Source organism: Halobellus inordinatus (assembly GCF_024464655.1).
GTDB lineage: Archaea > Halobacteriota > Halobacteria > Halobacteriales > Haloferacaceae > Haloquadratum > Haloquadratum inordinatus.
Genome location: NZ_JANHAV010000003.1, coordinates 113574 through 171244 on the forward strand (window position 1 = coordinate 113574; position 57671 = coordinate 171244).

General features: G+C 60.3%; 47 protein-coding genes, 1 tRNA gene and 3 pseudogenes (1 of these 51 only partly in view). 27 read left to right on the top strand and 24 right to left on the bottom strand.

Features of this window, described 5'->3' with window-relative positions:
• Positions 1-898, top strand: the 3' portion of a protein-coding gene (locus NO347_RS07540) for a glycosyltransferase family 4 protein (RefSeq protein ID WP_256289013.1). 242 nt of this gene lie to the left of the window's left edge; only the last 898 of its 1140 coding nucleotides appear in the window; its start codon lies beyond the left edge, outside the window; the stop codon is at positions 896-898.
• Positions 899-906: 8 nt separating this feature from the next.
• On the opposite strand, the gene NO347_RS07545 is transcribed toward NO347_RS07540, so the two are convergent.
• The 3 genes from NO347_RS07545 to NO347_RS07555 are packed head-to-tail and all read right to left on the bottom strand — an operon-like array spanning position 907 to position 3835.
• The gene (locus NO347_RS07545) at positions 907-1890 is read right to left on the bottom strand and encodes a GDP-mannose 4,6-dehydratase (protein WP_256289014.1); all 984 of its coding nucleotides are present in this window, start codon (positions 1888-1890) and stop codon (positions 907-909) included.
• 14 nt (positions 1891-1904) lie between these two features.
• Complete coding sequence (gene aglF, locus NO347_RS07550) at positions 1905-2666, bottom strand: UTP--glucose-1-phosphate uridylyltransferase AglF (RefSeq protein ID WP_256289015.1); 762 nt, start codon at positions 2664-2666, stop codon at positions 1905-1907.
• 44 nt (positions 2667-2710) lie between these two features.
• On the bottom strand, positions 2711-3835 hold the full coding sequence (locus NO347_RS07555; RefSeq protein WP_256289016.1) for a DegT/DnrJ/EryC1/StrS family aminotransferase: 1125 nt from the start codon (positions 3833-3835) through the stop codon (positions 2711-2713).
• An 87-nt stretch (positions 3836-3922) separates the two neighbouring features.
• On the opposite strand from NO347_RS07555, the gene NO347_RS07560 reads away from it, so the two are divergent.
• Entirely contained in the window at positions 3923-5278 is a 1356-nt protein-coding gene (locus tag NO347_RS07560) for a nucleotide sugar dehydrogenase (protein WP_256289017.1), read from the top strand.
• 39 nt (positions 5279-5317) lie between these two features.
• Here NO347_RS07560 and asnB read toward each other — a convergent pair whose 3' ends face one another.
• Positions 5318-7261 carry an asparagine synthase (glutamine-hydrolyzing) gene (gene asnB, locus NO347_RS07565; protein ID WP_256289018.1) on the bottom strand — a complete coding sequence of 648 codons (1944 nt, stop codon included), beginning with the start codon at positions 7259-7261 and terminating at the stop codon, positions 5318-5320.
• A complete protein-coding gene (locus NO347_RS07570) occupies positions 7261-8169 on the bottom strand; it encodes an NAD-dependent epimerase/dehydratase family protein (protein ID WP_256289019.1) in 909 nt (302 codons plus the stop codon). The genes asnB and NO347_RS07570 overlap by 1 nt, the downstream gene beginning before the upstream one ends.
• 122 nt (positions 8170-8291) lie before the next feature.
• Here NO347_RS07570 and NO347_RS07575 point away from each other — a divergent pair, with 122 nt between their 5' ends.
• The 3 genes from NO347_RS07575 to NO347_RS07585 are packed head-to-tail and all read left to right on the top strand — an operon-like array spanning position 8292 to position 10929.
• Positions 8292-8870 (top strand): acyltransferase, encoded by a 579-nt coding sequence (locus tag NO347_RS07575; protein ID WP_256289020.1) that lies wholly within the window; start codon positions 8292-8294, stop codon positions 8868-8870.
• On the top strand, positions 8867-9952 hold the full coding sequence (locus NO347_RS07580) for a DegT/DnrJ/EryC1/StrS family aminotransferase (protein WP_256289021.1): 1086 nt from the start codon (positions 8867-8869) through the stop codon (positions 9950-9952). Before NO347_RS07575 ends, NO347_RS07580 begins: the two co-directional genes overlap by 4 nt.
• Positions 9949-10929 (top strand): Gfo/Idh/MocA family protein, encoded by a 981-nt coding sequence (locus NO347_RS07585; RefSeq protein ID WP_256289022.1) that lies wholly within the window; start codon positions 9949-9951, stop codon positions 10927-10929. Before NO347_RS07580 ends, NO347_RS07585 begins: the two co-directional genes overlap by 4 nt.
• A gap of 16 nt (positions 10930-10945) precedes the next feature.
• Here the strand turns inward: NO347_RS07585 and NO347_RS07590 are convergent, their stop codons facing one another.
• On the bottom strand, positions 10946-11632 hold the full coding sequence (locus tag NO347_RS07590; RefSeq protein WP_256289023.1) for a WbqC family protein: 687 nt from the start codon (positions 11630-11632) through the stop codon (positions 10946-10948).
• Positions 11632-13257 carry an alkaline phosphatase family protein gene (locus NO347_RS07595; RefSeq protein WP_256289024.1) on the bottom strand — a complete coding sequence of 542 codons (1626 nt, stop codon included), beginning with the start codon at positions 13255-13257 and terminating at the stop codon, positions 11632-11634. Before NO347_RS07595 ends, NO347_RS07590 begins: the two co-directional genes overlap by 1 nt.
• Before the next feature lie 237 nt (positions 13258-13494).
• On the opposite strand from NO347_RS07595, the gene NO347_RS07600 reads away from it, so the two are divergent.
• The gene (locus NO347_RS07600; protein ID WP_256289025.1) at positions 13495-14103 is read left to right on the top strand and encodes a polysaccharide deacetylase family protein; all 609 of its coding nucleotides are present in this window, start codon (positions 13495-13497) and stop codon (positions 14101-14103) included.
• Positions 14104-14149: 46 nt separating this feature from the next.
• On the opposite strand, the gene NO347_RS07605 is transcribed toward NO347_RS07600, so the two are convergent.
• Complete coding sequence (locus tag NO347_RS07605; RefSeq protein ID WP_256289026.1) at positions 14150-15415, bottom strand: methionyl-tRNA formyltransferase; 1266 nt, start codon at positions 15413-15415, stop codon at positions 14150-14152.
• Positions 15416-15492: 77 nt separating this feature from the next.
• Entirely contained in the window at positions 15493-16449 is a 957-nt protein-coding gene (locus tag NO347_RS07610; RefSeq protein WP_256289027.1) for a sulfotransferase family protein, read from the bottom strand.
• A gap of 127 nt (positions 16450-16576) precedes the next feature.
• Here NO347_RS07610 and NO347_RS07615 point away from each other — a divergent pair, with 127 nt between their 5' ends.
• From NO347_RS07615 to NO347_RS07625, 3 genes are read left to right on the top strand one after another with little or no spacing between them, the layout of a single operon-like run.
• Positions 16577-18163, top strand: coding sequence for a hypothetical protein (locus NO347_RS07615; protein WP_256289028.1), 1587 nt, complete (start codon positions 16577-16579; stop codon positions 18161-18163).
• Between the two features lie 55 nt (positions 18164-18218).
• Entirely contained in the window at positions 18219-19604 is a 1386-nt protein-coding gene (locus NO347_RS07620) for a sulfatase (protein WP_256289029.1), read from the top strand.
• A 2-nt stretch (positions 19605-19606) separates the two neighbouring features.
• Complete coding sequence (locus tag NO347_RS07625; protein ID WP_256289030.1) at positions 19607-21016, top strand: oligosaccharide flippase family protein; 1410 nt, start codon at positions 19607-19609, stop codon at positions 21014-21016.
• Between the two features lie 4 nt (positions 21017-21020).
• On the opposite strand, the gene NO347_RS07630 is transcribed toward NO347_RS07625, so the two are convergent.
• Positions 21021-21998 (bottom strand): alkaline phosphatase family protein, encoded by a 978-nt coding sequence (locus NO347_RS07630; protein ID WP_256289031.1) that lies wholly within the window; start codon positions 21996-21998, stop codon positions 21021-21023.
• 32 nt (positions 21999-22030) lie between these two features.
• Complete coding sequence (locus tag NO347_RS07635) at positions 22031-22891, bottom strand: PHP domain-containing protein (RefSeq protein WP_256289032.1); 861 nt, start codon at positions 22889-22891, stop codon at positions 22031-22033.
• 55 nt (positions 22892-22946) lie between these two features.
• Here NO347_RS07635 and sat point away from each other — a divergent pair, with 55 nt between their 5' ends.
• The 4 genes and pseudogenes from sat (at position 22947) to NO347_RS07655 (ending at position 27455) form a co-directional block, all read left to right on the top strand.
• Positions 22947-24116: a sulfate adenylyltransferase gene (gene sat, locus NO347_RS07640; protein WP_256289033.1), complete on the top strand. Its 1170-nt coding sequence runs from the start codon at positions 22947-22949 to the stop codon at positions 24114-24116.
• On the top strand, positions 24113-24745 hold the full coding sequence (gene cysC, locus NO347_RS07645) for an adenylyl-sulfate kinase (protein ID WP_256289034.1): 633 nt from the start codon (positions 24113-24115) through the stop codon (positions 24743-24745). The genes sat and cysC overlap by 4 nt, the downstream gene beginning before the upstream one ends.
• A 497-nt stretch (positions 24746-25242) precedes the next feature.
• Positions 25243-26292: pseudogene (locus NO347_RS07650) on the top strand (transposase).
• 17 nt (positions 26293-26309) lie between these two features.
• On the top strand, positions 26310-27455 hold the full coding sequence (locus NO347_RS07655; protein WP_256289035.1) for a glycoside hydrolase family protein: 1146 nt from the start codon (positions 26310-26312) through the stop codon (positions 27453-27455).
• Positions 27456-27876: 421 nt separating this feature from the next.
• Here the strand turns inward: NO347_RS07655 and NO347_RS07660 are convergent.
• Positions 27877-28417 (bottom strand): annotated as a pseudogene (locus NO347_RS07660) (transposase).
• A 292-nt stretch (positions 28418-28709) separates the two neighbouring features.
• On the opposite strand from NO347_RS07660, the pseudogene NO347_RS07665 reads away from it, so the two are divergent.
• The 3 genes and pseudogenes from NO347_RS07665 to NO347_RS07675 all read left to right on the top strand — a co-directional run.
• Positions 28710-29135 (top strand): annotated as a pseudogene (locus tag NO347_RS07665) (transposase domain-containing protein); the annotation flags it as partial.
• A gap of 130 nt (positions 29136-29265) precedes the next feature.
• Positions 29266-32472: an oligosaccharyl transferase, archaeosortase A system-associated gene (locus NO347_RS07670; protein WP_256289036.1), complete on the top strand. Its 3207-nt coding sequence runs from the start codon at positions 29266-29268 to the stop codon at positions 32470-32472.
• A gap of 409 nt (positions 32473-32881) precedes the next feature.
• Complete coding sequence (locus NO347_RS07675) at positions 32882-33589, top strand: ZIP family metal transporter (protein ID WP_256289252.1); 708 nt, start codon at positions 32882-32884, stop codon at positions 33587-33589.
• Positions 33590-33677: 88 nt separating this feature from the next.
• Here the strand turns inward: NO347_RS07675 and NO347_RS07680 are convergent, their stop codons facing one another.
• From NO347_RS07680 to sucC, 4 genes are all read right to left on the bottom strand, one after another.
• On the bottom strand, positions 33678-34763 hold the full coding sequence (locus NO347_RS07680) for an iron transporter (RefSeq protein ID WP_256289037.1): 1086 nt from the start codon (positions 34761-34763) through the stop codon (positions 33678-33680).
• Positions 34764-34883: 120 nt separating this feature from the next.
• Positions 34884-35321 (bottom strand): CBS domain-containing protein, encoded by a 438-nt coding sequence (locus NO347_RS07685; protein WP_256289039.1) that lies wholly within the window; start codon positions 35319-35321, stop codon positions 34884-34886.
• Positions 35322-35426: 105 nt separating this feature from the next.
• Positions 35427-36296: a succinate--CoA ligase subunit alpha gene (gene sucD / locus NO347_RS07690; RefSeq protein WP_121569798.1), complete on the bottom strand. Its 870-nt coding sequence runs from the start codon at positions 36294-36296 to the stop codon at positions 35427-35429.
• Positions 36293-37438 (bottom strand): ADP-forming succinate--CoA ligase subunit beta, encoded by a 1146-nt coding sequence (gene sucC, locus NO347_RS07695; RefSeq protein WP_256289040.1) that lies wholly within the window; start codon positions 37436-37438, stop codon positions 36293-36295. The genes sucD and sucC overlap by 4 nt, the downstream gene beginning before the upstream one ends.
• Positions 37439-37667: 229 nt before the next feature.
• Here sucC and NO347_RS07700 point away from each other — a divergent pair, with 229 nt between their 5' ends.
• Complete coding sequence (locus tag NO347_RS07700) at positions 37668-38624, top strand: NADPH:quinone reductase (protein WP_256289041.1); 957 nt, start codon at positions 37668-37670, stop codon at positions 38622-38624.
• A 4-nt stretch (positions 38625-38628) separates the two neighbouring features.
• Here NO347_RS07700 and NO347_RS07705 read toward each other — a convergent pair whose 3' ends face one another.
• Positions 38629-40035, bottom strand: a complete 1407-nt coding sequence (locus NO347_RS07705; RefSeq protein WP_256289042.1) for a DUF6498-containing protein — start codon at positions 40033-40035, stop codon at positions 38629-38631.
• A gap of 230 nt (positions 40036-40265) precedes the next feature.
• On the opposite strand from NO347_RS07705, the gene NO347_RS07710 reads away from it, so the two are divergent.
• Positions 40266-41633: a sodium-dependent transporter gene (locus tag NO347_RS07710; protein ID WP_256289043.1), complete on the top strand. Its 1368-nt coding sequence runs from the start codon at positions 40266-40268 to the stop codon at positions 41631-41633.
• Between the two features lie 89 nt (positions 41634-41722).
• Here NO347_RS07710 and NO347_RS07715 read toward each other — a convergent pair whose 3' ends face one another.
• Positions 41723-42376 (bottom strand): potassium channel family protein, encoded by a 654-nt coding sequence (locus NO347_RS07715; RefSeq protein ID WP_256289044.1) that lies wholly within the window; start codon positions 42374-42376, stop codon positions 41723-41725.
• A 194-nt stretch (positions 42377-42570) separates the two neighbouring features.
• Between NO347_RS07715 and NO347_RS07720 the strand changes: the two genes are divergently transcribed.
• On the top strand, positions 42571-44004 hold the full coding sequence (locus NO347_RS07720; RefSeq protein WP_256289045.1) for a sodium-dependent transporter: 1434 nt from the start codon (positions 42571-42573) through the stop codon (positions 44002-44004).
• Positions 44005-44072: 68 nt separating this feature from the next.
• Here NO347_RS07720 and NO347_RS07725 read toward each other — a convergent pair whose 3' ends face one another.
• A complete protein-coding gene (locus NO347_RS07725) occupies positions 44073-44270 on the bottom strand; it encodes an HVO_0649 family zinc finger protein (RefSeq protein ID WP_121569804.1) in 198 nt (65 codons plus the stop codon).
• A gap of 165 nt (positions 44271-44435) precedes the next feature.
• On the opposite strand from NO347_RS07725, the gene NO347_RS07730 reads away from it, so the two are divergent.
• Positions 44436-45980 carry an acyl-CoA carboxylase subunit beta gene (locus tag NO347_RS07730; RefSeq protein ID WP_256289049.1) on the top strand — a complete coding sequence of 515 codons (1545 nt, stop codon included), beginning with the start codon at positions 44436-44438 and terminating at the stop codon, positions 45978-45980.
• Between the two features lies 1 nt (position 45981).
• Positions 45982-46350 (top strand): DUF8022 family protein, encoded by a 369-nt coding sequence (locus NO347_RS07735; protein WP_256289050.1) that lies wholly within the window; start codon positions 45982-45984, stop codon positions 46348-46350.
• A gap of 119 nt (positions 46351-46469) precedes the next feature.
• Here NO347_RS07735 and NO347_RS07740 read toward each other — a convergent pair whose 3' ends face one another.
• Both NO347_RS07740 and NO347_RS07745 read right to left on the bottom strand, forming a co-directional pair.
• Positions 46470-46670, bottom strand: coding sequence for a 30S ribosomal protein S17e (locus tag NO347_RS07740; protein WP_121569806.1), 201 nt, complete (start codon positions 46668-46670; stop codon positions 46470-46472).
• Positions 46671-46743: 73 nt separating this feature from the next.
• Positions 46744-47166 (bottom strand): Lrp/AsnC family transcriptional regulator, encoded by a 423-nt coding sequence (locus tag NO347_RS07745; protein ID WP_121569807.1) that lies wholly within the window; start codon positions 47164-47166, stop codon positions 46744-46746.
• Between the two features lie 97 nt (positions 47167-47263).
• Between NO347_RS07745 and carA the strand changes: the two genes are divergently transcribed.
• Both carA and NO347_RS07755 read left to right on the top strand, forming a co-directional pair.
• Positions 47264-48328: a glutamine-hydrolyzing carbamoyl-phosphate synthase small subunit gene (gene carA, locus NO347_RS07750; RefSeq protein WP_256289053.1), complete on the top strand. Its 1065-nt coding sequence runs from the start codon at positions 47264-47266 to the stop codon at positions 48326-48328.
• A 150-nt stretch (positions 48329-48478) separates the two neighbouring features.
• Positions 48479-49765: a DUF7115 domain-containing protein gene (locus NO347_RS07755; protein WP_256289055.1), complete on the top strand. Its 1287-nt coding sequence runs from the start codon at positions 48479-48481 to the stop codon at positions 49763-49765.
• A 1-nt stretch (position 49766) separates the two neighbouring features.
• Here NO347_RS07755 and NO347_RS07760 read toward each other — a convergent pair whose 3' ends face one another.
• The gene (locus NO347_RS07760) at positions 49767-50147 is read right to left on the bottom strand and encodes a DUF5830 family protein (protein WP_256289253.1); all 381 of its coding nucleotides are present in this window, start codon (positions 50145-50147) and stop codon (positions 49767-49769) included.
• A gap of 321 nt (positions 50148-50468) precedes the next feature.
• Between NO347_RS07760 and NO347_RS07765 the strand changes: the two genes are divergently transcribed.
• Positions 50469-51143 carry a TVP38/TMEM64 family protein gene (locus tag NO347_RS07765; RefSeq protein ID WP_256289056.1) on the top strand — a complete coding sequence of 225 codons (675 nt, stop codon included), beginning with the start codon at positions 50469-50471 and terminating at the stop codon, positions 51141-51143.
• A gap of 94 nt (positions 51144-51237) precedes the next feature.
• Positions 51238-51392: transfer RNA gene (locus tag NO347_RS07770), tRNA-Met, on the top strand.
• Between the two features lie 645 nt (positions 51393-52037).
• Here the strand turns inward: NO347_RS07770 and NO347_RS07775 are convergent.
• Entirely contained in the window at positions 52038-54416 is a 2379-nt protein-coding gene (locus NO347_RS07775; protein ID WP_256289057.1) for a DUF7827 domain-containing protein, read from the bottom strand.
• Positions 54417-54707: 291 nt separating this feature from the next.
• On the opposite strand from NO347_RS07775, the gene mch reads away from it, so the two are divergent.
• Together mch and NO347_RS07785 are read left to right on the top strand one after the other, a co-directional pair.
• Positions 54708-55652, top strand: coding sequence for a methenyltetrahydromethanopterin cyclohydrolase (mch, locus tag NO347_RS07780; protein WP_256289058.1), 945 nt, complete (start codon positions 54708-54710; stop codon positions 55650-55652).
• A 21-nt stretch (positions 55653-55673) separates the two neighbouring features.
• Positions 55674-56165 (top strand): double winged helix-containing putative transcriptional regulator, encoded by a 492-nt coding sequence (locus NO347_RS07785; protein WP_256289059.1) that lies wholly within the window; start codon positions 55674-55676, stop codon positions 56163-56165.
• Between the two features lie 30 nt (positions 56166-56195).
• Here the strand turns inward: NO347_RS07785 and NO347_RS07790 are convergent, their stop codons facing one another.
• Positions 56196-57512: a M48 family metallopeptidase gene (locus NO347_RS07790; RefSeq protein ID WP_256289060.1), complete on the bottom strand. Its 1317-nt coding sequence runs from the start codon at positions 57510-57512 to the stop codon at positions 56196-56198.
• Positions 57513-57671: the final 159 nt, after the last annotated feature.

A 57671-nucleotide genomic window follows, 5' to 3' on the forward strand; every position in this document is an offset into this window, starting at 1 on the left:
GGTGCTTCGGCGGCGACGCGAGCCCGTCGTGCTGTTTTTTGGAGCTACCTCCTATCTCCTGCCGATTCTGTTCGCGCGTGCGGTTGGGAAGACAGTGCTCGTTGAACCTCGTGGCGACGTTCCCCTAACGCTCCGCCTCAACTGGGAGCAACGACTACCGTCGGCCGTCGCGCGGGGACTGGCAGGATCTGTGGGGCTCCTCGAATCCGCGGGATTTGCCGCGGCTCACCGTGTCGTGACGTACACCCCAAATATGGCCCGGGAGCTCGGAGTGGATCCGGACTCTGACCGTGTGTATCCACACGGTGCACGGTACGTCGACACAGAACGCTTCTCGGTAACGACTCCATTCGGCGATCGCGATGACGTCGTTGGCTTTGTGGGCCGTCTCGACGAAGAGAAAGGGATCCGCGAACTGGCTGAGGTTGCAAAGCGACTTCCAGAAGGCGTCACGTTCCGCTTCGTCGGAGACGGACCACTGTACGAGTGGCTCGCGTCCGAACTATCAGAGGAGATCGAGGTCGGAGCTGTCGAACTCGCCGGGTGGGTCGATCACGAAGACGTTCCTGTCGAGTTGAATCGGATGAAGCTGCTCGTGATGCCTTCGCATCCAACAGAAGGCTTGCCGACGACGATACTGGAATCGCTCGCGTGTGGAACACCAGTCTATGCAACGCCAGTCTCGGGAGTCCCCGACGTCGTGAAAGAGGACGAAACTGGATTTCTGATGCGCGACCGAGAGGCAGAGGCAATTCTCCACGATATCGAGGACATCATCTCGACGGATACTGCACTTGCGAGCGTAAGCGATCGTGGCCGGGCGTTGATCGAAGACGAGTACAGCTTCAGCGCAGCACAGGCTCGGTATCGAGAGTTACTATCAGAGGTGGAACACTGACTGGCTGTCTATGAACTTCGCACGAGCGGCTCGTACCACTCGCGGTTCGCTTTGTACCAGTCGATGAAATTGGCGACGCCCTCCCGAATATCCGTGCTCGGTTCGTAATCGATGAGTTCGCCGGCCTTCGAAACATCCGCATGCGTGTGACGAGCATCGGCGTCTTTCGCGTCTTCGTGGACGATATCAACGTCGGCGCCGGTCTCTTCGACGACGTACTCGGCGAGTTCGCGGATCGAAATGTTGTCGCTTGAACCGATGTTCATCGCCTCACCGTCTGCAGCATCGGTTTCTAACAACTCCAGGTTCGCCTCGACAATATCGTCGATGTAGGTGAAGTCCCGGGTTTGCTGGCCATCGCCGTAGATGATCGGTGGCTCATCGTTCAAACAGCGTGAGACGAAGTTCGAGATTGCCATATTCGGACGCATTCGGGGTCCATAAACCGTGAAGTAGCGGAGATTAACCGTTGCAACATCCCGCAGGTCGTTGTAGACGTTGCAGTAGTGTTCGGCTGCGAGCTTTGTGACCGCATAGGGGCTTTTTGGGTGGTTCGGGTGCTCCTCGTCGTACGGAAGATACTCTGGGACACCGTACACGGAGGATGACGAAGCGTTCACAACGCGTTCGACGCCGTGGTCTGCAGCCGCTTCGAGGACAGTTACGATTCCGTCGATGTTGTTCTCGTTGTAAGCTTTTGGCTGTTCGACGCTAGTGCGGACACCAGCCTTCGACGCTTCGTGAAAAATGACGTCGACATCGTGTCCCGCGATGATTTCCTCAACGAGTTCGTCGTCAGTCGTCGAGCCTTCGACAAACTCGAAACGTTCGTCGCCCACCCGACGACAGACATCGAGATTGTGTTCTTTGATCCCGAGGTCGTAGTATGGATCGAATTTGTCGAGAACGACGACCTGATGTCCCTCTCGGAGGAGTCCTTCCGCGAGATTCGAACCGATGAACCCCGCACCGCCCGTGACGAGAACTTGCATACGGCCAGGTTCGATTAGGGTTCGTTTGTCGCTTCCGGTTCCGGTTCCGAGGCCGTCTGTAGTTGAGCCTCCGGTAAGCGATCTTCAGCCCGATCGCGGTCTTCTGGGAATCCAACGTCGATACGCCAGCCATCTAAACGAATTGCGTCGATGGTTCGTCCGGACTGGATCAAGAGATCGATTGCATCCGGGAGTTCGTACTCGCCGCGATCAGAGGGCTGGACGAGATGGCACGCGTGGAAGATGGCTGGAGTGAACGTGTAGAAGCCGGTCATTACGAGGTTTGACGGTGGATCGTCGGGTTTCTCTACCACGCGCTGGATCTCACCATACTCGTTGGTGTCGCAGACGCCGTACCGTGAAGCGTCTTCCATCGGGACTTCTTCGACGAGGAAGGCCGCGTCGGCACGATCTTCCTGCTGCCGGTTGACGACATCACCGAGGTTGCCTCGGAAGACGTTGTCTCCGAGCATCAACACGAAATCGTCGTCGATGTGTGGCTCGGCTTGGAGAAGAGCGTGTGCGAGGCCCAGTTGTTCCCGTTGGTGCGCGTAGGTGATTGGACGACCTCTGTACTCATCACCGTAGCGCTCCATTATCTTCTCTTTCTTGTAGCCGACGACGACGACAAATTCGTCGATACCAATGTCGAGTAAGTTGTCAAAGACGTCCTCAATGAGTGGTTTGCCGTCTACCTCGACCAACACTTTCGGCTTGTCTTCTGTCAAGGGGCGAAGACGAGTCCCTTCTCCAGCGGCTAGGACGACAGCTTTCATACCTGTATTGGAAGGTGTCCGATTAAAATACCTTCTGCCGCTCGCTATGCTGTGAGTTCGTCGATAGCGGACGAAAGCTCGTCGACGACACGGCGCTGGTCCGCCTCGTCCATCGAGTGAGAAATCGGCAGCGTAAGGAGATTGTTTTGCAGCTCAACAGAGATTTCGACGGTTTCGGCGCCCTTGGCGTCCTCGAACGCTTCGGTGTCAGACAGTGCGTACGTTCCGATCTGGGTCTCGATGCCGCTCTCGCCCAAGGTATCGATGAGGTCGTCTCGGAGGTTGTCGTCGCCAGCCTCGATATAGACGCAATAGCTCTGGTAGTTATGCGTGCCGCCTTCGACAACTGCCGGTGCGGTAACACCCTCTACCTCAGCGAGGAGATCATCATACAGTGCTGCAATCTCACGCCGCCGTCCGACGATATCAGCTCGCTTCTCCATCTGGGCGACGCCGACAGCTGCGAGGATGTCGCTGAAGCGGAAATTCGTCGCATCCTTGCGGAAGAATCCGAAACCATCGCCGCTCGGATCGGTCCCGAAGTTCTTGATGCTGCGCATCGCGCGCTCGGCCTCGTCGTCGTCCGTCGTAATCATCCCACCTTCACCAGTCGTTAGAACCTTCCGCGGGTGGAAACTGAACACGCTTACGTCGAACTGTGACCCGACAGCGTGCCCCTCGAATTCGGCACCAGCACCACACGCAGCGTCCTCAATGATAGGGACGTCGTATTCGTCGGCAATCGCTTGCAGCGGTTTGTGATCGAGGGGTTGACCGCCCCACGAGACTGGCATAATAGCAGCAGTGTCGTCGCTCATAGCGTCGCGCACCGCGTCGGTGTCGATGTTGTACGTCTCGCGATCGACGTCGACTAGTACCGCTTCAGCGCCGACGTGTTCGACGGCGTTCCCGGTCGCCGGGTGCGTAAAGTCGGGGATAACTACTTGGTCACCGTCACCGATGTCGTAAGCTTCGAGCGCGAGTTCGAGCCCAGTCGTACACGATGTGACAGTAATTGCGTGTGTCGCATCACACAGCTCCGTAAACTTCTCTTCGAACTCTTCTGCGAACGGTCCCTGAGTCATATATCCAGATTCGAGAACCTCGCGAACGTTCTCAAGTTCCTGGTCGCCGACGACGGGTTCGATCAGTGGTATCCGATCAGACATCTATCCAAGCCTTCGTTTTGCGGTGTATAAATCATCCCGTCTAGTGCCGAACGCGTTAAGTCGAGGGACTGGAAATTCTCCCCAAAGATGGACGTCTACAGCGCTGACGCGGGAATAGACTTTGATATTGGTCGGACGACTGTTGCGGTCTTCGGCCTCGGGAAAATGGGACTTCCGCTCGCTGCTGTCGTCGCCGACGCTGGTGCGGACGTGATCGGCGTCGATATCGACGAGACCGTGGTTGATGCTGTTAATGCTGGGGAGTGTCCGGTCAAGAACGAACCACAACTTCCAGAGTTGGTCGATCGCTATGCGGGGAACCGATTGGAGGCAACGACAGACGGAGCGGCTGCTGCCGAGGCCGCAGATATCACGGTTATGCTCGTTCCAACCATCGTTGACGACGATAATCAGCCGATCCTTGACCCCGTTCTCGCTGCCGCAGAAGATATTTCGGCTGGTCTTTCCTCCGGTGACCTAGTTGTTCTCGAGAGTACGGTCCCGCCAGGGACGACCGAAGATGTCGTCGTCGAAACCGTCGAAACAGGCAATCTCACCGCCGGCGAGGACTTTGGCGTCGCCTATTGTCCAGAGCGGACCTATGCAGGCCGTGTCGTCGAAGACTTGACCGAATCCTATCCGAAGATTGTCGGCGGCCTTGATAGGGCAAGTACGACAGCAGCAGCGCGGTTCTACGAGGCATTCAACGAGCCAGGCGTCATCGAACTTGGCAGCCCACGTGCTGCGGAGGCTATAAAGGTCTTCGAGGGGGTCTACCGAGACACCAACATCGCGCTCGCGAACGAACTCGGTAAGGTCTGCGAGCAGTGGGGAATCGACAGCGAAGAGGTATTCGAGGCTGCGAACACACAGCCCTTCTGTGACATCCACGTCCCGGGAATCGGCGTTGGCGGCCACTGTATCCCAGTTTATCCACACTTCGTTATCGAGCGTGCAGACGACACACCGCTACAGGAGACCTCACGCGCTGTCAACGATGGAATGCCTACCCACGCCGTGTCGGTTCTTGAATCGTTACTTGCGGGACAGGAACGGCCGCTGGGCAACGCGAACATCCTCGTGCTGGGCATCACTTATCGTGCGGGTGTTCACGAAACCAGATATGCCCCGGCGCTTGATGTGATCAATCATCTCCGAGAACAGGGCGCGGAGACGTTCGCGCACGATCCGCTCTTGGATACCGAGGAGATTCGCGAATCCGGCGCAACTCCTGTTTCGGACCCCCTCGCTGTGGATGACCTCGACGGTGTCGTACTCGCAACCGCTCACGACGAGTACGAGCAGATCGACCTCGACGACCTGGCCGACAAGATGCGCTCGGAGATCCTCGTAGACGGGCGCCGATTCTTCGATCGGGACGCTGTGGATTCGTTTACGTACGCACGCATCGGCGACGGGACGAGCGCGACGAAATACGAGTAACCACCGCCGGAGACGACCAACGTATCAGTCTGCCCCGACTCAGGTATAGTATTCTTCCAGGGACTGCGGCCCGGCCGCATCTCCCACAATGTACATCTGATACCAGATCTCTAGCCCTACGATCTTCCAGAGCAGTTTATAATGGGGTGTGAGATCTTTTCGTGGAGATCCGTTGAGTAGGCGGTCGAGATACGACTGCTGCACGAAGCCTTCGCGAACGACGTGTGGATCGTTCAGGATATTCCGTGCATGCGGAAGCATCTCATCCCGAACGAACGGGTAGGTCGGCATCGTGAACCCCTGCTTATCCTTCTCGAATACGACTGCCGGCAGGACGTCCCGCATAGCTTTCCGGAGGACGGCTTTTCCCGCATTGACATTACTTCCGGTTTCACCGAACTTCTCTGACAGCGGGAGAGAGAACGCCAAGTCGATGAGATCGTTGTCGAGGAACGGAACTCGACTCTCCAGCGAGTGCGCCATACTCGTCCGATCCTCAACCAAGAGGAAATCATCGGGGAGTTTTACCGTAAAGTCCCACTGGAGGGCAGACTCCCGCAGATCAAGGTCGGAATCACTGGTGTGTCGGTCCTCAATGACTTCTGAGGGAGGAACTCGATCCTGCAGCCGCTCGCCAAATGCGCGCTCTTCGTAGAGTTCCTGGCTGGCGATGACGTCGGTGCTGTTCAAGAGAACGTAGAGTTGCGCCGGGTCGTCGAGAGAGCGCATCAGTTCGATGTCTTCAAGCTGAGAGTCCTGCTTAAACTGATCGCCACCGACCTGCATATCGAAGAGCGTTTCAGAGATCTCTGCGAGTCCCTGCCGAGTGTCGGCGAGTGCTGGAGATCGAAGTGCCTCCAGTTGGCCGAGACGAGAATAGCGGTACACGTACCCACCGAACAGTTCATCTGCGCCGAGTCCACCGAGCGCGACAGTCACGTGATCGCTCATCTCCTGCGCGACGTAGTAGGGGTAGAGGTTCCGCTTGGGCTCGTCAGCGTGCCAGATCATCGCCGGGAAGTCCTGCATATACTCCTGCTCAATCACAATCTCGTGGTGGTTCGTCCCAAAGTGGTCGGCAACTGCCCGGGCATCGTCCCGTTCGTCCCAACGGCTGTCAGAAAATCCCATACAGAACGTGTGTACCGGCTCGTCCGTGTGTTCGTCAGCCATTGCGACGACGCTGCTCGTATCGAGACCGCCCGAGAGATAGAAGCCAACAGGCACTTCGCTGACGAGTTGTCGGCGCACTGCCCGACCCAACGCGTTGCGAACTGCTTTCACGGGGTCCACCGGCGGATCGGTGGGCGTCATCGACAAGTCCCAGTATTCCTCTGTCGTCGCTGTATAGCCTTCTTCCTGCAAACGGACGTCGACAACGGTGCCCGGTTGGACAGTCTCGATTCCGTCGAACAGAGATGTGTGGGGGGGCGAGTATCTGAGTTGGAGGAAGTATCCGAGTGCATCAGCGTCGACTGCTGGCGACACTCGGCCGCTCCGTAGAATCGATTTGGGCTCGCTAGCGAACAGGAATTCCTCGTCCTGTGGGGCCACGTAGAGCGGTTTGATACCGGCGCGGTCCCGAGCCAAGAGGAGTCGAGAGCGTGATGCGTCGTACAACGCGACCGCGAACATCCCATTCAGCCGTTCGAAGATGCTTTTCCCGTATTCTTCGTAGCCGTGGACGAGAACCTCGGTGTCGCTCTGAGTCGTGAACTCGTGGCCGCGGTTTTCTAGTTCTCTGCGGAGCGCCTGGAAGTTGTAGATCTCCCCGTTATACACAACGACGATATCGCCCTCCTCGTTGTATATCGGCTGGTCACCGCCGTCAACATCGATAATGCTGAGGCGTTGATTCGCCAGCATTACACCATCGTCGAAGTGCGTGCCTGTCGAGTTAGGCCCGCGATGACGCTGACAGGCCGACATATCGTCGAGGACTTCTTGGTCTTCGAGCCCGATGGCTCCACAGATACCGCACATCAGTCTTCGAGCGTCGCCTCAAGCCAGTTGTACGTCTTTTCGAGACCAGTCTCGAAATCGGTGTCCGGAACGCGCCCAAACAGCTGTTCACACTTACTCGTATCAGCGTAGAAGTTGTCGATCTCGTCGGGGCGCTCTGGTTTGCGGTCGATTTCTGGATCCACGTCGACGACGTCTGCCATTAGGTTAATGGCGTCGAGGATCGACGTTTCCACCCCACGGCCCATATTGACGACTTCGTTCTTTACGTCTCCTTCCAACCCTTCAACGATGAACTCCGTGATGTCCCTCACGTAGATGAAATCGCGCGTCTGGGAGCCGTCACCAGTGACGAACACACCCTTGTCCTGCGCAATTCGCGAGAGGACAACCGGAACTAGTGCACCAGATTCCGGTGGCTGGTATGGCCCGTAGACGTTGAAGAACCGAAAGACGAGATAATCGAGGTCGTAGAGTTGGTTGTACACCTCGAGATACTCCTCAATAGCGTGCTTGGCGACCCCGTAGGGGGACTGCGGGGACGCAGGATGGCTTTCGGGGACCGGCACTTCCTCTACTTCCCCGACGAGCGACGATGCAGAGGAGAAGAAAACCTTGTCTACGTCGTGTTCCCGGGCTGCATCGAGTATGTTGAGGGTTCCGACGACGTTTATTTCAGCGTTGAGCTTGGGATTTTCGGTACTCGCGGGTAAGGGGTGGGCAGCGAGATGTGCAATGGTGTCGACCTTCGAGACGACCGAATCGACGGCCGCCTCGTCGGTGATATCTACCTCGACGAATTCGACGTTGCTAGCGTCGTATTCCATTGGTTCGATGTCGCACGCGTATACGGTATGCTCAGTCTCAGTAAGTTCGTCGACGAGGTTCCGTCCAACGAATCCAGCAGCACCGAAAATGGCTACGTCCATACCTGTGAACCGATTCTCGGCTTACATAAGTCTACCACTTTCGAGACTTTCGGAGGTGGCAAATCCCTATCAACTATCTGGTACCAACGGACCTATGTGGGTGTACTAACAACGGAAGTTCGATGAACACGGACGCCGACGAGTCACCCGAAATCGCTCCGACAGCGACGGTCGGTGTGGAATATGGGCCTGACTCGTCACCTCCTTCTATCGGTGACGGCAGCATTGTCCGGGCAGGTACCATCATCTACGACGACGTATCGGCAGGCCCCGGATTCCAGACCGGCCACCACGCGCTCGTCCGCGAACACACAGCCCTTGGCGAAGACGTCCTTGTCGGAACACAGGCCGTCATCGACGGGAATACTGTCGTTGGCAATGGTGTTAGTATGCAAACTGGGGTGTACGTCCCGAGCGAAACCGACATCGGTGACCGAGTGTTTCTCGGCCCCAACGCGACTCTGCTGAACGATATGTATCCGGTCCGGTCGGATTATCAGCTAACAGGCCCGACACTGAAAGATGACGTCTCGATCGGCGCGAATGCGACAGTCTTGCCTAATGTGACGGTCGGAGAAGGCGCATTCGTCGCGGCGGGCACAGTAGTGACAGAAGACGTACCTCCTGAAACACTGGCTATCGGTACACCGGCGGTCCACCGGGAGCTGCCGACAGAGTTACATGGAGGGAACAATCTGTGAGCGTTCCCATCGCGAATCCCGTCGTATCCGAAGCAGCGAAAGAGGCCGTCTGTGACGTTCTCGACTCGGGGATGATCGCTGACGGAGAGGTCGTCAGGGAGTTCGAATCGGAGTTCGCCGAGTACGTCGGCGTCGAGCACGCAATTGCGACCTCGTCCGGTACGACTGCGTTACACGCGATGTTCGAGGCGGCAGGTATCGGAGATGGAGACGTCGTTCTCACGAGCCCGTTCTCGTTTGTGGCGAGTGCGAACGCTGTCGTCCACGCCGGGGCAGAGCCTGTCTTCGCTGACATCGATCCAGAAACGTATAACCTCGATCCGGACGCCGCTCGTGCGATCCTCGAGACCGTCGACGTCGATGCGATTATGCCGGTCCACCTCTACGGACTGCCCGCCGAGATGAACGCTTTCCAGACACTCGCTGACGAGTTTGATTGTCATCTCTTCGAAGACGCTGCACAGGCTCACGGAGCTACCTATGAGGGAGAGCAGGTCGGTTCTATCGGCGACGCCGCGGCGTTCTCATTCTATCCGACGAAAAATATGACGACGGGAGAAGGAGGTATGATCACAACAGACAACGACGAGATTGCCGCACGCGCGCGGCAAGTTATAAACCACGGTCGGACAGACACGTACGAACACGAGTTCCCTGGCTATAACTTCCGAATGACGAATATTCAAGCAGCGATCGGGAAAGATCAACTTGACCGGTTGCCAGAATGGATCGACATTCGTCGCGAAAACGCTGCATACCTCTCTGATCGACTGACGGACAAGGATGTGATCCCTCCGACAGTTCCCGACAACCGGACACACTCGTTCCATCAGTACACCATCCGCGTCCCTGATCGGGATGCGGTGAGCTGCACGCTCGACGAGTATGGCGTCGGATACGGCGTCTACTACCCGCATCCAATCCCGGATCAACCAGCTTACGAGCGAGATTGTGATGCTCCCGCGGCGCGGAAAGCCAGCGAGAGCGTGCTCTCAATTCCGGTCCATCCTCAGGTTTCGGACACTGGCCTCGACACTGTCGCTGACGCTGTCGAGGCCGGACTAACGGAGGTAACGCGATGAGTTCATTCGATGATGATCCAGTCCCTGTCGCCGTCATCGGTGCCGGGAATATGGGTGCGAACCACATCCGAGTGTACGACGAACTCCCTGGTGCGAATCTCGTAGAGGTAGTTGAGCCTAACACCGAGACTGCTGCGACGATTCGGGAGGAGTATGACGTTCGTGTTCACGACAGCGTGAGTGACATCGAGCAAGCACGAGCGGCGACGATTGCCGTTCCGAACGACTTGCACCTTCCTGTGGCGCGACAGTGCATAACGGATCTCGAACTCGATGTCCTCATCGAGAAACCACTTGCCAACACTGTTGCGGACGCTCGCGAGATCGTTGATCTTGCGACCGATTATGATGCGATCTTGCAGGTCGGCCACATCGAGCGCTACAACCCAGCGGTCGAAACGCTCGCTGAGGTTCTCCAGCAGCAAGATTTGATCGCGCTTGAGGCCCACCGGCTTGGCCCGTTCAATGAGCACCTCGCCGACGAAAACGTCGTGCTCGATCTTATGATCCACGACATCGACATCGTCACTACCCTCTCTGGAGATACTGTTTCGGCGTTGAACGCCATTGGGACCACCGACAGGTCGGACCACTGTGACCATGCAATCGCCCAATTTAGCTTCGAGAACGGGCCAGTCGCAACAGTCACTGCGTCACAGGTGACGAGTGGTAAGATCCGGACGCTAAGTGCGACGACACGTGACGCTTACATCACGCTCGATTATCAGGAGCAGTCGATTACTCTCCAACGGCGGGGCCAGGAGACGACTACGACCGTCTTTGATCAAGCCGGATATCGAACCGAAACCATCACTGAATCACCATACGTTCGAACCCGTGAGCCACTCAAACAGGAACTCGAACACTTCCTCTCCTGCGTGCGCGAGCGACGCACCCCCCGAACCGATGGCGAATCCGGACTTGAGGCTGTCCGACTGGCAAGCGAAATCACCGACGCGATCAAAAACGGAGTATAGGCCCGTCAGCACCTACTTACAGCGAATCGAGGAGCGCTATCGCCTCTTTCGGTCCAACATTCATCACGGCATCGACGAACGACATATACGGCTCGAAGCCATCGAACCGCTGTCGGTACGTCGGGTGCTCGAAGTCCTGGTACTCAACCGCGACGCCGATTTCTTTGAAGCTCTCGTGTTGCATATAGCCGTCAGCACCCATTCCTGAGAGGTACACGTCTGCGTCAACCTGGTCACAGAGTTCGGCCAGCCTTTCCGCCCCGGTACTCTCAGTGTCCAGTTCAGAGGAGTGGACAAACGAGTACTCGATCCCAACGCGGTCGCAAATACCTTTGAGCAGGTGGACGTTCAGCGCGTCAAGGGAAGCCCACTCACGGTCGTACGTCTCCTCCAGGAATGATGCTAGTGATTCAAACTCGTTCGCGTTCGCGTAATTCTGCTGGAAGCTCTTCCAGTGTTCTTCACGCCAGTCGCCGTTCCCCGCAATCTCGACCTCGTTTATCGGCACACTGGTGTCTCCGACCGGAACGCTCAGCCAGCTCCAGCCGTCCGGAGTCTTGATTTTGTTGCGGTTAATCCAGCTCCCAGAGCTGTACTCCACGTCGTCAAGCACCACGAACACGTCGCTCTCGTGGATTTTGTGGAAGTAGCCGATCCACGGGAGGTAGTTCGGCTGATGAGCTGCGACAATCTTCCGTGTCATCAGAGGTATCCGAGGTCTTCGAGGCGGTCTTTCACGCTGTCAGCGTCCCGCTCGCTGTCGTTGGCTCTGGCTTGTTCGACTGCACGCTCGTAGGTCACGTCCTCGCTGAGCTCGTCGGAGAACAGTTCGTGGGCGACTCGGCCGTCCATATCTTCAGGAACCGGAAGTCCAAGGTAGTGCAGGATCGTCGGCGTGATATCCGCAAGTCCGAGATCGAGTTCGCTTGCGGTGTCGTCGACGCCTGGGCCCGCGATCCCGACAATGCCTGGGCCGTCTTCGATTCCCGTCACGAATGGCATACCCTCCCAGTCGTTCGTGGAGATGATGTTGTCTTTCTCCAGTTCGAACGCGTAGCCGAACGGGTAGTAGCCCTCGGAGAGCGATAGCAGTACGTCGGGTGCCTTGTCGACGTATGGTCCCTCGAAGAGTTCTTTGCGCGTGTGGACCGCCTCAACGATGTTCTCGTCGGTATCGGGGTCGCGAATCTCCGCGAGGTCGGCAGTCAGTCGTTTGATGACGTTTTCACGCTCCTCGGATGGGACCGAGCCCTCGGGCTCTCGACCTTCCTCGTTGACGTAAATGGCACCGCGCTTCCCCATCGCGTACGCTTCTGTCTGCTCCCAGTCGACTTTCCCGAAGATGTACTCGACGCGATCATCGAGCATCTCTTCGATGTCCTCATCGACGGCCTCGCGCTCTCCCTCTCGGAACGTTAGATATCCCTCCTCGCTCAACCACTTATTGACGTGTAGAATCCTCTCGAGGGAGCGCATACCGTGGTCCGAAACGACGGATACCAGTGGTTCGGTTCCGTTGACCCGTTCGAACTTGTCGATGATCTGTGCGAGCTTGTCGTCTAGGTTTACAAAGAGATCCACCAATACGTCCGAGAACTGCTCCAAGTCTTCCTCGGACTCGTTTCCGGTGAACGGGTGCGACTGGTCATGGAAGTGCCAGTAGTAGTGGGAAAGACGGTCCGGTGCGACGAAGACTGCGAAGTAGACGTCAACGTCAGCGCTTCGTTCGAGCGAGTACAGTACTAACTCCATCCGGGCATCGACGACATCTTTCATCTCTGCAACGAACTCGTCCTTCTCGGCGTCTTTGCCCTCGTCCAAGTCGATACGATACCGGTCGATTTCTTCGAAGTCGTCAAGGAAATCAGACGGGTGACAGAACCCATCCGAGTCAACGGATGGTGTAAGCATCCCCGTTACCTCGAACTCGTCGACCTTCGCGGCGGGGTACGTTACTGGAACGTTGATCTGACCGATTGAGCGGTCGTTCCGAGTCAGAATCTCGCCCAACTCCTCGCCATCTCTGTCAGTCGCATTGATCGGTTCCCGGAAGTAGGTCCCCTCGCGGAAGTCGTTCGCGTAAAAATCGTAGACGCCGTGCTTGCCGGCGTTCTTCCCTGTAAGAAACGTTGACCACGCACACGAACTCATAATGTACGGTACGGTGTGGAGTGGTCCAAAGTAGCCGTCGTCGGCGATTCCCGCCAGTGTCGGCAACTCACCGTCTTCAATCAATTCTTCAACAAGAGTGTGGGGCGCACCGTCCCAGCCGACGAGAAGGACACTCCGATTGGTGTCGTCTGATTGCCCAGTCGTACTCGACGTCATCGTATGGTCCTCAGTTCCCTCTCTCCCGGATAAATAGCTTGTGCTGTCGAATTCTCTATCATTCTCGGAGTTACTGACGGATTTATACTCTTCGGGGAGGAAGGTACCTGGTGAATGACAAGCTACACTTACGAGTGGTACCGGGACTTTCTACTAGATCTCCGTGACCGCGGGTACGACTTCATCAAGTATCGCGAACGGCCCGCGGCAGAGCCGTGGGTACTGCTCCGTCACGACGTGGACTACGATCCGGAGAAGGCACTCGAAATTGCGGAAATAGAGCACGAAATGGACATCTCTTCGACATTTTTTGTACTCGTGACCGCCGACTTCTACAATGCCCTATCGGAGAGCGTCGGCGAGACGTTCCGGAAAATCGATAGGCTCGGCCACGATATCGGTCTCCACTTCGACACGGGTCGATACTGGGAGGCAGAGCCCAACCCGCAGGAACTACAGACGAGAGTTCGATCCGAGCAAACGGCGTTGCGGGCTCTGGGCGAGTTCGACATTGTCGAGACGATCGCGTTTCATAACCCTCCATCGTGGACGCTCGACCGACAGTTCGACGGAATCGAAAGCACGTACGAACCGGAGTTCTTCGGAGACATCAAGTACGAGTCAGACTCACTCCACCGCTGGCGTGAGGAGCCTCCGCTGCAGGACGGAAAGCCGTCTCGCTTACAGATCCTCACTCACCCGGTTCTGTGGGGGGAAAGAGACGAATGCCTCGAGCACCGAATCATATCTGCGCAGAGGCGGTTACTTGACCGAGCGGACAAGTGCGTAGTCGAACGGTCGAACATCAAGTGGGATCCCACGAATTTGACAGACGTGGCTCGTTGATAGACGCCGTCGCGACGAGGCAGTCTTCACACGACCTCACTCGGACTCACTCTCCGGAAAAGACCTTTATATACCGGGTGTCAATCGTTCCGTCCTCGGATTCGAAGTTTATTTTGAGCGTGTGCGATCCGCTCTTTTCTGGTGCGTAGGTGATCGGTTCACGAATCCAACCGTCGACGGTACGCGTTCGATCAAGGCAAGTCTCACCGTCGAAGATCGCGTGAATTCGGACCTCTCGCTGGTCGTGGTGTGAGCACGCAACCGCCACTGTGGTCCCGCTGTCGCCGAGGGGGACGTTAGTCTCAAAGTCGAACGCTCCGTTCGCTCCCCGGAGACTCGTATAGAGCCACTGCGGGAAGTCGCTCGGCGTTCCGAACGCGTCACCAACCGCGAGGTCGTACCGTTCGGCGAAGTCGTCCGCCCACATCGGCGGGTGCCCGTCGACCTGCACCCGTTCCAAGCGAACGGCGCCGTCGCCCGTGCCGACGAGAACGCCACGGCCGTCGTCGATCGCGAGTATCTCGCCGGGATGCACCGATTTCGTCTCCCCTTCGACCATCGCGGTCGACCAGAGCAGCACCTGCTCCCCTTCGAAGAAGGTGAACGCGCCGGGGTATGGACGAGTGAGCGCACGCACCCAGTCGTGGATGAACGTCGCGGGGCGCGACCAGTCGACGAGACCGTCGTCGGGAGTGCGTTGTGGCAGGTACGTCGCCTCGGCGTAGGTCTGGGGGGACGCCTCAACGGTTCCGTCACGAAGCGCCGGGAGTGCTTCGTCGAGCAGTCTACACGAGGTGTCTGTCACCTTGTTGTACAGCGTCTCGATGTCGTCCCTGGGTTCGATCTCCAGACGCTCCTGCGCGATGATGTCGCCGTGGTCGACTTCGGGTACGAAGTAGAACAGCGACACCCCGACGTGGTTGTCGAGGATCAACTGCCAATTGACCGGAGCACCTCCTTTTCCCTTCGGGAGGTCGCTGGCATGAATTCCGACGAACCCGTCGGTCGGAACGTCGAGTATGTCTTCCGAAACAATCTGGGTCCAGCCACAGCACAGGCCGAGATCAGGGGCGGCTGAGTCAATGAACTCCCGTGTCTCGCTCTCGTTGATGTCGTCCGTTCGGTGTAGCGGGACATCGTACTTGTCGCAGACATCATCGAACCGTTCCCGATCAATCGCTCGCGACGGTGATCCTTCACTTCGCGTGACGACGCCGGCGACGTTCCACCCAGCGTCAAGTAGATGTCGCAGTATCCATCGTGAATGCCCTCTGTTTCCGACGAATAGGAGGCGAAATCCGTCTGGTTGCATACTCCGACGTTCCGACTTCACCCAAGTATAGACTCCGATGCTCCTTGCGGTTCAGTGGGACGCTGGCTCGGGAGTGATCAGTTGCGTCGCCGCTGGTAGTTCTTCGTCACCATCCTGTCCGTGGTCCAGTGTCGGTACTTCGACTTGTGGTCCGCCGGTATCGTGACCTGCGAGCGGTAGTCACCTGCGTCAAGATCAATGTGGTCGAACCAGTGGTTCAGGTCGCGGTCGATCATTTCTGAGAGCCGTTTGGTCGGAGAGGCGAACTCAACCTCAAGTTCCTTCCTGATGTTCTCGTCTATTCCCTCCTCGTACGCGGACTTGTTCTCGAACAGGCTCCGGAGTACTGGATAAACCGGACTCACGGCGGACCGAAGCCATATCGGGGCGTCGTGAACGAACCAGCCTTTGATCTCGTCGTACAGGGCTGGTCCACGGTATCGTGCCTGATTGACACGCTCGTCAATGATATCGGGTTGGTAGCCGGGATCGACGCCGATGAATTCGTAGATCGATTCGATGAACGCGGCGTTGTCTTCGACGAAGTCGTCGAAAAGGAATATCTCGACCTGCTCTTCGGAGAGCGCCGTCTGCCAACGTTCGACGTGATTCACGTAGTATCCCGGTCGAATGAACACTTCGTAGGCCTGATCGACAAAGAAGATGTCGTCGAAGTCGAAGTTGAGCCACCCGCTCTGGGTGTCGTGCCACCACTGCGAGAACGCTCGGTCGATCGGATTCCGGAGCGTGAACATAACTTTGACGTCAGGAAAGTCCTCGGCCACGCGTTTCGGAGCAGACTCGTTGTTGATGTATCCTGGAGATGATTCCCCGACGATCTGATCTGGGTCGGCCTCAGCGAAGACAGAGCGGTACCAGTCTGATCCCTGATGATACTTGGTGTTGAAGTAATTTACCGGTTTGAGGTCCGGAACGTGGATCTGCGGGTGCTCTTTCAGTGCCTCGTAGACCCAGGACGACCCCGATTTGCTCGGCCCGCCGTATATGAAGTCTGGAGCAGCTCCTGTACTCATTGTCTGTACGAAGATTGATGTAGCACTCAAAAGTTTCTCTCTATTCTCGCGACGAGACCGACAGAGACTGACTTAGACGGCGTTCCAGCACCATTAAATAACGGTGAGAGCAATCCACCGACGATCGATGGTCGAGTTGTCGACGTTGTTCACGCTCTCGCTCGTCGTCGGGACGCTCATCGTCGTACGGTCGCTGTACAGGGTGCTGGTACCGGCCGGTGCAGCGGGCGACGCGTACGGGCAGATGTTGCAGATCCAGGACATCAAGGATTCGGGTCACCGCCGTCCCGACGAACCCTCTCCGGTCGTGACGAGTGGTCACTACGCCTACCCGTACTTCGTTCTCTGGCTCCTCTCGTACCTTCCCCGCTCGCTGCTTGTTCGAACCGAACGGTACTTCAGCGCAATTATGGATCTCGTGTTCGTCGTGGTAATCGCGGCGCTGGTGCCGCTCGAACTGCTCTCTGTATCCCAGTTGTCGTTCGCCATCCTCTTGCTGGTCGCAACGCCTCAGTTTATGCGGCCAGACCTAGCGCACGGCCAGGGATTGAGTTCGAGAAAGCCCGGGCAAGTCCTCACTACTGCGAGCATCTTCGCGTTCGTCCTCTGGGTGGACACCGGATGGCTCGGTTGGCTCGCGACGAGCGTAGTGCTCGGCGGGCTAATGTGTCTCTCTAGCAAGTTCAGTCTTCAAGCGTACCTGTTCGTCATCGTCGGCTTCTCGATCGTGCTCTCACCGATCGCACTCTTTCTTGTCCCGGGATCAATCCTGGTTGCCGCTGTCCTCTCCGGCGGCCGATATCTTCGGATCCTCCGTGGACACGCCGAGCACGTGTATGACTACGCGGTTCGAAAGCAGTACAAGATGTTCGATCACTCGTTCCCGAACCCCATTGGATGGGCCCGTAGAGTGGTCGGTGTCCGATCGATTGACGACGTGCTAGAACTGTTCAACGACAGTCGATTCCTCAGACCGTTTATCGACAATCCGTTCGTGATCGCGGTCGTCGCTGCCCTGGTCGCAACGACGCTCTCGGAGCCCGCGATAACGACGCTGGACGGCGTCCGCGTGTGGATCGTCGCCTGCCTGTTCGCGTTCGTCCTGACGTCGCTCCCACATTTGCTCTTTTTCGGGCAGGCCGAACGCTATCTGGAGTACATCTTCCTACCGAGTGTGCTGCTCGTCGTCGAGGGGCTCTCGACGTTCGGGGCCTGGTACACGTGGCTCATCGGCGTGTTAATCGCAGGTGGCCTCGCCGTCGAAGTCGTCTACGTGTGGGCATACAAGAATATCTTCCACTCTCCCGACCGTCAGGAGAAACTGGACGGTGTAATCAAGTTCCTTAAAAGTCGGGACGCTGGTGTCGTCGTCGCACATCCGACTTACATCTCCCGCGAAGTCGCTTGGAGAACGCCACACAAGGTCGTCGAGTTCATCGGCGGCAATGCGACGACGACCGAGCGAAGCGTGGAGGAACTGAACCGGCTGTTCCCCGACCAGTTTAGTTTCGTCACAAACGATGTGGACTGGCTCGCGACGGCGTTCGACCCGGACTGGGTCGTCTTCGATCTAGAGAAACTGGCGGAAATGGACCGGCCGACTGACGACCTCGAACAGCCGTCGGCCGATCCGTCGTTCTCCAACGACCGCTTCGCAGTGTATCCGTTCGAGGTGCTCGTATCGGCCGCCGGGACGACGGCGACCAACGAGTGATCGCTTACGTATCGAAAACATATAGAGACGTCTGCGTCTTGTAAGGGAACAAAGAATGACTCGCCGCCCGAACGTCGTCTGGATAACGCTGGATAGCGTCCGTCAGGACCACACGTCGATGGCAGGATATCGGCGGGATACGACCCCCCACTTGGAACGTATCGGGAACGGGTCGGCGAGTCAGTCGTTCTCGAACGCTTTTTCGCAGGGAATCTGGACTCTCGCTTCGTCGGCTTCGATCCTGACCGGCACCTACCCCTCACACCACCGGGTCGGGTTCGACAGCGAACGTCTCGGGGACGAACTCCGGACTGTCGCAGAGCTGTTCAAAGACGAGGGATATCACACCGCTTGCCTCTCGCGGAACACGCATCTGAGCTCGGCGACGAATCTCGACCGTGGATTCGACGACTTCAAGTGGATCGCATCGTCGACGCTACTGCGTGAGGCCGGGGTTAAGACAACACTTAAGTACCTCCTGAATATCCGCCGTCATTCGGCCGGATTGACGCGGGATCCAGCGAAGCACGCGACGCCGTTCGTGATGAACGACCTCGCAAAGGATATGCTGGACCGCTACGGGTCGCAGTCCGAACCTTTCTTCTTCTATCTTCACTACAACGAACCCCACCGACCGTACTACCCACCGCTCCCGTTTCTCAACCGCTACACGGAGGACATCGAGATGTCGCCGAAGGAAGCAGCCGACTTCGCAATGTGGATGCACTACAATCTCCACGAGGCGGTCGCGAACGGCTGTGACTTCACCGACGAACAGTGGGAGGCTCTCTTTGCGATGTATGACGCGGAGATAGCGTACACTGACGAGTGCATCGGACGTCTGTACGACTATGTCCAGTCGCTCGACCTGAACGACACGATATTTGTCGTCACGGCGGATCACGGCGAACTGTTCGGAGAGGGCGGGATGCTCGCCCACAAGGTCCTCCTCGACGACGCGCTGATCAACGTACCGCTGGTCCTTGACGGATTGGATCTCGATGCCGAGGACTTCGTGCAACACGTCGACATTATGCAGACTATCCTCGAACGGATCGGCGCCGACACGACGCAGTTGCAGGGCGTCAGTCTCGACTCGTCGACCCGTGACCACGTGATCACCCAGCGGGGGGCTGCAGAGTTCGACCCGTTCCTCGAAGCGAACCCAGACTTCGACGTGTCGCGCTATCACGAACCGCCGCTCAGTTGTCTGCGAACGAGGAAGTTCAAGTATCAACGGAGCGCTGACGGTGAGGATCTCTATCACCTTCCAGACGAATCGGCGGACGTCGCCGAGATGTATCCGGAAGTTCACGACGAACTACGGTCACGACTGGAGGTGTGGCTTGAAACTGATGGGGCGCCCGTGTCGACAGTCGCGGAAGCAGAGTTCACCGACGCGATGAAACGACAGCTCCGAGACCTCGGGTATGTCGAGTAACGATGCGCCTGGCGAAGACGACGGTCGCGTACTTCCTCGCACAGGTCGGTAAGTCGCTCGCTGGATTCGTCGCGACGCTCTACATTGCACGGGTCCTCGGCCCGACCCCGCTCGGACAGTATGCGGTCGTTCTGGCGCTCTCGTTCTGGCTGGCGCTTCCGGCCGGTGCGATATCGAGTGCGATCAAGAAGCGCGTCAGCGAGGGCACCGATCAGGCCGAGTACCTCTGGACAGGTGTCGGAATGAGCGTTACGATTGCCCTACTGTTCGCCGTCGTCATCGTAGCGTTTCGTCCGTACGTCAACGACTACATCGGAACGGATGTCGCCCTGCTATTGGGAGTACTGATCGTCTCGAAGTCGCTCTTCCAGACGACGTCTACGGGGCTCCACGGTCTCAGGATGGTCGCAAAAGGTGGATACACCCAATTCATCGAGCGTCTCCTCCGGACGGGACTCCAGATCTTTCTCATCTGGTTGAGTTTCGAGGTGTTCGGTCTGGTCCTCGGTCACATACTGTCGCTCGCTGCAGCGACGGTCGTCGCAGTCCTCTGGTCGACCGTCGGGGTCTCCCTCCCGAGCGTCGATCACGCAAAGGACCTCTACTCGTACGCGAAGTACGCTTGGCTCAGTTCCCTCAAGGGACGCGCTTTCAGTTGGATCGACACGATCGTCCTCGCACTGTTCGTCTCGTCGTCGCTCATCGGGATCTACGAGGTCGCGTGGTCGCTGGCGTCGATGTTCGCACTCGTCAGCATCTCGATCCACCAGACCCTGTTCCCGGAGTTCAGCGACTTGGAGACGGACGGTAACTTCGACCAGATCCACCACTACCTGAACGAAGGGTTGGTCTTCATTGGCGTGTTCGCGATACCGGGATTGTTCGGCGGAACGGTCATTGGTTCACGAGTGCTCGAAATATACGGAAGCGAGTTCAGCAAGGGAAGTCTCGTGTTGGTAGTGTTGATCGCAGCCCGACTCCTCGCCGCGTACGAACAGCAATTCCTGAGTGTTATCAACGCGATCGACCGGCCGGATGTCGCATTCCGTATCAACGGGCTGTTCGTCGTGGCTAACGTCTCGCTCAATCTCGGACTCGTATACCTCTACAGTTGGATAGGCGCTGCTGTCGCGACGCTCATCTCGGTCGTCATCACTACTGTCGCGGGCTATATCGCCCTTACCAAACTCATTGGCCGGCCGGACGTTCCATACCCAGAAATCGCACAAGAGATAATCGCGGCACTCGTGATGGTAGGAGCAGTTATCCTGATCGAACCGACAGCCCCAGAGTCGGTCGCAGGGACGGTCGCCCTCGTCTTGCTCGGTGCTGGAGTCTACGGAACTATACTCGTCGCGATCTCTTCTCGGATCCGGCAGAAGACCCGATCTGTCGTCGTTTCGCTCGTATAGGGCCTCATATGTAGCCGAGGTCCTCAAGTTGGCCTTTTACTCGCGCGGATTGTTTTGCGTCTCGCTCTCGGTTGATGTCCCGCGGTGCGGGTACGTGTCGGCCGTCCGAAAGTGCCGCTTCGATCGTCTCGCGTAGGTCAAGGACACTTTCAATACCATCTACGAGCGCCGGATCGGTACTCGCCACCATCGCGGTGTCGGTGTGGAGGCCATCCTGAAGCCCATGGTCACTCACCAGTAGAAGTTCATCGTCATCATCAAGGTCTTCAACAAGATCCGCGACAGCTCCGTCAACCACGTCGTACGCGGTTTCCTGTAATCCGGGCCAGTCGTAGGTGATATGACCGATCAGGTCAAGGCCACTTGTGTACCCGAAGACGAGTTCGTGCTGGCTCGAATAGTGCGCAGCCCTGGTACGAGCTGTCCGAACCATAATCATTTCTACGCACTGATCGTAGAAGGCCAGCGGATCGGCCGAACTGTGGCCGCCGGTCGCGTCAGGGTCGCGTTCGAACAAGTCTCCCATCGACTTCCGCAACTCGTGTTCTCTGTCCGTCTCGTCGGTGTCAGTGACGTAGTTCGGAACACCGATGGCCGTGGCTTCGTGTCCGTCGAATACTGTCGAGAGGTTATGCTCGCTGTAGTACGTCGCAGGGGTCCGGAACGCATCTTGGTCAGTCGTGTTGAGTAGCCACATTCCGATCTTTGTGCGTACGGATTTCGGCAGGAAACCCTCCGCAAGATCGCTCGCGAGGTTCAACCACTGGTTGTCCCACGCGACGCCGTCTTCGATGACAAGTCCGTGCTCATCAGGATGAAGTCCAGTGATGATCGTTGGCCACAGCTCGTGCGTGTTTGGTTCACCAGATGCGCTGATAATCGTTTCAATCGATCGATGACTATCCAGTGTGAGATGTGGGTGACGATCTGGTTCGACGAGATCGGGGTCCATTGCGTCGATCCCGAAGACGATTAGAGTCATAGGAAAGTATAGACAAACCCTTCGTTTATCCGTTACGCAGCGCGGTCTTCCAGTGCTGCCAGTTCGTCAGCCGGAATCTGTACCTCTCCAAGTCTGAACTTGCCGGATTCTGGGCCGTGACAGTCGGAACCTCCTGTTTTCAAGAGACCATACCGCTCGGCGAGTGCAGCAGCGTCCTCCTCTGTGATATCGGCATACTGGTCACTCGTCTCAGATCCGTATGGGTACCAGACTTCAATCCCGTCAAGCCCAGCATTGGCGAGTGTCTCAACCATCTGCTCAACAGTGGAAGTATCGCTCCGGATCCGTCCCGGATGTGCGAGCGAACAGACACCACCCGACCCGTGGATCGTCTCAACCACTTCCTTGTAATCGAGTCGTTCCATCGGAACGAACGCCTCGCCTTCCTTGGCTAAATACTGCTCAAACGCCTCACCAATCGAATCAACGACCCCTCGTTCAATGAGAACCTCTGCGAGATGGGGACGACCGAGATTCCCCTCAACCTCGGCGTCCAGTGCCTCGTAGCAGAGGTCAAGGTCTGCAACGACCGAGAGGTTCTTCACTAGTTTACGATTACGTTCAATTCGGAAACCACGGGCTCGTTCAAGCATCGTCTGAAGTTTCGAATCATTGGGATCGACAAAATATCCAAGAATTTCGATCTTCGTATCGAAGAGGTCGGCGCGGACTTCGACACCGGTGATAACTTGGATGTCCTGCCGAGTCGTACTCCTTGTTTCGAACCACTCGTCAATGACATCGTGATCCGTGATCGCGATTGCTTCCAGTCCTCGGTCTGCTGCAATCGCAACGCGCTGACCCACACCGATCGTCCCATCTGAGGCGGGAGTGTGCATGTGTAGATCAGCAGCTCCGTCACTGTGACTCATTTGAGTTTGATTATAAGCGAATGATTTTAAATAGTGGCATTGAGCATCCACCCATATGATTGAGCCGCACGGAGGCCGATTGGTCGACAAGGTCGTCGGCGACAAGTATGCCGACCAGTTGCGGAACGAAGTGGGTAGGGGGCCTCGAATTGATCTGAATGTGAGTCAATATCAAGACGCTATCAACATCGCGACCGGGCGGTTTAGTCCGATAGATGGCTACCTCACACAAAACGATTTCCTGAAGGTTGTTCACGATATGACGCTCGAGAATGGCGTCACGTGGCCCTTGCCGATCACGCTCGACGTTGACTCAACCGTTGCCGAAGATTTGACACCGGGAGAGAAGGCACTCCTTCGTAGTCCAGCAGAGGAACCGATTGGAGTTATTGACGTCGAGGAGGTGTACAAGCACAATAAAGATGACACCGTTGAGTATGTGTTCGGGACTGCTGATCAGGATCATCCCGGCGTCGCCAACTATCTTAATCAAGAGGACTTTCTCGTCGGTGGTCCGATCTATCTTTTCGATGAGCACCGCTACAACAGTCGCGACCTCCTCCCCGCAGAATCCCGCGTTCTATTTAGCCACCGCGACTGGGAGACTGTCGCAGGATTTCAGACACGAAATGCACCACATCGAGCGCATGAATACATCCAAAAGTCTGCACTCGAACAGACTGACGGTCTCCTGATCCAGCCGAAACTCGGTGACAAGAAAGTCGACGATTATCGCGACGATACGATCCTCGGTGCATACGAGACACTCATAGAAGAGTACTACCGAGAGGGTATGGTCGCGCTATCAGTGTTCCCCAGTCAGATGCGCTATGCGGGACCCCGTGAAGCGATCTTCGATGCAATCGTCCGCAAGAATCAAGGGTGTACGCACTTCGTCGTCGGTCGCGACCACGCTGGTGTTGGCGACTACTATCACGAATTCGGAGCACAGCGCATCTTCGGTGATATCGCTGATATCGGCATCGAGCCACTGTTCTACGACTATTCATTCTACTGTCACTCCTGTGATGGAATGACCTCCGAGAAGATTTGTCCCCACGGGAGTGAAGAGCAAGTCCACCCGAGCGGGAGCAGGATCCGCTCACTTATCGGGGAGGGCAAACAACCATCGGCAAAGATGATGCGTCCGGAAGTCGCGTCGTACGTAATGGACGCGGACGAACCTTTCGTCACAGAGGATGCTCCGGTTGGAGGCGTACAATGACGTTCACGCTGTGGTTTATGGGTCGTCCTGCTGCCGGAAAATCAACGCTTGCGAGTCAGATAGAGGCATACCTTCGCGACCAAGGCATCCAAGTCGAGAATCTCGACGGTGACGAGATCCGTAAGAACCTGCACCCAGATCTAGGATTCTCTCGTGAAGACCGTGAGATCAACAACCGTCGGACGGCGTTCATCGCCAAGTTGCTGAACAGAAACGGGATTGCGACGGTGACGGGAATGATCACGCCATTCCGTGATTCACAAGCAATGGCGCGAGACATTGTAGAACCGGATGGAGATTTTGTTCTTATATACGTGAAGTGCTCTGTTGACGAAGCAGCACGGCGAGACCCAAAAAACCTCTACGAAGAGGCTAGAGCGGGCAACATTGAGAAGTTCACTGGCATTAATCACCCATTTCAGGAACCGCATAATCCGGATGTCATCGTCGACACAGAACAGAACACCGTTGATGAGAACCTTGAGCATATCAAACAGCAATTGCACAAGCGGGGCCTCCTCAACGGTGATTCCGAAGGAGACTACGGCGTCGATATGGATTGGCAACAAGAACAAGAGGTACTGGATCGGCTACGGTCTCTCGGCTACATCGAGGACAGCAGGGAGTAGGCAGCACTGAGAGATAGTAAGCCTCGGTCAATGCCGCCCAACTGCGGCACCAAACTGCACTTTGAGTTCGACTCGACCGCAGAAATCACTTTGTAAGGGTAATTCCCGTCAATACACGATCTACCTTGTCAGTGTTTGCGCTCATAGTTGAAGCGCAACCACTGTCTCTCCGTTGCTGACCACATCTGAGACATCCGGTAACTACTCTCGCCGACGTCAGCGTACCCGACTCCATCACCATTGAAGGGTATCAATGGAGGGGGCGAATACGACGAGCAACTTCGTCCAATTCAGCAAACAACTCGTTGTGACCTACCTATTCCATATTTCCATTTCCCTCTTGTGGCGTAGATTATTGTGCCGTGTTGGTGGGTGTCATAGAACGAGTAGCACACCAAAAAGCAGGGTGAACGCTGAGGTGGATAAGTTCAGCGACCCTGCAAGATGAGAGCGTGTCATAGAAAGCCTCCCGTGGGAGGCCGCAGGGTTTGGAAACTGTGTCCACCAGCTCCAACGCCCTGCAAGACGTAGCTTCGGTAGACGACTTCTTGAATGCGGCGGCTACCGAGACACTACCGCTGTTCGAACACCTTGAGTTCGAGTTTCTACTGGAATACGACGTGTTCGCCCCCTCAAAGCGGGGGCGAACACGAGTCCACTCGCCACCAGATCTCTTTCGTGGCTTTCTGCACTGCTACTACGAGGATGTCTACGGCACACGTCCAGGTACACGGGAACTTCAGAACGGTCTCGTATGGTACTACTGCGGACTCGACAAACCGCCATCCAGAGACACGGTTGACCGCTTTCTCACCGACCTCGAACACGTTGTTGACGATGTCTTCGACAGGCTCGTCAAGCAGGCCGCCGCCCGCGGCCTGCTCGACTCCACGTATTCTATCGACTCGACCCACGTCGAAGCGATCCAATACAACGACGCTGCCTCGTGGAACTACGATCCAACAGCCGAGGAGTACTACTACGGCTTCGGCTGTACGATTGTCTCAACCGGCGCAAAGATCCCGATAGCGGTTGAATTCACACAGACCAAACAAGCGGATCAAGAGACGGCGATGCGCGTCACGCGTGACGCGCTCGCCGTCGCCAAGCCGATTTGGATGCTTGGAGACAGCGCCTACGACACGCTCGACTGGCACGACCACCAGCTGGCCGCAAGGGTCGTGCCAGTCGCCCCAGACAACGCGTGAAACACCGACGATCCGAAAGACATCGAGTACAGGGTCGAAGACCGCATCGAACAACACAGCGAGGACGTGCAGCTGAAGCAGTCCACGTTGGATGAGACGTACAACCGCCGTACTGGAGTCGAACGAACCAACGAATCAGTGAAGGACTGCGGCCTCGGGCGAGCGCACGCCCGAGGCCGCGTTCACGCACGAGCACAGGTGTTCCTCGCTCTGTGCCTTCGTCTCGTCGTCGCAATCACCAACTACGAACGCGGAGACAATCCGGGAAGCACGGTTATCACGGTGCACAAGAGTTCTATGACACCCTCTATGATTTTGGAAAGTCATACATGCTACTAGGGCATTATCAGGAAACAATGGATAATGAAGATGGTCTAACTCGACGTCAAATTCTAGCTGCAGGTGGCGCTGGTATTGGAACAGCATCAGCAACCGCTGTTGGTGCTGAAGTTTTAACTGATGGATGTTTGCGCTGTACCCCAGAAGCGATAATACAGGGCATATTAGACCCATGCCGAAAACGAGATAATATCGGAATATTAGACGAATTTCAGACTGTTCCGCACAGGAAACATCCTGAAAATCCGGTTGTTAGTGGATCGTCAATCTATTCTACCCAATCATACCCACCTAGCGTTATTCGTGTAAATGGAACCTATTTTGCAATAGTTAAATCGTATCCAGCATTAGTATTGTTTTCGAGTGATGATGGAATCAGTTGGAAAGAGGAACGAGTGATTGTACAAAATGACAAATCTTGGCGAAACAAGAAGGTAAGTTCACCCTTGGTTCGTTTTGATCCAAATAGTGACCACTATCATCTCTTTTTTTCAGCCCGTAGTTCTAATTCGTGGTCTATAGGCCATTTATCGACAGATGAATTGACTGATAAGGAGGTGAATGTTGATAGTATATTGTATACTTCTGAAGAATTCCGGCAGGAAATGGGAGACGAAACTGTAGAAAAAGTAGTCTTATCAGATGTTATATGTGATGACAATAGGTTCGTTTATTATGGCACGACAAAACACAGTAACGGAAGCTGGAAAGTTTGGATTGGATTTGGCGAAGAATGGGATGATATAAACCCTAATAAATATATATTTGATAGTTCGCATAATGCTGTATTTGGTGATATTATTCAGACACCAAATGTTGTCAAAATCGCAGGAAAGTTCTTCATGTCATATACTGCTGGAATAAGCTCTGACGTCATTGGGGAACGACAGGTATATTTGGCAGTTGGTGACAGTTATGATTCTTTTGAACCAACTAAACAGATACTTGTTCCCTATGGAACGTGTGGGTCTTGGGATGAACGTAGGACGTATGGTTCCCAATGGCTAAAGACGCAGGATGGCTCGTACACTAATCCAGAAATAGTTGAAGGGATGATAAGATTGTACTATTCCGGGCATGATTTGGGAACTAATGGAATAATCGGGAATATGGGTAAAACCGGTCTTGTGGAGTATGATATAGAATATTTTGAAAAGTACTGACCGAATATTCTAATCCGGAATCCCATCTTGTACTGATGCATCTTGGTTATCTTGGCCAGTACATATATTGGATGTATGTTACCTTGTTGAACGCGAGACAGCGACGGGGGAGGACCAATTGTTTGTGGTCTCACGCTTCCAGAGGCGCATTCTTGCAATCAGAAGGTGTAGTAGCCGTCACTCACGGCGGTTGTCGAAGGGTCAAAACTGTGGTATCTTGCTTCGTTGTTTCGGTGACGACGGCGATGCTTCGCCTGGATACGTCCGGAGAAGGAAGCAGTCGGAGAGCCTGAGTGATATGCGTAAGAGCTGAATACAGCACTGAAACGAGTGAGACCCAGTGAGCGAATAGAGGTGTTTCACTCGGAGCGGGGAGTCTGCACCACACCCTGCTGCATATTCAATTGTTTCAGTGATCACTCTAACTCGCCGCCTGCGTCAGGTTATGCACGATGTACTTGCGTGTCAGCTCCCAGAACTGGCCGTGCCATCTCCGGGAGCGGATCTTCTCGCGTCGTCTTCCTCCAACTGTGAGATGCCTGTCTTACTCATCCAGCGTTGGTTGCAGTCCTCGTTCATCCGGGCATTTTGGTCCTTCTGCAACGGTGTTTGTTCACTGTGCTTGATCAGTGGTCGCGTTGAGTTGGAGCGACACTCCTTCACGGAAATCGCTCCACAAGTACATCAGCCGACAACACGTCCCGGTCTTGCGCGTTTCGGCGGAAGACCTGCATCCCGGTGTAGCCGTCCCACGCCTTCTGCGTCGTGTAATGGACGTCCTTTATCGCCAGAGAATTCACATCGATCAAGATCGTTGTCTTCAGTCTCACGGAGACTCTTCTCCAGTACGACACGGTACAGAATCAACGCGATCTGCACCCACTCGGCGTACCCGTCCACGTCGGACGGCGCAGCGGATACGTTCGGATTGTTAACGTGCTATTTGGCAGATCACGGCACATTCGAGCGAGCCGTCTGAGCGATGTCCCATCGCCAGACGGCGTCCATTCCCGGTTAGCTTGACGGAATCTTCCTGGGAAAGCGTCTGAAACTCCCGTCAATCAGTGGCAAAACAAGGCAAGTAGTATTCATCGGACTGAATCAGTCCGTCGAGGCGCCGTACTGTGTGAAATCGAGCGATGAGGAACTCTGGGAAATGAGGGGTTTCGGTTCATTGAGGTCCTGTTCGGATGAAAATCGGTCGTGAACCACGGCGATTCAGTATTACTGTGAGTATTATCTAAAGACGGATGCTTACAGCCCATAGAGGATCACGACCCGGATTACGTTGCAGTTGGCGAGACCGTAATCCAGTTGAATAGCCTGCTCTACTGGCTGTTTACGGCGATCGACCCCGACACGAACTGCCCGCTACACGTGCGACTGTTCCCGGCCCGAACCTTTGCTCTCACCAAGATTTTCTTCGCGGAACTCCATAGGAAACATCTCGTCGGCGAGGTGATTTTCCTAGTCGACGGATCGTCGTGGCCGCAGGCGGTCTGCCATCGCCACTCACCTCCGATTCCAACACGTCACCCACGGGAATCGGAATACCGTCAAACGCGTCTTCCAAGAACTGAAACGCCAGACTGGAGCCATCTCCAATCACTTTAGATACCCGCCTGAAACCGCAGAAACGTGGCTCAAGCATTTTCCGTCCGCTTCAATCAGCTAATCTGAGCAATGCCTTCGACTAGAGAGAGTTCTCATCAGGCCCCCAAATGGGCATATCTATTCCCCCCACCTAAGGATGAGACAGCGACGTCTTAACAAAAGGCTTATTCGCGCTTTCCGAAACATTCCGTCCATAATGGGTTCGCGTAGCGAAACTGACGACGGAGGAGGTCAATCCGTCCTCGACATCGTCGAAGACTGGTATCAGGTCCCTGCTCTCCTCCTCGTGGTAGTCGTAATGTTCGCCTTGCGGATGCAATCCTACTCCAACTTCATCCGCAACGGCGAGGTCTACTTCTCCGGAAACGACGCGTGGTATCACTTCCGAGAAGTGATGTACACAGTCAAACACTGGCCCTCTACGATCCCGTTCGATCCGTGGACATACTTCCCCTATGGAACGTTTGTCGGCCAGTTCGGGACGCTCTACGACCAGATCGTCGCAACTGTTGCACTAGTCTTAGGACTCGGCTCACCGAGTCAGGCACTCATTGGCAAGACGCTTCTTGTCGCCCCGGCAGTCGCTGGCGCGCTTGCAGCCGTCCCAGTATATTTCCTCGGCAAGCGACTCTCCGGTCGGTTCGCCGGTCTCTTCGGTGCAGTCGTCTTGATGCTCCTACCGGGAACGTTCCTCGGACGTACGCTCGCTGGGGTGGCCGACCACAACGCGGTCGAACCGCTTGCGATGGCGCTGGCCATCCTCGGATTCGTTATCGCTCTCCAGAAGGCCGAGTCGACGATGCCCGTTTGGGAGGTCGTCAGGGAAGAAATTCTCGAAAGCCGCGATCTCGATACTCTGAAAGAACCGCTGAAGTGGGGTCTCCTCGCTGGGTTGCTTACCGGACTCTATATCTGGACCTGGCCGCCAGGCGTGATTCTCGTGGGTATCATCGGCGTCTTTGCCCTCGTGAAAATCCCAAGCGACGTCGTCAACGACCGTACGCCCGAGCCAACGGCATTCGTCCTCGTGGCGAGTATGCTTGTTGTGACTGTAATGTCGCTCATCGTCGTGGAAGATGGTGGGTTCAGTACAACGATCCCCTCTTTGCTCCAGCCTGCGTCCGCACTGAGCGTCACTGTCGCTGCAATCGTACTCTCGTGGCTCGCGCGGGTCTGGGAAGAGTCCGATCTCGACGCATCTCTCTATCCCGCGGCAGTCGGTGGCATCTTCGTCGTCGGACTCGGTATTCTCGCTGTCCTCCCCTTCGGTCTCATTGACCTCATCGCGACGAACCTCCTGCGTATCGTAGGGTTCTCTGCCGGAGCGACCGCCCGAACCATCGGCGAAGCTCAACCGTTCATCGCACAGTCGACTCTCCAGCGCTACGGCGTTGGTGCCGCTGGCCGGATCTCTCTCGAATACGGTCTCACTTTCTTCACCGGACTCGTGGCAGCAGTCTGGCTGCACACGAAGCCACTCCTCAAGGAAGGAACCACGCGAGCGTACGGCTATATCGCTGGATCGCTCGCGATCATCGCGCTCGTCTTCCTCGTTCCTCCGCTTCTCGGCGGAATCGAAAGCGTCACAGGCATTAATCAACAGGTTGCTGGACTCCTCATCGTCTCGGCGCTTATCATCGGCGCGACCTTCGTCACCGACTACGACGCCGACAAACTGTTCCTGATCGTCTGGGCGGCGTTTATCACTTCAATGGCGTTCACCCAGGTGCGCTTCAATTACTACCTCGCTATCACCGTCGCCGTCTTCAACGCCTTCCTCTTCGGTGAGATTCTCGGATGGCTCAACCTCCGCACGTCGGCGCGCGAAGCAGTCAACGACATCGACGGCTATCAGGTGCTCGCGATCGTCGCGACAGTTCTGCTCATCCTCGGACCAGCGCTCACGGTTCCGATCGCCGTCGGCGACACGCAGACCTCGCCGGCCTGGCAGTCCGCGCAGAACAACGGCCCGGGAGCAGTCACCGTCTGGGACGGCTCCCTCGAATGGATGCAGAATAACACCCCCGCGGAGGGTAATCTCGGCGGCGCAGGCAACGCCGATCAGATGGAGTACTACGGCACCTACCAGCGGACAGACGACTTCGAGTATCCCGACGGCGCCTACGGCGTGATGTCGTGGTGGGACTACGGCCACTGGATCACGGTCCAAGGCGAACGCATTCCGAACGCCAACCCGTTCCAGGAAGGGGCAGGTACGGCGGCTAACTTCCTTCTCGCACCCAACGAGACGCAGTCACAGGATGCTCTCGCCTCCCAGAGCACTGAAGGCGAGAACACCCGCTACGTGATGGTCGACTGGCAGATGGCGACGCCCGGATCGAAGTTCGGCGCGCCGACGGTCTTCTACGACGCAGAGGAGAACGTCTCTCGGCAGGACTTCCTGCAGACGATGTACCGCTTCGACGACTCGAACGACGGGCAGTTCGTCGGCAACTTCCAACTCCGCACGCAGCGCTTCTACAACAGTACGATGACGCGGCTGTACTACTACCACGGGAGCGCGCGGCAGCCCTCGCCAGTCGTCGTCGACTGGGAGCCGCGACAGGTCCAGACGAACGCCGGCGACGCGGTCACCGTGCCCGCCAATCCGCAGGGCAACAGCACGTTCATCAAGACCTTCGACAATATGAGCGCCGCGCGCGAGTACGTTGAGAACGATCCGACCTCCCAGATCGGTGGGGTCGGCTCGTTCCCGAGCGAGCGCGTCGAAGCGCTCGATCACTACCGGCTCGCTCACGTGAGCGATACGTCGGCCGGACAGTCGATCCTCCGGACCACCGGCCGCGACGCACAGGTCGCCGGGATCAACCCGCAGGTAACCGTGCCGAGCAGCCCGGCGTGGCTGAAGACCTTCGAGCGCGTCCCCGGCGCGACAGTCCAGGGAAGCGGAGCGCCCTCGGACACGACGGTTACCGCGAGCACCGAACTCCGCATCCCGACGACGAACTCGACGTTCACCTACACGCAGCAGGTGGAAACGAACGCGGACGGCGAGTTCACGATGACGCTGCCGTACTCGACGACCGGCTACGACGAGTACGGTCCCGAGAACGGCTACACGAACGTCAGCGTGCGCGCGACGGGCCCGTACACGCTCTCGACGCCCGCGACGTTCGACAACGGGACGATCACCAGCTACCAGGCGAACCTCTCGGTCTCGGAAGGTCAGGTCAACGGTGACCAGGACGGCACGCTGAGCGTCGAACTCGAAGAGAACGCTCAAGAGCTGAACATCGGCGGCTCGTCCGATTCCAGCTCGTCTTCGGGCGACTCCAGCGGTACGAGCGAATCGGGCACTGACAGCACGTCCGGCGACTCGACCGCGACGCAGTCCTCGCTGAGCGCGTCGACAATCGAAAGCGACGCAGCGCGCGCGTACTGAGTCGCCGCAGATCAGCAGTAGATCACTTTTTTCGCTCTATTCGACGGATACCAGTCACGGTTGTCGCAGGAGGTACGTGTAGACGTTCACTCACCTCGTACATCTCCGCAGAGTCACGTGGTTCTGCCATAGACGGTTTCATCATCACTACCTGATCTTATCCGCTAAATTCCACCAGTAATAGAACCACCACAAGTATTAATAACTCAACCAGCGTAGTTACTAATACACAAGAGTGACTGGAGACCAACTGCACGCCACAGACCACGGGTCGCACAGCGCCGCACAGAACTCGGGCTGGATCGTCGGCGGCATCGGACTGGCCGCGTTGCTCGTTCTCTCGGGAGCGGCAGCACTCGCCGACGTCTCTTGGAAGCTCATCGCGATTTCCTGGACGGCGTTCGCCGCGATGGCGATCGGCGCGCCGCTCGGTGCCCGCGCGGTGAGATCCGAACACCTGCTGGAGCCGGTCTGGGGATACGGCCTCGCGAGCGGCGCGATGGTGACGAGCGCCGCGCTGTTCCTGATTCCACAGGCACTGAGTCAACACGGCCAACTCGGCAGTCTCGGGATCGCACTCGGCTTCCTCGGCGGCTACGTCGGACACACCGTCGGCCACCGCTTCGCGCACCTCGACCTCCCGATCGACCGCACGGCGTCGGAGCTGACTGTCCACGCGCTCTCGGCCGGCGCCATCATCGGCGCAATTTACACGGCGATGCCGTCGCTCACCTCGGTGCTCGGTCTCGCGCTCGTCTCGCACAAAGCGCCCGCCGGCTACGCGGCCGCGCGGCGACTGGCCGAACGCGGCCGGTCGGTCGCGACGCTGCTGCTCCCGGCGGCAGCCGTCGGCCTCGTCGCACTCCCGGTCGGCATCCTGGGCCTCTCGCCGACGAGCGGGTTCCGTGGATTGTTCTTCGGCGTTGCTGCCGGGGTCTTCCTCCACGTCGCGGTCGACCTGCTGCCGGAGTGTTCGACGGGCAGTGAGACGTGTCCTGTCGACGCGGACTACGACGGCGACATTCACCAACTCCAGGACCGCCTCCGAAATCACGCGGCGCTGAGCGCCGTTCTCGGGGCTGTGGCCGTCGTGGCTGCGTGGGCGCTGGTCGTCTAAGCAATCGGTCTCGCCGTCCCTCTATCCCTTACCTTACTACGCACCCGCGTTCTCGCGTATTTTCACGCTGCAGAAAGGCAGACTCCCGCTACTCGACAGTCATCGACACGTCGCCCATCTCTCGGAACGCCGTCTCGTAGCCGTCGTGGCGAGCGACCTGCGGTGGGATCGTCGTCGTGATCGTCAGTTCGTCCCCGGATCTGAACTCAGCAACTGACGCGCCGTAGTGATACCCGAGGTCGGGGTCGAGCGTGCGCGTCAGTCGACTCTCGAATACCGTCTCGCCACCGCGCGTCAGCGTCGCTTCGAGGCCCATCATCGGGAGCACGAAGCGGTTGTACGGCGTCCGTGCGGAGACGTACAGGTACGGCTCCGAGCCGAAACGCTCGCTGTCGCCCGCGACGAGGAATGTCTGGAACACGGCGTCACCGAGGGTCGGCGCGCCGAGGTGCTGTCCGGGTAGTGAGTCGGCCGTCGGGGCTCGACCGGCCGGAACGCCGTCCATCTCCATCAGCATCGCCGCGTCGCGGACGCCGGCGTTCTTGGGGCGCATAATCGAGACGCTGTGCAGTTCGTCCGTCTCGAAGGTGAATGGGATCGTCACCGTCGCCGCTGACTCGAACGCGCCCGCGAAGCCGCCAGTTCGACGGAGCGAGACGCCCCCGACGTGGACGCGCGCCTCGTACTCGCCCTCGCCGTCGAGCGCGTAGTTCGCGCCGTAGTGAAAGCCCATCGTCTGCGAGAGCATCGGATAGGCGACCTCCTCGGTGACGAGTGTGCCGTCTGTATCCAGAATCTCGATCGTCACGCCCGAATCGAGCGGGAGGACGCGGCCGGTCTCGGTGTCCCACAGCGAGACCATCAGGTGGACGTCGTCGTCGGCTTCGACGACCGTCTTCGACGTCTCAGTTCCAGAGAGGGTCCAGAAGCGATGGGGGTACGAGTAGGTGAGCGCGACGCCGTAGCGGCCTGTGTTCGTCTTGCCGTAGGTTTCCATCCCTTCGATGACCGCCGGAACGTACACCGCGTCGGGGCGGTCCTCAGCGAGCGGGGGGTCACGCCAGGCGGATTGGCGCTGGAAGCCGAGCGTCTGCAGACAGCCGGCAGTGCCGAGAAGAGCGCCCGTCGCGACGCTGCCGAGGAGCGCGCGGCGGGTCGTGCGTGGTGGCGACATCGTCTCCGTGTCGGGAGGTCGTCGCTCGACGCTGATGACGGTTCCGAAGGCGATGGATAGCGCCGGCTCCCCTGTTCGGGCGCGGTGGTGCCAGCAAGGCGCAGCCGCGGCTCCCGATACTCACCGCATCTCCTCGCGAGTCAGCCACTCGTACTCCGCGTCGGCCCGCTTTCGTTCGTCTTCTCGAATCCCAGTGTAGTTACGGATCAGGTCCGTCGTCGAGACGACGCCGACGACGTCGAGGCCGTCGACCACGACCAGGCGGTGGACGCCGTGGTCGTCCATCTCCTCGGCCGCGCGACGGGCCGACGCGGACGGCCCGATGGTGACCAGCGGGGCGCTCGCCGCCGCCCTGACCGGAATCGACGAGAGCGGCTCGTCCGTCTGGTACGTCGCGTCGAGCACGTCGTGCTCTGTGATCATCGCGCCCGGGACGCCGTCGTCGGTGACGACCGCGCTCCCGACGTCGTCGTCGAGCATCTTTCCGACGGCGTCTGCGAGCGACGCCCCGAGGTCTACTGTGACGACCGACGGCGAGAGGATGTCGCTGACGCGCATCACTCCACGGTCGTGTGGGGGAGGATAAAGAATTTCCGTGCGACGAGGCGACAAATGCGAGGAGAGAGGCGAAACAGGAACGAGAAGATTGCCGCAGGTCGCCGTCTAGAGGAAGTCTTCGATGTGGTCGGCGACTTCGTTCGGCGTGTCGCCGACGGGGACGCCCGCGTCGTTGAGGGCGTTGATCTTCGACTCCGCGGTGCCGGTGCCCGACCCGGAGACGATCGCGCCCGCGTGGCCCATCCGCTTGCCCGGCGGGGCCGTCCGCCCGGCGATGAAGCCCGCAACGGGCGTGTCCATATTCTCGGCGATGAACTTCGCGGCCTGTTCTTCGTCCTCGCCGCCGATCTCACCGCACATCACGACCGCGTGCGTGTCGGGGTCGTTCTCGAACGCTTCGAGCGCGTCGACGAACGACGTGCCGATGATCGGGTCGCCGCCGATGCCGATGGCGGTGGTCTGGCCGATCCCTCGATCCGTGAGGTTCGAGACGACCTGGTAGGTCAGCGTCCCCGAGCGGGAGACGAGACCGACGTTTCCGGACTCGAAGATGTTGCCGGGGAGGATGCCGAGTTTGGCCTCGCCGGGCGTGATGATACCGGGACAGTTCGGGCCGATGAGGCGGGTGTCCGTCTCAGAAAGGCGCTTGTTCACTTTCGCCATATCCTGGGTCGGGATGCCCTCGGTGATGGCGACGACGAGGTCGAGGTCCGTGTCGAGCGCCTCGAAGACGGCGTCGCCGGCGAACGCCGGCGGGACGAACACGACGGACGCGTCGGCGTCCTCGGCTTCGACGGCCTGATCGACCGTGTCGTAGACCGGGACGCCGGCGACTTCCTGACCGCCCTTGCCGGGGACCGCGCCCGCGACGACGTTCGTGCCGTACTCCATCATCTGCTCGGTGTGGAACTTGCCTTCCCCACCGGTGATTCCCTGTACCACAACGCGCGTGTCGTCGTCGACGAAGATGCTCATTGGCTTGCCTCCTGTGCGTTTTCGACGGCCTGTTGAACCGCGTCTTCGAGCGTCGCCTCGACGTCGACGAGGTCGGTGTTGAGGATCTCCATCCCCTCTTCGGCGTTCGTGCCGGCGAGGCGGACGACGACCTTCTTCGGGATCTCGTCGAACTGCCCGAGGGCCTCGTTGATACCTTTCGCGACCTCGTCACCGCGGGTGATCCCGCCGAAGATGTTGAACACGACGGCGTCGACGTTCTCGTCGGAGAACACCATATCCAGCGCGTTCGCGACGCGCTCTGCCTTCGCGCCGCCACCGATGTCGAGGAAGTTCGCGGGCTCGCCGCCGTAGTAGTCGACGAGGTCGAGCGTCGTCATCACGAGACCGGCGCCGTTACCGATGATGCCGACGTTGCCGGAGAGACGAACGTAGTCGAAGCCGTACTCGTTGGCCTTCTGTTCGAGTTCGTCTTCGGCGGCCTCGTCTTCCATCTCCGCGAGGTCCGGCTGTCGGAAGAGCGCGTCCTCGTCGATGTTCATCACGGCGTCGGCCGCGACGACTTCTCGATCCGAGGTGATCATCACGGGGTTGATCTCGATCTCGGAGGCGTCTTTCGACTCGTAGAGGTCATAGAGCGTCGAGAGGATGGAGGCGACGTCGCCGGCGACGTCCTTGGGAATGCCGGCGTCGTAGACGGCCTTCCGCGCCTGGTAGGGGTGCAGCCCGAACGCGGGGTCGATGTGCTCGCGTGCGATCGCTTCGGGCGTCTCTTCGGCGACCGACTCGATGTCGACGCCACCCTCGGTCGAGACCATCGCGACGGGCTCGCCCGCGCTGCGGTCCATCGTGATTCCGACGTAGAGTTCGTTCTCGAAGTCGACGCCGGCCTCGACGAGGACCTTCTCGACGGTGTATCCCTTGAGGTCCATCCCGAGGATCTCTTCGGCGTACTGTTCGGCCTCCTCCTCGGACGTCGCGATCTTGATGCCGCCGGCCTTCCCGCGGCCGCCGACGTGTACCTGTGCTTTGATCGCCGCCGGGAACCCGATGTCCGCGACCGCCTCGACGACCTCGTCGACGGAGGTTGCGAGGTGAGACTCGGGCACCGGAATGCCGGCGTCGGCGAAGACATTCTTCGCCTGATACTCGTGTAAGCGCATCGTCCGAGGGAGGGGCGTGCGCCCGCATAAATCCCGCCGATATCGATTCCTCGATGCGGCAGTTTTCGCGGCTACAGCGCGAGTTTACTCGGATTCGGGTATCACTACACGCACCGCTATCGCGACTCGCAATCGGGAGTGCATCTCGGAGGGCACGCGTTCATCTCGGAATGCACGCGTACGTCTGCTTCGGCTTCCTTTATCAACCTCCGTGTCAAATCGACGGCCGATGCGCGCAGTCAGATTCCACGAACACGGCGGTCCCGAGGTACTGACAGTCGACGAAGTCGACGAACCCGAACCCGAACACGGTCAGGTCGTCGTCGACGTCGAGGCGGCCGGCGTGAACCCGGTCGACACGTACTTCCGCGAAGGAGCGTACCCGGTCCCACATCTCCCGTTCATCGGCGGCGGCGACCTCGCGGGCACCGTCGCAGAAGTCGGCCCGGGCGTCGAGCAGTTCGCCGTCGGCGACCGCGTCTTCGGCACCGGCCTCGGCAACGGAATGCCGGGCTCGTACGCCGAAGCCGCTGCCGCGCCCGCAGACTACCTCGCGCACCTGCCCGAGGAGATCGACTTCGAGGCGGCCGCCGCGCTAGGTACCGTCAGCGCGACCGCCTGGCAGGCACTCGTCCACCACGCGCAGGCCGAGCCCACCGAGAACGTTCTCGTCCACGGCGGCAGTGGCGGCGTCGGCCACGTCGCGATCCAGCTCGCAGAGACGATGGGCACGCACGTCCACGCGACGGCATCGCCCGAGCACTTCGAGACGCTCTCGGATCTCGGCGCGGAGCAGGTCTTCGACTACAGCCGCGACGACCTCGAAGACGCCGTCGTCGACGCCGGCGGCGCGGACGTGGTCGTCGACCTGCACATGGATCAGTATCTCCAGTTCAACGCTGACGTGGCGAACCCCGGCGCGCGGGTCATCGGCATCGGCAACGACACCGCCGAGGGCGGCTTCGACAACATCGGCGCCACGAAAGGCAAGGAGATCCAGTATCAGTTTATGTCGCTGTTCAACGCCGACGACATCGGCGCGGTGCTCGCGCGGGTCGCAGATCTGGCCGCGAGCGGCGAACTCGAAGCGATCGTCCACGAGACGTACGACTTCGAGGAAGCTGGCGAGGCCCAGCGCGCGGTCTTGGAGGACAGTTTCGTCGGCAAGCTCGTGTTAGTGCCGTAGCCGGTCACACGCGCGAGAGGGCAGCCCAAGCGAGTGCCCCGACGGGAAGCAGAAAGAACGGCGCGAACACGAGCGAAAGGCCCCACGCCAGCGCGTCACTGACGTCCGGCGTGAGGAACAGCCCGGCCGGAATCGCTAAGAAAAAGAGCAGCAGCACGCTCGCGGCGGCGATGACAGCCGGATCCCGTTCCGGACGCTCGGTCTGTCGGACTGGAAGATCTAGCTGCTCTACCGCTCGGTCGATGTCGCTCACGGGGCCGAGTCGCACGTCCCGATCGACCGACTCGACGTCCGCGATCGTGAGCGTTCCCGTGCCGAGCAGCCGGTCGGCGATCGCATTTCGAACCGCGAAGTCCGCTCCCGAATCGACCGACGCGATCCACTGTGGCGCCTCCAGCGCAGTGTCGTAGGCGACGAGGTCGTCGCCGCGGCGCTGGTACTCGACCGTCCCGTACCGGAGGAAGTAGCTGAGGACCCGAGCGGAAGCGAGCACGAGCACAGCCAGGAGCGCGACCGCGAGCCACAGGAAGTCACCGGCGACGATAGCGAGCACGAGAAAGACGAGCGTGAGGAACCCGACTCGGTTCACGAAGCCGAAGCCGATGGCCCCGACGCCCCCGAGCAGCACCGCTCTGGCGTCGGCCGTGACTCGCCCGCTGACGTCCGCGTTCGGCAGGTCGAGTTCCGGGGGTGGTTCGCTATCTGTCCCGTCGTCGAAGAGCCGCTCGCGTAGTCGGAGGATCGGCGTCCCGACGTGTTCGACGTAGAACTGATACATCGACACCGCCGTCTTCGCCGCGACGACGAGCGCGAGGATCAGGAGGCCGCTCGCGCGGCTCTCGGCGGCCGCGAGCAGGCCGACCGAGACGACGACGAGCGACAGTTGCGCGGGCGTCCGCACGATCTCCTGTGCCGACACGTCGGCGTACTCGCCGTTCCCGATGTACTCGAAGACGAAATCGGACCCCTGTGCGATCACCAGCGCACCGATTCCGAGCGCCAGATCGAGTGTGAGAACGATCGTCAGATTCGCCGAGAACCAATAGAGGGCGCTCAGTGGAACCACGGTGACGAGCCAGAATCCGAGTATCGAGAGTGCAAAGGGGAGATTTCGGGGATAGAGCGGCGGCCACGTCGGTCGAAACCGCCAGCCGCCACGTTTCTCCCGAAGTTCGTGAAGTGGTTCGATCTGTCCGGGGATCCCGGGCGAGCCGCGTTCGGCGAATAGGGCCTTCACCGCAGCCAGGACGACCGTACTGAAGGCCTCCACCCAGTAGGCGACAAGCAGCGCTGTGAGGTCCCAGCCCCAGGCACCGACGCCGACGAGCGGGAGGAGGTTCGCGCCGAGGAGGGCGACAGCACCGACGAGGAGGGTCGCCGGCGAATCAGAGCGGCCGGGGAGTCCGCGCATTCGCGTGGTGGATTCAGTTTCGGACGGTAATTAAATACTGATCCGAAGCGGATCGAGTGAGGAAAGCGACGCCGTCCCGGATCCGACCGTCGGTCGCAGGCCGGCGGCGGAGCGGTGCGTACGTATGTACGAAAACGTTCTCTCTGAGACGATTGTGTACAATTTTCGGGTCGTTCCCGCCCGATAATCGCGTATCTTATCACCCGGTCGGCGACTAGCCCCGGCCAGCAATGAGTGAACGAGAAACGTGGGCGACGCGCGCAGGGTTCATCCTCGCCGCCGTCGGCTCGGCGGTCGGCCTCGGGAACATCTGGCAGTTCCCCTTCAAGACCTCCGAGTACGGCGGGGCGACGTTCCTCGTCGTCTACCTCGTCGCCGCACTGGGTATCGGTCTCCCGGCGATGCTCGCGGAGTTCGTCGTCGGTCGGAGAAGCAGTCTGAACGCGATCGGCGCGTTCGAGGAACTGGGCCACCGGAACTGGAAGTGGGTCGGCGTCCTCGGCGTCGGCACCGGCTTCTGGATCCTGTCGTACTACAGCGTCGTCGGTGGGTGGGTCCTCCGCTACATCGGCGGCAGCGTCACCGGTGCGTACTTCGCGGACCCCGCCGCCTACTTCGGCCAGATATCGGCAGGCGTCGACGCGCTCGCGCTCCACGCGCTGTTTATGATCCTCGTCGTCGCGATCGTCGCGGGCGGCGTCGAAGACGGGATCGAGAAGGCCACGAAGCTGATGGTCCCCAGCATCGTCGTCATCCTCGCCGTTCTCGGCGTCTGGGTGTTCACCCTGCCCGGCGCGGGACCGGGTTACACCTACTTCCTGTCGCCCGACGTCTCACAGCTCAGCCTGAGCGTCTCCTTCGACCCGCTGCCGTCGTTCAGTGGGCCGCTCACGGATATCATTCCGTTCGCAGTGAGCCAGGCGTTCTTCTCGCTGTCGCTCGGGATGGGCGCGATGATCACCTACGCGTCGTACATCGGTGACGATCAGAGTCTCTTCGGCGACAGCATCACCGTCGTCGTGCTCAACAGCGCGGTCGGGATCCTCGCGGGCCTCGTCGTCATCCCGCTGCTGTTCGTCCAGGGCATCGAGCCCGGCAGCGGCGGCGCGGGCGCGCTGTTCGTCAGTCTCGCGACGGCGTTCGCCGAGCTTCCGGCCGGCCGACTCGTCGGCGTCGTCTTCTTCGCGGTCGTCCTCATCGCGGCGCTCTCCTCGGCGATCAGCCTGCTGGAGGTCGTCGTCTCCTACGCCGTCGACAACTACGGCGCGCGCCGTCCGCAGATCGCGGCGGTCCTCGGGGGGCTCATCTTCCTGCTCGGCATCCCCTCGGCCTGGGACACCGCCTGGCTCGGCTGGTTCGACACGCTGGCGTACCAACTGCTGCTCCCGCTGTCGGTGCTCGGCATCCTGCTCTTTGCGGGCTGGATCTACGGCCGTCCCGCAGTCGACGAACTCCTCTCCGGCTCGTCGCTGGGACTGGGCGTCGGGATGACGTGGCTCTGGCTCGCGCGGACAGTCGTCATCCTCGGTGTGCTCCTCACGCTCGCGCTCGGCGTCCAGACGCTCTTCATCGACGGCGCGATCGTGCCGCCGCTGTAGGCTGGGTACTCCTCCGATCGCGAAAGGGCGACTCCGAAAACAGATTCGTGCGGTTCCCGCACTCTCGACGGCGGAGAAGCAGTTCCTGACTACACAGCGTCCTCACCGCGACACTGCGTGAGGACTTCTCCGACGACGTCGCGGTCGGCCGCGATGAGGTACCGTCGGCCACCGATCAGTTCTGTCGAGTGCTGGACGGCGACGTGACCGTCCGCCTCGGCGATGACCACGGAGCCTTCGGGGAGCGCAGTGGACACGACCTCGCCCGCGGCCGGCGCGTCGTAGTCGATCCGCACGTCGAGCACTTCCAGTTCACCGGTGACCTCTTCCAGCGTGCGGACGTCGCTCTCCGACAGGGCGTTGACCGCCGCGCGGACGCTGGCGCGCTCGGGGAAGTAGACCTGATCGACGTACTCCTCGTACTCGTCGCCCGCGCCCTCTTCGATTCGGGCGACGGTTCGGAGCCCCGTCGCGTGGCGTTTCGCCGCCATACAGACGACGAGGTTCGTGTCTTGTTTGTCCGTCAGTGCGCCGACGGTGTCCGTCCGGTCGGTGATGGCCTCGCCCAGCACCGACGGCTTCGTCGCGTCACCTCTGATGACGTCGATGTCGTCGTCCCCGATGGCCCGCCCCGGGTCGGGATCGATGACCGTAACGTTCCACCCTCGGTCAGTAAAGTGCTGAGCCACGCGGTGGCCGACACGTCCGCTGCCTGCGATCACGATGTGATCAGCATCAGTCATAGTTGTTCATTATGGTCGTGATAAATAAGTCTCCGCCCAACACACCGGCGGCCTCGGAGTCGTCGCGGCACCGACGATCGTTGGCGTCGCGCTCACCGCCGCGGGGCAAATTCCTCACGAATGACCGTGTTATCGGCCGAGGAGACGGATTCGGTCCGAAAACCACTTACTCGCGAGCAGGTGAGTGAGTGCCAATGACACGTGAGACATGGGCGACACGCGCGGGGTTCATCCTCGCCGCCGCGGGTTCGGCGGTCGGCCTCGGGAACATCTGGCGCTTCCCGTGGGTGACAGCCGACAACGGTGGAAGCGCGTTTCTGATGGTGTATCTCGGTATCGTACTGCTCGTCGGCGTCCCGGGGCTGCTCGGGGAGTTCGTCGTCGGCCGACGCGGCAAGAAAAGTCCCGTTGGAGCCTTTCGGGATCTCTCGGGGTCGCGAGCGTGGGGGCTGTGGGGCGTCTTCTACGTCTTCACCGCGATCGCGCTCATCTCGTTCTACAGCGTCGTTGGCGGCTGGATCCTCCGGTACTTCGGCGAGAGCGCACTCGGCCTCGTCGGGAGTGAACCGGCGTACTTCGCCTCGCCCGGCCAGTACTTCGGTGGCGTGGCCGCCGGTCTCGACGCGCTCGGCTACCACCTGCTGTTTCTCGCGCTGACGGCGCTCGTCGTCTACGCGGGCGTCCGCCGCGGGATCGAACTCGGCACGAAGGTGATGATGCCCGCGGTGCTCGCACTGCTGATCGGGCTCGCCGTCTGGGCGGGGTCGCGCCCCGGTGCGGCCGAAGCGTACGCGTTCTATCTCAGCTTCGACCTCGCGACGATCCGCGCGAACTTCTTCGACGTGCTCGCGCCGGCTGCCGGACAGGCGCTCTTCACGCTCTCGCTCGGCGCGGGGACGATGATCACCTACGCCTCCTACATCGACGAGGATCGCTCGCTCCCCTTCGACGGGACGATCATCGCCGTCCTCAACACGCTCGTGGGTGTGCTCGCGGGCCTCGTCGTCTTCCCGCTGCTGTTCTCGCTCGGCGTCGATCCGTCACAGACTGCACCCGGGCCGGGCGCGCTGTTCGTCGGCCTCGCTGGCGCGTTCTCCCAACTTCCCGCGGGCGCGCTCGTCGCGACGGCGTTCTTCGGCGTCGTCGTGCTCGCGGCGCTGTCGTCGTCGATCAGTATGCTCGAGATCCCCGTCTCGTTCCTCGTCGACGAGTACGGCTTCTCGCGACACCGCGCCGTGGCGCTCGTCACCGGTGCCGTGGTCGTGACGGGTGGGATCTGCGCGATCAACCCGACGATCGCGGGGACGGCAGTGTTCGGCTTCGTCGCCGGACCGCTCGTCGACACCCTCCTGACGCTCGGGCTGACCGCCGTGCTCGTCTTCGCCGGCTGGGTACTGGGCCGCGATGCGATCACCGAACTCCGCTCCGGCGCTGGCAGCGTCTCGCGCGCGCTCGCGACGCCGTGGCTGCTCGGTGCGGGCGTCGTCCTCCCGATCTTCCTGCTTTTCACCCTCCTGACGACCTTCGGCGTGGACGCCAGCCTCGGCTTCTGGCCGACGGTGCTCGTCGCGGTGTTCGTCGGCGCAGTGGCGTTCGTCGGACTCCGGACCGAGCGGTCGCTCGTCTGACCTGACCGCAAGCGCGCGACGCAGCGCGGCAGTCGCGGTCCTGTTCACTTCGGTCCGCCGCTCGCGATTTATTTTTCCAGCGTAATCGTCCGCCGTCGGATCGCACCGCAACTGGGGCAGATGTGCCGGTACTCGATCGTGCGACCGGTCGTCACGGCCTGCCACTCCCCGTCGATGTCGTCGTAGCCGCACTTCGGACAGACGAGGTCGACGTCGTTGTACTGCGACCGCAGGCGTTCGAAGGGTGATCGGTGTGCGCTAGCCATCGTGGTACTTGCTACCACGATTCCGAGCGCAATAAACATAATTATTTTTTATATGTTATTTGAGAATGTCGACGTTCGACGAACCTTCCCTTGTCGGATTGCGGAAACCCTTTTGCCTCCCGTCGGTACGTACGTGACGATGATCGGAGGTGGTCCGACGTGACGATGGAGGACCGTATCGAGGAGCTACGCGAGAAGCGCGAGCGAGCGCTCAAGGGCGGCGGCGAGGACCGCATCGAATCCCAACACGAGAAGGGGAAGATGACGGCCCGCGAGCGCATCGAGTACTTCCTCGACGACGGGACGTTTAACGAATTCGACCAGCTCCGGACCCACCGGAACCACAACTTCGGGATGGAGGAGACCCAACTCCCGGGCGACGGGGTCGTGACCGGCTACGGCGAGGTCGACGGACGAAAGACGTTCGTCTTCGCCCACGACTTCACCGTCTTCGGCGGCTCGCTCGGAGAAGTGTTCTCCGAGAAGATCACGAAGGTGATGGACAAAGCCGTCGAGGTCGGCGCGCCAGTCGTCGGGCTCAACGACTCCGCGGGGGCCCGCATTCAGGAGGGCGTCCAGTCGCTCGGCGGCTTCGGCGAGATATTCCGGCGGAACACGGAGGCCTCGGGCGTTGTGCCCCAGATTTCGGCGATTATGGGGCCCTGCGCCGGCGGCGCTGTCTACTCACCCGCGCTCACGGACTTCACGTTCATGGTGAAGGACACGAGCCACATGTTCATCACCGGTCCGGACGTGATCAAGACCGTCACCGGTGAGGAAGTGAGCTTCGAGGAACTCGGCGGTGCAGTCACGCACGCCTCGACCTCGGGCGTCGCACACTTCGCCTGCGACACCGAGGAGGAAGCGCTCGACGACATCCGACGGCTGCTCTCGTATCTCCCCCCGAACAACGTCGAGGATCCGCCGCGTGTCGAACCGTGGGACGACCCCGAGCGCGCCGACGAGTCGCTGAACGAGGTCGTGCCCGATGAGCCTCGGAAACCGTACGATATGCACGACGTCATCGGCGGCGTCCTCGACGAGGACTCCTTCTTCGAGGTCCACGCGGGCTTCGCGAAGAACGTCCTCGTCGGCTTCGCCCGCCTCGACGGTCACTCGGTCGGCGTCATCGCGAACCAGCCGCGCGTCAACGCCGGCACGCTCGACATCGAGGCCTCCGAGAAGGCTTCGCGGTTCGTCCGCTTCTGTGATGGCTTCAACATCCCGATCGTCTCCTTCGTCGACGTGCCCGGGTTCCTCCCCGGCACCGACCAGGAACACAACGGGATCATCCGCCACGGCGCGAAGCTACTGTACGCCTACTCGGAGGCGACAGTGCCGCTCCTGACGGTGATCACGCGAAAGGCCTACGGCGGCGCCTACGACGTGATGGCCTCGAAGCATCTGGGCGCGGACGTCAACTACGCGTGGCCGACGGCCGAGATCGCGGTGATGGGGCCGCAGGGCGCGGTCAACATCCTCTACAGCGACGAACTGGCGGCTGCGGACGATCCCGACGAGCGGCGCGACGAACTCATCGAGGAGTACCGAGAGGAGTTCGCGAATCCCTACACAGCGGCCGATCGCGGCTTTATCGACGCCGTCATCGAACCACCGGAGACGCGCGCGCGACTCGTCGCGGACCTGGAGATGCTCCGCTCGAAGCGCTCCTCGCTCCCCGAGAAGAAGCACGGCAACCTCCCGATCTGAGATGGTCGCCGACGATCCGACCGCCGACGACTCGGTTGCGGGTGATTCGACCGCCGACGACTCGGTTGGTGACGATTCGACCGGCACCGACCCGGTCGCCGACGTGCTCGACCGCCTCACGCTCCCGGACAGTGCGGACGAAGAAGAGGCCGCCGCGATCGCCGCCGCAGTTGCCGCTCACGTCGCCGACGGCGAGCGGGCCACCGCGGTCGCAGCCGCGGCAGCAGCCCAGTCGGGGCCGACGTGGATCGGCGAGAAGTGGACCTTCGCAGGTCGCGTCGATGCCACGAGCGGACGTCGCGTGCGCCGCGTTCCCGACGGCGCACCGAAAGACAAGTGGACTGCGGCGGGACGCGCCGACCGGCTCTGAGCGCGCGGCGCGTCGCTCTAGCTATTACGGGTTCGTCGCTACTAGCGTGTTGGACGTGCGAGAGAGGAGAGACGGCAGTCGCTCGCGATATCGACGACGTTCAGAAACAGGTCTCCGACTTATGCCGAGGTGGAGGGCTGCGAGCCGCCCTTCTTGCGCGTGATGTAGCCCGCGATCCGGTTGCGGACGCCCTTCGACTCCACGTTGGTCAGCGTCGCGACGCTCTCTTTGTTCGTCTCGAAGTCCGTGTTGAACGCTTCCGGGTACTTCTCCAGCAGCAGCTTCCCGAGCTGTTTGACGTACTTGGGTTTGATCGCCATACTCCCCTGTTCCGCCAGCGCGCACTAAAACGATTCGTTCCGGCGCGACGTGGGGCGCTGTCGCGTCCAGATCTCACGGCGACCGGCCGAGGCGCTCGTCGAGGATGAGCCGCGTCTTCGTGTTCTTCACCTCGTCGAGCTCGCGCGCGCGAGTGATGAGATCGTTCACCGCCTGGGTGTCGGCGGCGTCAACGACGAGGACGACGTCCTCTTCGCCGGAGACCTGCCAGACGAAGTCGACCTGGTCCCACTCTGTCATCTGCTCTGTGATCTCGGTCGTGTCGACGTCGACTTTCACCGAGACCTCGATCATCGCTTTGATGTTTCCCGTCCGCGTCGAGATAGTGAACCGCTCGATGACGCCGTCCTCCGTCAGGCGCTCGACTCGGTTGCGCACCGTCCCCTCGGATGTCCCGACCTGCGCTGCGATCTCCGTGTAGGGCGTTCGGGCGTCCCGGCGGAGAATATCGAGGATCTGGCGATCGAGATCGTCCATACCCCCCAGACGCGCTCGGGGGGCTTACCGATTACGAAATTCGTAACTGAGCTACGAAAGTAACACTTATACCCCAGAATCACGTGCGTTTCTCGTAATGTCGGACGCCTATCTGGCCCTGGAAGACGGCCGCGTTATCGAGGCCCGCGGTCGCGTGCCGGGGCGGACCCGCGGCGAGTTAGTGTTCACGACTGCGTACACCGGCTACGAGGAGAGCCTGACCGATCCCTCCTACGAGGAGCAGGTCCTGACGTTCTCGTACCCGCTCATCGGCAACTACGGCGTCCGAGAAGAGCGATTCGAGTCCGACCGCGTCCACCCGCGCGCGGCGATCTCTCACGAGTTCACCGAGGACGTCGTCGAGTGGCTCGAAGACGAGAACGTCCCTGCCCTCGACCACATCGACACCCGTGACCTCGTCACGTCGATCCGCGAGGAGGGTGCGATGAAGTGCGGCATCGCCGTCGGCGAGGACGTGACGCCCGCGGACGCGGAAGCCGAACTCGAACAGTGCAAAGGGATGAGCGAGCACGTCGACATCGGCAAGCGCGTCTCGACGGCCGAACAGACGACCTACGGCGACGGCAACGTCGACGTCGCGCTCGTCGACTGCGGCGCGAAGATGTCGATCGTCGACTCGCTCGTCGAACGCAACGCGTCGGTCCACGTGCTCCCCTACGACACCACGAGCGAAGACCTCGCCGAGATCGACCCCGATCTCCTGTTCATCTCCAACGGCCCAGGCGACCCGGCGAACTTCGGGGCCGCACAGGAACTGGTCGAAGAGAACGTCGGCGAGGTCCCGATCGCGGGCATCTGTCTCGGCCAGCAGGTCGTCGCCCGCGCGCTCGGCGGCACCACCGAGAAGATGGACTTCGGGCACCGCGGCGTGAACCAGCCCGTCCGCGACCTCGACTCCGGACAGGTCGTGATGACGACGCAGAACCACGGCTACACCGTCGGCGAACCCGGCGATCAACTCGACGTGAGGCAGGTCAACGTCAACGACGGCACCGCCGAGGGACTCGCGAACGACGAACTCGACGTGATTACCCGTCAGTACCACCCCGAAGCCCACCCCGGCCCCCACGACTCGCTCGGCTTCTTCGATGACGTCCTCGCGATGGCCGGCGAGAGCCAGCACGTCGTCGCCGACGACTAATCAGATAACCAACCACGACCGCCGCTTTTCCGCTCTTTTTACCCCGTTTCGCCGCCGTCTGTTCGCCCACCTGGAAAGTTCGGTATACCGTCACGTGCGAGCGCCAGCAAGACCCACGGATTTATGACGAAACGGACGGAGAACGATGCTATGAGCCAACCGGAGATCGTCCAGGCCGCCCTCGCTGGCGAGGACGTGGTCGCGCGAGTCGACCTCGGCGGCGAGGACGAACTGTACGTGACGCCGACGCGGACGCTACTCTATCGCGCCGAAGGGCTGCTCTCCGACGAGTCGGTCGAGGAGTACTCTCACGACGCCGAGCGCATCACCGTCTCCGAGGGCCGCCGCAAGGCGAAGGTGACGCTGGACTACGGCCTCGACGGCCAGGAGACGATTTCGCTGCCCGCAAAGCGGCTCGAACGCGCGCTGCAGCCGATCGTCGAAGGCGTATTCAAAGCGAACGACGTCCTCGAAGACGACGAGCCGATGGAGCGCCTCTTCCGGTTCAGCGAGCTCACGATCGTCATCGCGGGCGAGCGCGTGGTGCGCCACATCGGCGCGAATCTCTGGGACGAGGACTTCGAGTCCTATCACTACAGCGACGTGAGAGACCTGGATTTCGAGGACGGCAGCGTAGCCACGTCGGTCGTGCTCACAGTCAATGGCCGCCAGGAGCGGTTCAAAGCCCCCAATGACGACGCCCGCGCGGTTCGCGCAGCCCTGGAGACGACGCTGCTCTCGTATTGGGGCGTCGACTCGCTGGAGGAACTCCGTGCCGCCGCAGAATCCGACGAGGAGGAAGCCGAAAGCGACGTCGCAGACGGCGACCAGTCGGGTGAAGTCTCCTTCGGCAACGGTCCCGACCCACTGATCGCCGACCCCGCAGAGCCCGAAGAGTTACCCGAAAACGCCACGCGATCCGGAGACGGCGCCGAAACCACACCAACCGATGCGGTCGCGTCCGGCGACAGCGCGGACCTCTCGACGGCACAGGCCGGCGCGACCGACGCCAGCGCAGACGGCGTCACCCAGCAGGTAGAACGCCCTACGCAGGAGACGACGACTGACACCGCCGAAAGCAGCGCCACGACGTCCGATTCCAGTACACAATCGACTGCCGAGAGCACCGAGGCGACCGACACGGCGTGGGCGAACGCTACTCGGGACCGCACACAGCCCGAGACGGCGGACGCCGACTCGACACAAGCGGGAAGCCACACGCAGAGCGCGGCGAGCGACGCGGGATCGAACGAGACGCCGTCGTCCAACGCCGGATTCGAGGGCTCGGGCTTTCAGTCTGCGACTCCTACTGTAGAGGAGCAACTCCGCGAGGAACTGGCTGAACTCCGAGAAACCGTCGAGAAACAGAACGAAGAGTTGCGCGCCCAGCGCGAACTGGTCGAACAGCTCATCGAAGAGCTCCGGCGCGGCCGCTAACCTACTCTCGACCGAGCACTTTTCGCACGCACGACGGGCCGAACGGGCCGAGTTCGCCGCTCTGGAACTGCACGAAGTGACCCGTCGAAAGGCTCGCTCCGCACCGCCGACACTCGTAGTCGCCCTCGCGCTCGACGACCTGTTGTTCGAAGCGAACGTAGGTCCCGCCACGACGCGTACGGATCCGCCCCTCGTCGCGCTCGATGACGCCGCGGAGTTCCGCAGTATCGAGGATCTCCCGCGTCAACGCCGGGTTCGTCGTCACTGTCTCGATGCGATCTACCGCCTCCGAGAGCGCGAGCGACTCCGCCTCGACGTGTGCGAGGAGGTCGACGCCGAGTTCGACGCGCTCGCTCTTGTCGAGATTGGCGACGCGTCCCACCGGCGCAGATCCACCTGTGTCATCAGTAGGGCCAGGGCTGTCGTCCCCAGATTCATTCGCACCGCCACTCTCTGCGCCGCCTTCCGCGCCGCGATTTGTGCCGCTGTCGGCTCCGCTATCTGTGTCGCTGTCGGCGCCGCTTCCGGCATCGAACGTCGAGAGATCCGATTGCTCGTCGTCGGCCACAGTTCACTCTGTATTCCGCGTGCGCGGGCATAACGTTTCACTGTCCCGCCGGAACGACGAACCCCCCGACCTTGCCCCCGCTCGATCACCGCCGGTCACTAACTGTTATCCCGACCCGGCGGCGACCTGCAAACGATGGATCGGTCTCGATTGCGAGCGCGGGTGGTCGCCGGCGCAGCGCTGGTCGTCGTCGCGGCGGCCGCGCTCGTCACCTCGCCCGACGCGGTGCTCTCCCGAGCGGCGTGGCTCGTCGCCGATCCGGTACGGCTCGTTATCGTCACGATCGCACTGGCCGCCGTCCGACCGCTGCTCGCGTGGCCGACCACGCTCTTAGCAGTGCTCCTCGGCTACGGACTCGGGCCGTCGGGGTTCCCGCTCGCCCTCGCGCTGGTCACGCTCACGAGCGTGCCACCGTATCTTCTCGCCCGCCGGTTCGGACGGACGGGCCGCGTCGCCGACGCGGGTGAGGCGTTCAGAGCGCGGACCGGTGACGTGCGGAGCGTCGTCGCGAGTCGGCTCGTCCCGGCCCCCTCAGACGTGGTCTCGGTCGCCGCGGGAATGGCCGGCGTCCCGCTGTGGGCGTTTCTGCTCGGCACGGCGATCGGCGAGATTCCGTGGGTGATCGTCGGGATTCTCGCGGGGTCGTCGGCGGAGACGCTCGCGGCTGGTGACCTCGCGGGCGCGACCGACCTGCGGGTCGTCGTCGCCGCGATGCTGGTGGCCGTGCTCCTGCTCGGCCCGACGGTCTACGGGTGGTACGCGGATCAGCGCACGGGCGCCGATGGAGCGGTGTTTGGTGGAGATCAATAAGACCGGAATACGGCCGGTTGTGCGATTGTGAGACACTCTCGCGGCCACCGGACTTGCGAAGGTTTAAGAACGTCATCGAACAACGGAGAAGTGAGCCCGGGTGGCTTAGCTGGACATAGCGCCGCACTCATAGGGTTTCCTGAGATTCGGTGCGGTACGCCTTGGAAGCCTCCGCCGCTCCCCACGGGGCCCGCCGAGCCTCGGACCTGGGATATGCGGAGATCGTGGGTTCGGAGCCCACCCCGGGCACTTTTCCTCAATCAAACGTCGTAGCAGCGCGTTTTCGAGTTTCGGATTTATATTCGCTACTAGCTTCGGCTTTTTGTGTTATCCCCTCTGAAGCGTCAGAGGATCGACCGACAGGTGCACTGAATCCGAAATGTGCCGAGTGCTGCCTATTCGCTATCATTCCTTCCGTAAGATGAGTTGCAGGGAGAGTGTCTAGTCTCAATGCCAGTCGATCGACAGTGCGCTGATGATGAGCACTGACAGTTGACGACGTTTCGAAGCCGAGCGTAGACGTTGACGTCCCATTCGAATTAGGCATATCGTGCCAAGCTGTGCTGACGTTGCCGTCGTCGACGTGGGGTGCCAGTCAACACCGGGCGTGCGAAAGTTACGTACGTGCCGTCGACGTTCTACGCTGCGAAGTTAGCCTCGATTCTAGATCTGAGCAGACCGAGCAACCGGCGACGCTCTCCTCGAAGATTCCGAACTGTTGTTCTCAGCGCTGCGTACGTGAGGCATCATCCCAGTGCCGAGCACGAGCGAGATCGCACCGATCTACAAAGGAAGACAATATCTCGTGTCGGTGGACGTCGCTGTCGCTATCGGGTGTAGCGTCGAAAGAAATGAAAAATTGAAGGGCCGGACTAGGTCCGGTAGTTCAGGTCGTTAGTTGTCGCGGCGGACCGCGAGCAGCGCAGCGGCGATGAGCGCCGTCAGCGCGACGACCACACCGAAGCCAGGCGTGCTGGTCGGCGTTTCAGTCGCGGGCTGCTCGGTCGTACCGGGAGCTTCCGTGGTGTCCGGAGCTTCCGTGGTGTCCGGAGCTTCCGTGGTGTCCGGAGCTTCCGTGGTGTCCGGAGCTTCCGTGGTGCCCGGTGCAGTCGTCTCGACCGCTTCGACGACTTCGCCGTCCTCCGTCGTGTCATCAATGAGATTGTTCTGAACGACGATTTCGTAGGTGTCACCGACGTTCTGCTCACTGAAGTCGAACGACGCGCTCCAGGTTCCGTCGGGCTGGATGACGGGCGACGCCGTCTTCAGGAAGCTCGGCGTGACGCCATCATCGCTGCGGACGCGGACGTCGATTTCCGTGCCGGGTGCGATGTTGGACGTGCCGCTGACCGTCTGGTTGCTGGAAGCAGCAACGTCGAACGGTTCGTTGACGCTCACGTCCGGCTCAGCCGCCGTGAACGTAGCGAACGTTTCGGAGTTCTCGTCGTCCTCGAACTGATCCTCAGGAACGAAGTCGTAGCCGAGATCGTTCTTCAGGACCGTGAAGTTGGTTTCGAGGTCTGTGTCGTCGTCGGCCGGGAGATCGTCACCGTTGGCGAAGTTCACCTGTTCGGTGTTCACGAGAACGAAGTAAGTGTCGTTCTCGCCGTCAGCGATCACGGTCATATTATCGGACGAGTTGATGTCGAGAGCGCGCGCATCCTGGTTCGCACCGGGGTCGGCCTCTTCGATCGTCAGGTTGACCGGACCGGTCCGGTTGAGCTGCAGGAAGGCGTCGGTGACATCCTCGTCCTCGCGTGCGTTGAGCGCACCTTCGAAGCCGGAGGCAACGATCTGGTGGACCGCCCAGTCACCGACAGCGATCTCGGACGACTGGGTGATCTCGCCGTTCTCGAGAGCTTCGTTGATGTCTTCGAGTTCAGAGGGGTTGCTCAGCTCAGCAGAGCTTCCAGTCCACATCTGGATGGATTCCGTGTTGCGCTCTTCGAGGACGAGCGTTCCGACGCCGTCAGCGCCGCTGGACGTGTCGGCAGCGGGGTCCTGTCCCGCGACGACCTCAAGCTCGTAGTCGCCAGCGTCGATCAGGTCAGAGACTGGAACGTCAACGTCCTGGTCGGTGACACTGTCATCACTGTCATCGTCGACAGCGAAGGCATCACCGGTATTTTCAGTAAGCCGGTACGTGTTCAGGTAGAGCGTGACCTGACCGTCGCTGTCTTCGTCTTCGACGGTCGCGTTCGCGACGACGCCCTCGCTACCATCGGCTGCACCGACGGTAACGGTCGCGTAGTCGCTGTCCTGAAGGTCAAGCTGGATCTCGGCGATGTCTCCACGCTGCTCGGAGACCGTGTTGTCAGCGAAGTCAGCTTCGTTGTCTGCTTCACTGATGGAGATAGTCGAGGATTCCGTCTCGACAGCCGACGCGTTGTCGGTCACGAGAACGGTGTAGTCGCCCGTTTCGTAATTGTTGGCGTCGAACGAGAAGTCGACCTCACCTTGGCCACCGATGGTGGTCGGGATCGTGGCGACTGTGTCACCGTCACCGGCATCGTCGATCAGTTCGATGGTAACGTCGCGGCCCGAGTCCTGAGCCGAGACCGTACCTTCGATTTCGTCGTCCTGCGTGACGTTCAGGTCGTCGATGCTGACACTCAGGCCGAGGTTACGAACCGTGAAGTTCGAGAGGCCATCGAAGTCGTACGTGTCGGTTTCGAGGTTGCCCGTGTCAACGTAGAAGACTTCACTGTTGTCTCCCGAGGAGAAGCTCTGGAAGTAGTCAGTGTCGTCGCCTTCAATCTCGAACGTTTCCGGGGGCGAGGAGGCGTCGTAGATAGCGACCGTCGTGCCCTGGTAGACGTTGCGGTCCTCAGAGAGCTCCGAGGTGTTGTACGACTCGGCTGCGAATGCAACCGAAACCGTGTCGCCACCTGCGGTAATGTTATCCGACAGTTCGACCTCAAGGTCGTTGGACTGGATCGCATTGCCGGACGTATTCAGGTAGACAGTGTCTCCGCCGTTGCCGAGACTACTGTCGCCGAAATCAATATTACCGGTCGTGATGTCGTCATCATCGTCCAGCAGAGTGAAGTTATCCTCGTCCAGCACGCTACTGTCGAGGTTTGCTCCATCTTCAAACGGTACTTCGATCACGTAGTTGGTGTCCGCAGTGCTGTCATTGTCGTAGTGAACAGCACCACCAGCGTACTCCGCAGCGGCCGCACTCCCCGAGAACGCCACGGTCCCAGCGAAGACGCTGAAGACCATAAGCGCCGCGAGGAACACCGCGCGGGACTTGTTTGTATTTCCTGTCATAGTTTGTTTGATCTGCAATCGGCGACAACAGCTTTGCGCGCACCGGAACGCGAGTGCGTGTGTCCGATCGTACGGACGTGGCCCGCAGTACTCGCTGGTGCCACCATTGGTAGGGGTACGAGACAATCAAGTACCAGGTCCGGTAAATACTTTGTGTAGTTGTCTGACGCTGAGCGGGCGCGAGAAGCTTCCTACCGCTGAAATTGTGTGGTAACGTCCCACACGACAATCGCGGCAGACGAAGCTACAGAACTACCAACGACTTTACCCCACGACGACCAACCCGGAGGTATGGATTCCATCAATCGGATGGCCATCGAACTCGTCGACGAGGCCATCGACTTCGCGGAGGAACTCCGCGTCGTGCCGCACGAATTGGAGTCGGGCGCGACAGTACTGGATTTCGGCGTCGACTCCCAGGCGGGCGTCGAAGCCGGAATGTTGCTCGCAGAGATCCAGACCGCTGGGCTTTCGACCGTCCAGACGCGGATGGACGACGTCGCGGGCGCGACGACGCCGTACGTCGAACTCCAGACTGACCACCCTGCGCTGTCACTGCTCTGCTCGCAGAAAGCAGGCTGGGAACTCACGTTCGACGATCCGGCGTTCGACGGCCTCGGGTCGGGGCCGGCCCGTGCGCTCGTCGCCGAAGAAGACGAATTCCACGCGCTGGACTACTTCGACGAGTTCGATTTGACCGTCCTCTCGGTCGAGAGCATCGACCTCCCGAGCGACCGTATCGCCGAGCACGTCGCCGAGACCGCCGGCGTCGAACCGAGCGGCGTCTTCCTCCCCACGTACGCGTCCGGCTCGACAGTCGGAAGCGTCACCGGGGCCGCGCGCGCCGCCGAACTCGCGATCTTCCGTCTCTTCGAGCTCGGCTACGACGTCCGCAACGTCCAGTCCGCGTTCGGCTCGGCACCGCTCGCGCCGGTGAGCTACGACGAGAGCGTCGCGATGGCGCGGACGAACGACGCGCTGGCGTACGGCGGCGAGGTCCACCTCACCGTGGCCGAGGACTTCGACGAGTTCGATCGAGTGCCCTCCAGCGCTCGCGAAGAGTACGGCACGCCCTTCGAGGAGATCTTCGCGGCCGCCGACTGGGACTTCTACGACGTCCCGGAGACCGTCTTCGCGCCCGCGAAGGTCACGATCGACGTCGTCGACGGCCCGACGTACGTTCTCGGCGAAACCGACGAAGAACTGCTCGCGGAGTCGTTCGGTTACCGAACCTGATGGCGTGAACTGAGTACGCGTATGAGATTCAAGCTCCTGCCGGACCCACCCGAATCGCTCGACCGCGTCGCGGACGCCCAGCGTGCCGTCCCGCTCGTTCCCGGCTCCGAAGACGACTGCTGTGCCCGGCTGATGCGCCGCCTCGATTTCCCCACTCGCGACGTCGCGCGCACGTGGCTCACGTTCCTGCGCGCGCTCGAATTAGCCTCGGAGACGTCCTCGGGCTTCGTCCGGGAGTCGACCGAGCCGACGCCCGACCACCTCAGAACGGCGTTTCGAGAGCGCGTGTACGGCGCGCGAGAAGTCCTGGCGTCGCTGGATCCCGACGAGCCCCGGTCGATCGAGACGGTCTTCGATGGATTCGAAGACCGCGTGCCCGTCTGGGAGACCCACCGCGCGGCCGAGGACTGGCGCGACGTCTGGCGCGAGCGCGTCGAACGGATTCTGGGGTGGGCCGTGCTGTTGGATCTCGCCGCCGAACGCGACGGTGGTTACGTGCGCGCGCGAGAATAACTGGCGCCAGTAGGCGATGCCGTTCGCCGTCTACGTCGCAGACGGCGGCACGCCCGCGTCGGAATCGCCGCCCGCGACGCGGTCTGCGTCCTCGTTCTCTGTCCCGTACCGTTCCCGGAGCCGACGGATGCGCTCGGGAATCGGCGGGTGCGTGAGGTGGAATGCGGCGTACGCCGGGTGTGGGAATGGATTACTCAAGTTTTCGCCCGCGAGCGTGCGCAACGCGCGCGTCATCGACGCAGCCCCACCCATCGTCTCCGCGGCGAAGTCGTCGGCCTCGCGCTCGTGTGCCAGTGAGAGCTGATTCGTGAGCGGCGCGGTCAGCGACAACACGGGGCCGGCGTACAGCAGCCCAATCCCGAGCGCGGCGTAGGTCTCCTGTGGGAGCGCGAACGCGGCGTACACCCACTGGGAGGTCGTCACCCACCAGAGGAACGCGAAGACGACAGCCATCTGCACGGCGGAGGCTGCCAGTTGCTTCCAGATGTGGGCTTTCTTCCAGTGGGCGAGTTCGTGTGCGAGCACCGCCTGGATCGCCTCGCGGTCCATCTGATCGACGAGCGTGTCGAAGAGGACGACGCGCTTTGCGCGCCCGAACCCGACGAAGTACGCGTTCGAGTGCGACGATCGGCGACTCGCGTCCATCTCGTAGACCTGCTCACACTCGAAGCCGGCGTGTTCGAAGACGTTCTCGACCGCGTCGCGGAGGTCGCCGTCTTCTATCGGCTCGAAGTCGTTGAAAAGCGGCGCGATAACGCGGGGGTAGACGATCATAAACAGCAGCGAGAAGCCGACGACCAGCCCCCAGCCGACGACGGGCCACAGCGTCGGGAGCGCGTCGACCGCGAGCAGAATCGCGCCGCCGACGAGGCCGCCGAGGACGAGCGCGACGACCGTCCCGACGGCCAGATCGCGAAGCCACAGCGCCGGCGTCTGGTTGTTGAAGTCGAAGCGCTCCTCGACGACGAACGTCTCGTAGGCGTCGAACGGCGCGGACAGGAGCCGACCGGCGACGATTGCTCCAGCGAGGAGCAGCACGCCCTGAGCGACGCTCGGGAGGCCGGTTCGACTCAGCGCCGCGGCGACGTCGCCGTAGAGCCCGGAAACGACGACAGCGAGCACGACGAGGACGCCCAGCCACGACTGGATCTGCGAGAGGATCGTCTTCGAGCGCTGGTAGGCCAGCATCTCCTCGGGCTCGTCGACGTCGAGCGCCGAGCGAACCCACTCGACGGCGTCGCGGACGGCCGCCGCGCCGTGACGGAGATTGAGATAGTCGAGGACCGTCTCGAGCACCTGGACGCCGCCGAGCAGGGCGACGAGTGCGAGCGCGGATAGCGAGACCATACGAATTCCTGGGGCGTCGTGGGACTTCAACCTCGCGGGCGGGAGAGGGGAGCAGAGAGAAAGAGGACTGATAGTGATTACTCTCACTGTTTACCGCCGAGCGCCACTCTCGGAGGCGATGGTCGGCGGTAAGAGACGAGAGTAATCATTATGAGCGTC

Excerpts from the sequence above, each read along its gene's own strand:
- NO347_RS07605 (WP_256289026.1), bottom strand. The coding sequence starts at position 15,415 with ATGCAACCAGACGGATTTCGCCTCCTATTCGTCGGAAACAGAGGGCAT.
- NO347_RS07570 (WP_256289019.1), bottom strand. The coding sequence starts at position 8,169 with ATGGACGTAGCCATTTTCGGTGCTGCTGGATTCGTTGGACGGAACCTC.
- NO347_RS07680 (WP_256289037.1), bottom strand. The coding sequence starts at position 34,763 with ATGTCGCCACCACGCACGACCCGCCGCGCGCTCCTCGGCAGCGTCGCG.
- NO347_RS07670 (WP_256289036.1), top strand. The coding sequence starts at position 29,266 with ATGGGTTCGCGTAGCGAAACTGACGACGGAGGAGGTCAATCCGTCCTC.
- NO347_RS07790 (WP_256289060.1), bottom strand. The coding sequence starts at position 57,512 with ATGGTCTCGCTATCCGCGCTCGCACTCGTCGCCCTGCTCGGCGGCGTC.
- NO347_RS07595 (WP_256289024.1), bottom strand. The coding sequence starts at position 13,257 with ATGACGTCGAGTACGACTGGGCAATCAGACGACACCAATCGGAGTGTC.
- NO347_RS07585 (WP_256289022.1), top strand. The coding sequence starts at position 9,949 with ATGAGTTCATTCGATGATGATCCAGTCCCTGTCGCCGTCATCGGTGCC.
- NO347_RS07715 (WP_256289044.1), bottom strand. The coding sequence starts at position 42,376 with ATGACTGATGCTGATCACATCGTGATCGCAGGCAGCGGACGTGTCGGC.
- asnB (WP_256289018.1), bottom strand. The coding sequence starts at position 7,261 with ATGTGCGGTATCTGTGGAGCCATCGGGCTCGAAGACCAAGAAGTCCTC.
- NO347_RS07710 (WP_256289043.1), top strand. The coding sequence starts at position 40,266 with ATGAGTGAACGAGAAACGTGGGCGACGCGCGCAGGGTTCATCCTCGCC.
- NO347_RS07555 (WP_256289016.1), bottom strand. The coding sequence starts at position 3,835 with ATGTCTGATCGGATACCACTGATCGAACCCGTCGTCGGCGACCAGGAA.
- NO347_RS07705 (WP_256289042.1), bottom strand. The coding sequence starts at position 40,035 with ATGCGCGGACTCCCCGGCCGCTCTGATTCGCCGGCGACCCTCCTCGTC.
- NO347_RS07625 (WP_256289030.1), top strand. The coding sequence starts at position 19,607 with ATGCGCCTGGCGAAGACGACGGTCGCGTACTTCCTCGCACAGGTCGGT.
- NO347_RS07735 (WP_256289050.1), top strand. The coding sequence starts at position 45,982 with ATGGTCGCCGACGATCCGACCGCCGACGACTCGGTTGCGGGTGATTCG.
- sucC (WP_256289040.1), bottom strand. The coding sequence starts at position 37,438 with ATGCGCTTACACGAGTATCAGGCGAAGAATGTCTTCGCCGACGCCGGC.
- NO347_RS07725 (WP_121569804.1), bottom strand. The coding sequence starts at position 44,270 with ATGGCTAGCGCACACCGATCACCCTTCGAACGCCTGCGGTCGCAGTAC.
- carA (WP_256289053.1), top strand. The coding sequence starts at position 47,264 with ATGTCGGACGCCTATCTGGCCCTGGAAGACGGCCGCGTTATCGAGGCC.
- NO347_RS07730 (WP_256289049.1), top strand. The coding sequence starts at position 44,436 with ATGGAGGACCGTATCGAGGAGCTACGCGAGAAGCGCGAGCGAGCGCTC.
- NO347_RS07560 (WP_256289017.1), top strand. The coding sequence starts at position 3,923 with ATGGACGTCTACAGCGCTGACGCGGGAATAGACTTTGATATTGGTCGG.
- NO347_RS07620 (WP_256289029.1), top strand. The coding sequence starts at position 18,219 with ATGACTCGCCGCCCGAACGTCGTCTGGATAACGCTGGATAGCGTCCGT.
- NO347_RS07700 (WP_256289041.1), top strand. The coding sequence starts at position 37,668 with ATGCGCGCAGTCAGATTCCACGAACACGGCGGTCCCGAGGTACTGACA.
- sat (WP_256289033.1), top strand. The coding sequence starts at position 22,947 with ATGATTGAGCCGCACGGAGGCCGATTGGTCGACAAGGTCGTCGGCGAC.
- NO347_RS07630 (WP_256289031.1), bottom strand. The coding sequence starts at position 21,998 with ATGACTCTAATCGTCTTCGGGATCGACGCAATGGACCCCGATCTCGTC.
- NO347_RS07755 (WP_256289055.1), top strand. The coding sequence starts at position 48,479 with ATGAGCCAACCGGAGATCGTCCAGGCCGCCCTCGCTGGCGAGGACGTG.
- NO347_RS07785 (WP_256289059.1), top strand. The coding sequence starts at position 55,674 with ATGAGATTCAAGCTCCTGCCGGACCCACCCGAATCGCTCGACCGCGTC.
- NO347_RS07545 (WP_256289014.1), bottom strand. The coding sequence starts at position 1,890 with ATGCAAGTTCTCGTCACGGGCGGTGCGGGGTTCATCGGTTCGAATCTC.
- NO347_RS07590 (WP_256289023.1), bottom strand. The coding sequence starts at position 11,632 with ATGACACGGAAGATTGTCGCAGCTCATCAGCCGAACTACCTCCCGTGG.
- NO347_RS07610 (WP_256289027.1), bottom strand. The coding sequence starts at position 16,449 with ATGAGTACAGGAGCTGCTCCAGACTTCATATACGGCGGGCCGAGCAAA.
- NO347_RS07745 (WP_121569807.1), bottom strand. The coding sequence starts at position 47,166 with ATGGACGATCTCGATCGCCAGATCCTCGATATTCTCCGCCGGGACGCC.
- NO347_RS07675 (WP_256289252.1), top strand. The coding sequence starts at position 32,882 with ATGGCGATCGGCGCGCCGCTCGGTGCCCGCGCGGTGAGATCCGAACAC.
- NO347_RS07685 (WP_256289039.1), bottom strand. The coding sequence starts at position 35,321 with ATGCGCGTCAGCGACATCCTCTCGCCGTCGGTCGTCACAGTAGACCTC.
- NO347_RS07775 (WP_256289057.1), bottom strand. The coding sequence starts at position 54,416 with ATGACAGGAAATACAAACAAGTCCCGCGCGGTGTTCCTCGCGGCGCTT.
- NO347_RS07740 (WP_121569806.1), bottom strand. The coding sequence starts at position 46,670 with ATGGCGATCAAACCCAAGTACGTCAAACAGCTCGGGAAGCTGCTGCTG.
- NO347_RS07635 (WP_256289032.1), bottom strand. The coding sequence starts at position 22,891 with ATGAGTCACAGTGACGGAGCTGCTGATCTACACATGCACACTCCCGCC.
- aglF (WP_256289015.1), bottom strand. The coding sequence starts at position 2,666 with ATGAAAGCTGTCGTCCTAGCCGCTGGAGAAGGGACTCGTCTTCGCCCC.
- mch (WP_256289058.1), top strand. The coding sequence starts at position 54,708 with ATGGATTCCATCAATCGGATGGCCATCGAACTCGTCGACGAGGCCATC.
- cysC (WP_256289034.1), top strand. The coding sequence starts at position 24,113 with ATGACGTTCACGCTGTGGTTTATGGGTCGTCCTGCTGCCGGAAAATCA.
- NO347_RS07765 (WP_256289056.1), top strand. The coding sequence starts at position 50,469 with ATGGATCGGTCTCGATTGCGAGCGCGGGTGGTCGCCGGCGCAGCGCTG.
- sucD (WP_121569798.1), bottom strand. The coding sequence starts at position 36,296 with ATGAGCATCTTCGTCGACGACGACACGCGCGTTGTGGTACAGGGAATC.
- NO347_RS07655 (WP_256289035.1), top strand. The coding sequence starts at position 26,310 with ATGGATAATGAAGATGGTCTAACTCGACGTCAAATTCTAGCTGCAGGT.
- NO347_RS07720 (WP_256289045.1), top strand. The coding sequence starts at position 42,571 with ATGACACGTGAGACATGGGCGACACGCGCGGGGTTCATCCTCGCCGCC.
- NO347_RS07615 (WP_256289028.1), top strand. The coding sequence starts at position 16,577 with ATGGTCGAGTTGTCGACGTTGTTCACGCTCTCGCTCGTCGTCGGGACG.
- NO347_RS07575 (WP_256289020.1), top strand. The coding sequence starts at position 8,292 with ATGAACACGGACGCCGACGAGTCACCCGAAATCGCTCCGACAGCGACG.